Below are 57,671 nucleotides of genomic sequence, written 5' to 3' on the forward strand. Positions count from 1 at the left end.
TCTGGTTGGCTAAACCTTGGATAAACCGGAATCCCACCGGCTTGACTACACACCCTTAGCTGGGCGCACAACTGGAATTTATATAATTATCTCTCTAACTTTCCCCATTTTATAGGCTTTCCCGCCTGTCCATTAGTGAAATGATATGTAGTTTCCCTTATTTTTACCCTTATGAGATAATCACAAGGGAAATAAGGGAATTTTTTTAATCATTGCCTACCACTTTATCAAGAAGCCTAACTGATTTTCGTTTCGCATCTCTTGTGGAGTGAGCATAGACATTCATTGTGGTACTTACATCTGAGTGTCCTAACAGTTCCTGCACATCTTTTGGGGCAGCTCCATTTGCTAAAAGGTTGCTTGTATAGGTGTGACGTAACTGGTGGAAATGAAAGCCTTCAAATCCCTCTAATGTTTTTGCCACCTTTCTACAAACAGTCCCCAAAGTAGTTGGAAGTTCCAGACAACCATCCGGTCTTAAACAGACGAAAGAAATTTCTTTATAATCTGCCGGGACTTCCTCTGTTCTGTCTAAGCAATAATATTCGTAGTACACTCTGTTTTTCTCTTTGACCGCTTTGTAGTAGTTCGTGTGATAAAGTTCTCCGTACTGCATTCGATTTTTTAACTGCTCTTTCCGGGCATTACGGAAAATCTCTACCAGCGTATCTCCAAAATCAACAATCCTCACTTTTTTCCGCTTGGTTGGTCCGATGATATATTTGCGCTTTGAGCCATCGTATCGGATGCTACGTCTTATGGTAAGGCATTGTTCTTCCAGATTTACGTCCTGCCACGCCAAACCGCAGGCTTCTCCAATACGAAGCCCGGCATAATAGGCTATCTGGATTGGAAGTATTGCGGCTGGGTTCTTTTTTTTCAGATAAGCAAGCAATCTTTCATAATCTTCTCGTGAAATTGGTTGGATATTTCCGTCCATGTCCTCGTCTGAAAACAAATCAACTTCATCCGTCTGATACCGCAGTTTAATATACTGCATGGGATTAAACGTAATATACTGTTTTGGAAATACTGCAAAGCGGAAGGACTGCTGCATGACTGCGGAAAAAGAATGAATGTAATCTTTGCTGTAACCCTTTCTCTCTTTTCCGTCGGGATGAACTCCCCCGAAGGAAAGCAAATCAAAAAAGGATTGCAAATGCTCAGAGGTTACATTTTTTAATTTCCGTTCTGCCAGCGGATGTTTCTTAATATTTCGGATTGTTCCGAGGTAATTCTCCACAGTACCATTGCTGAGCGTACCTGTTTTTAATTCCTCCTCTGCCCACACATCCAAAAGTTGTCCGACTGTGAGATTTTCCGCTTTGGCAACAAATTTCTTTTTCTCATAATCATCCATTGCCTGACGGAGCAGTTTTTCAGTTTCACTTTTGCTTTCTGTTCCAACGCATTCTTTCTGAACAAGATTGCCGCTTGCGTCCTCTACATAGAAGCGGTAGTACCATTTCTTTCCTTTTTTTCTTACAGATCCTTTTGCCATAATCGTATGTCTCCTTTCGATATTAGACAATCGGAACTGATGAAATGCTTCGTGCGTGTAAGTATATCATAACTCCGGTTGTCTTACTATACCGATTCGGAATCTTCGTATAAGACTTCTGATAAAAGATTTGCAAGCCTTTGTTCTGCTGTTTTTGGTTTCTTGGAATAGAGCCTTACGATGTCTGCCATCTCATTAAAAGCATTGATGGTGTGAGTGATTTCCCTTAAGAACATAATCTCATTATATTCATCATTCGATTCAAACCCTATTGTTTTGGCAATATCCGTCTGACCATCATTCCCCTTGAAGTTTTTGCAGGCGAACTGAAAGGAATCCAAAAACAGACCATATTGTTTTAACATCAGCAGTAATAAATCTTTTGAAAAAGCATCTTCTTCTTTGGTAAGGGCAAGTGGTAACTGTTCCAGAATATCTCCCATCGCATCACGAATCTGTAATTCTCTCTTATCCGTAATATCGGTTTCATATTCATCTGTTTCCCCTTTGAGCCATTCCACAGATACATGGAGTGCTTCCGAAAGACCTTCCAACACCATTTTTTTCGTATTGTCAATCGAACCATTCTCATAACGCAGGATTGTAGAAGCGGTAACACCCATCTTTTCTGCGACATAAGGCTGTGTCAGATTCAATTCCAGACGGCGCTGTTTTACTCTGCTCCCTATCAGCTTGCGTAATTCTTTATCTTTCATGCTGACTGCCTCCTTTTTCGGTATGTATGAATTATAGCATTGTTTTTCTAAAATTGCAATATGCAATATAAAGTTTATTTTTAACATTTCGTAACGCTTGACAAAAAGATGTGAAAAGGATATACTTACATCACAAGAATTGCATAATGCAATTTGTAAGGAGGTGATTATATGACGCAAAGAAAAATTGCATTATCCATCGAAGAAGCTGCTGACTATACGGGAATCGGCAGAAACACCTTAAGACAGCTTGTAGAATGGAAGAAACTTCCAGTATTAAAGGTTGGTCGCAAAGTCCTGATTAAAACCGATATTCTGGAAATGTTTATGGAAGCGAATGAAGGTCGTGATTTGAGGGATAGAGGAAATGTAAAAGCTGTAACAAGAACTGTGGCAAATTAAAAAGGCGGCTTCCAAAGAAACCGCCAAAGGTTCTATCAGACCAAAGCCATGATATACCTACACGCAAGAAGATTATACCATGTGCTTCTTCTGATACGCAACCGAGAACTTATGTTTGCAAAAGAAAGGAGAATGTAATAATGGCAAAATCAACAAAAAGTTATGAAGAACGAATGCTTGAAATGGAAAAAAAGGAACAGGAAAGCCTTGAAAAAGCAAAACGATATGCAGCACAGAAGAAAGAACTTCTGAAACGAAAGAAAACCGAGGAAAGTAAAAAACGAACCCATAGGCTCTGTCAGATTGGCGGTGCGGTGGAATCCGTTCTTGGTGCTCCTATTGAGGAAGAAGACATCCCAAAGCTGATTGTTTTTCTGAAAAGGCAGGAAGCCAATGGGAGATTTTTCTCAAAAGCAATGCAGAAAGAAACCAATACCGATATGGAGGAAGTGTAATGGCAGAGGGGATGAGTTTTTCATTCCCTTCATTGCTTTTTCATGAAGGGCGCACTTATGGACAACCAGAGGTCGTCCCAATAAGTTTGCCACAAGTGGCAACCGGTCTTCGCTCACGCTTGCCGGGCTCGTTCCGTCGGCGGGGCTTTCAGCCAGACCTGCTCATGCCGCAGGAGGCACTCTTCGCCAGAGGGGCGCATTCCATGCAGGCTGCTATGCGCAGGGCACTCTTACGCAGAGGGCGTTCCGGCAATGCTGCTTTTTCTAAAACTGAAAGCAATGTTGCCGGAAATCTATGCCGGATACGTCAGAAAGGAGGAATCCAGACATGGCGATCTTTCATTACACAATCAAAATAGTCGGACGAAGTAAAGGGAAATCTGTTATCTCCGCTTCCGCATATCTCAATGGGGATGTGATGAAAAACGAGGAAACAGGGAGAATCAGTTATTACACTTCTAAAAAAGAAGTGGTCTACACCCGGCTGATGATGTGCGAAAACGCACCTCCTGAATGGCAGATAGTACCAGAAGAAAATATAAAACGCTTTCAAAAATCTGTCCGATACAAAAGGTCAGAAGATAAAGAAGCTGCTTTAAAAAAATTCAAAATCACATTTCAGAAACAGAGGTTATGGAATGAGGTATTGAAGATTGAAAAAAATGCAGATGCCCAACTTGGCAGGTCATTTGAATTTGCCCTCCCCAAAGAATGGAGCAGACAGGAACAAATTCAATATACAACCGACTATATCCAAAAAACTTTTGTAGATAGAGGAATGTGCGCTGATTGGAGTATCCACGACAAAGGGAATGGCAACCCCCATGTCCATCTGCTTCTAACTATGCGTCCTTTTAACCCGGATCATTCTTGGGGAAAGAAAGAAGTCAAGGATTGGGATTTTGTCAGAGATAAAAACGGAAATATCGTGATTGATGAATCCCATCCGAACTGGTGGCAGGATAAGAAAAACCCTGACCGTCATGGAATCCGTATCCCTGTATTAGACGAAAACGGAATTCAGAAGATTGGAGCAAGAAACCGCCTGCAATGGAAACGGGTGCTGACCGATGCTACTGGATGGAACAATCCAAAAAATTGTGAACTGTGGCGGAGTGAATGGGCAAAGGTATGTAATGAACATCTGCCTTTGCATAATCAAGTTGATCATCGTTCTTATGAAAAGCAGGGAAAACTCCAGATTCCTACCATCCATGAAGGAGCTGACGCAAGAAAGATTGAACAAAAGTTTTTTGCCGGGCAGGAAATAAAAGGCTCGTGGAAAGTAGCGGAAAATCAAATCATAAAACAACAAAACACGTTATTGCAAAAGATACTAAACACCTTTGGGAAAGTATCGGGTGCATTATCATTATGGAAGGAGCGATTAAATGACATTAGAAGAAAGCCGGGAAATTATACCCTTAATGGAGTCCATGATTGGGCAAATCGAAGAACAGCAGACCTTAATGGCAGAAATGCTTCTGGAAATGCAGAACCGGGACACCCAACTCTCTCTTATGCAGGAACAGAATCAGAAATTGCAAAAATTAAACAGCGAGTTATCCGAGCTGCTCAACATTTTGCCAAATACCGAGGAACTACTTTCCAAGATGGAAGAACAGAAAACGAAGATAGAACTTTTGGAAAACGAAAATCAGCAATGGCAGATATTGGCACAGAAGCTGAACAGCGAAAACAGTTTATTACTGAAACAGAACACCGAATTGCTGAACTGGAACAGCAGGTAGAGAAAGGACGTGATATAGATGAACGAATCCAGAGAATTAAAGAACGCCGAACAGTTGGAAGAACTTCTGCTCTTGACCGAGGAGATACAAGAAGAGTTGGAACAGAAAGACCAGCTTATCGTGGAACTGAAGACGCAGCTCAACGAATCTCTGACCTTGAACGAGAAATTAAACAAAGAGAACAGAGCCGGGAATATTCAAGCATTAAAGAACGACTTGAAGCTGGCAGACAGAGCATTGCGGAGCGAGAAAGAGAAGCTGCGAAGCGCAAACGTCACGATAGAGGAATGTCAAGATAAAATACGATGCTTAACACAACAACGGGATTATGCCCGGACACATCAGAAAATCGTAGAGATACCGGTAGAAAAGCCGGTACTCTATAAAAAATGCGAAGCCTGTGACCGGACAGCCTATCAGAATGCAAAAGCAAGATACGAAACACAAAAAGAGCAACTTGCAGGACAATATAAAGCAAAAACGGTAATGTTCCAAACAACCTTGTTCCTTCTTGCATGGTATTCGCTGACAACCACTCTTTTTCAGGCAGTACAGTCAGATGTGTTCCTTTCCGATTGCAAATCATTCTTCCATGATGCAGCATCATTCATACAAACTTTTATCGGTTGGACGATTGATGCCGGGCAATCTGTGGCACAAATCAGCACAAAAATTCCAAATGAGATTATAGCCGGAATCATATATTGGTTATTGATGATATTGGTTGTTGGAATATGTGTGGCAGGGACAGGGATACTGGCAATACTGATAGAAATAAAGGTTATAGAATTATATAAGAAAAACTGTTGGGATGTTATTACCCTACTGATGATACTGACAAGTGCGGCTGTCATCATTTATTTTGGAGAAGTAATTAAAAAAGCATTATCAATAAATCTGTTGTTCTTTTGGTTAATTTTACAAGGAATATATCTTACAATTCGACGCTATATAAGTCAAGATACTGATTGACTAGATACAAAATATTTGATAAAATATAAATAGAAATACAGCAGATCAAAGGAGGTAAAACTTATGAGAGCAAAGAAAGTGATTGTAGGGGTAGCTATTAGTGCAATGTTAATTTCTTCATCAATTCCAGTAATGGCATTTTCTGTTACAAACGGGAATAAGACATTTGATAAAAAGTGGGAATTGAGCACTACATCTGATGGCGGAAAAGGTGTTTTGACTTATGGTTATAATACTCTTGCTATTAATGAAGATTATGCACACGCATATCATTCAACTAAAGATCATTACGCATATGTCAAGAATGGAAATGGTTCTTTTTCGGGTTCAAATGTTGGTAAAGGTAATTGGTCTAAAATTGAGGTTGCTCATAAAGGAAATAGTATTACCTACGGTAATAGCTACTAAACAAAGGTTCGGGATAATGGCTGAGTGGTTGGAATTCCAACCACTCTTTTTTGTGGAGTGTATATAAATGAAGAAAAAAATAAAATATATAGGAATTGTTTTGGTTATTTTGTTCTGTTGCTATAATTTATTTTGGTACTTCGGGAGTTATAAACCATATAACGAATTTCAGAAAGACTTCCCTGAAATAGAAGAATCTGGAGTAAAAATTTACACAGATAAAGATGGATTCCAGTATAGTGTGTCTGTCCCTGATTATTTGCTTTGGAATGGAAATCTTGCGATAGCTGAGTCAGATGTTCGATATGCACTAATTATTTGGATAAAACCATTTCACCAAGGAATAAGTCAAGGCGTGCTATTTAATGACTATAAGGATTTGAATACTCAAATTATGTTGTCAAGTAGCAAAAAAGCTGAAGATCAAGAAGATCAATGGATTGTTGATGAAAATAGCACAATATTGACTACGATATTTGAAAAAGCAAATAAAGTATGGAATCTGGGGTTGAAATAAATGAAAGCAATTAAAAACTTATGTTTGTTTTGTTTCCTGATTTTTGGAATACTTATGCAATCTGAAATATTTCAAGATCAGCTTTGGAACTTTTCTACAGCATATTTTACGTCATCACGCTATGAAGTTGCTAGTGAAGATATGTCGCAGTTTCTGAAAGATGTATCAGAAACTGCAACGGAGAATGATGTACATATTTTTTCTCAGTACAATGAAATCAATAATAAATACCTTTCAACACTTCATATTTATGGCGATGATAAAGTAATCAGACAAACATTAAAAAATACTGCAAACATAGAAGAATCAGAATATACCGCTTTAGTTTCCGGAATTACGAAAGTAAAATTTCATAATCTCTCAGAATTGCAAAGTACCTCTGTGGGTTATGAAAACTTTATCTCATACATAGGAAATGAGGACAATATTATCTCTGCATATCAGAAATTATCAGAAAAATATAGCTTAACTTATCCAGAATATTGGAATTCTACGGAAAAGGACATGATTTTTATTATATGGGGTATGATTATTGCATTGATGATTGTTCTAAATGTAATTGAAGTGGTTAGGCGAAAAAAAGAGGTTGTTGTACGAGTTTCCTTAGGAGAAAGTGCTGGTTTCATAGCATTTAAGGCTGCTTTATTCGATGTAACTTTTGACATTGCATTATTTATTGTTGCAAAAATATTGCTGTCAAATTATATATCGGGAGCATATGAGAATAGACTCGTCACAATTTTATATTCCATTGGAATTATTCTTTCCACTATTCCATATTGTTCTTTTTGCTTTTTTGATATTAGAAAGGCATTCGCAAATGCAACACACAAAAGAGGAGTGGATTTTTTAATTTATTCGTTAAAATTTATAGCAGGGGTAGCCGCTGTTTTTACAATTACCACTAATATTAGTAGTATTCATAATAACCTATTTACAAATGAACATTTGTTAGAAGAATATTATGATGCAAATTATTTTACCGTAAAGACTACTGATTTTAATGCTGAAAAAGAAGAAGCTTTTTGGAATAAACTATACAAGAATGAATATAACACATTAAAGCCTGTAATATGCTTGAATATTTTAAATGATAAAAATGATGTGATATATGTAAATAATCATGCAAAAGATATGTTACAAGGTTTTACGAAGCAGATAAATGCAGTAGAGAATGAATCTTCTGATTTGATTATTTTCATTCCAAAGAATAGATATTTTGCTAAAAACAAGCAATTAGCCTATGACTCCTTGAGCCATGTTTTAAATCATGATAATTTACAACAATTAAATATTCAGTACATAGAGTATAGCGAAACAGAATACTTTTCCTATTTAGATACAAGTAGAATAAATGGTATCGAAAAAAGCAAAAATCCGATAATTATTTATCAGGCAAACAAAGATTTAGCAGTCAATGGTGGGTATCTTGAAAGCTATAAAGCAGGAGCAGTTTTATTTCAATGTGATGAAAAACAGCTAAGAAATATCAGCAAAAAGTATGAAGATATGCTTGGAAATTATCAGCTAGTAATTACAAACGTACATGAACAGTATTTATATAATCACACATTTTTAATAAAACTCGTGGGATTTTTAAGTTCTCTTTGTACGATTGTATTGCTTTTAAATATTATGATTATTGTTACAGTAAGTAGACTAGAGTTCCGAGAAAATGCAATGAAAATTTCCTTGATGAAAATCTTTGGATATAGTTTATTTGAACGGCACAAAACACTTCTTAAAATGATTGTAGTGGAAAATTTTGTGATATTAGTAGGTATGCTTATCTATTCTTTATTATCGGTACAGACTGAAGTAGGAATTAGCATTCTTGTTAGTTCATTTATGGCACTAATAGAATTTACAATTATTTTCTTTAATATCACAATTGTTGAAAAAACAAACATACCGAAATCATTAAAAGGAGGTTGCTTATGATAACAATTGAAAATCTATGCAAAGCATATAATGATAAAATTTTGTTCAAAAATTTTCATTTGGAAATTCCAGATAGCCGTTTTTTGGTAATTAGTGGCGAAAGTGGATGCGGAAAAAGTACTTTACTTAATATGATTGGAGGTATTGAAACTCCTGACAAAGGTTCTATTATTGTGAATGGTTTTGATGTGGCAAAAAAAGGAAAAAAGCAGAAATATTTCAAAGAAGTTGTTGGATTTTTATTTCAAAATTTTGCCCTTTTGGAAAACAAAACAGTAAAAGAAAATCTAGAAATAATAAAAAAATCAGGTAGAACGGATATTTCAATAAATGAAGCTCTTGAAAAAGTTGGTTTACAGAAAGTAATTAACAAAAAAGTCTATCAATTATCTGGTGGCGAACAGCAGAGAGTTGCGTTAGCTCGTTTAATGCTAAAGAAATGTTCGATTGTATTAGCAGACGAACCAACTGGTTCCTTAGACAAAAAAAATAGTGAGATTGTTATGAATATATTGCATGAGTTAAGTGAACAGGGAAAAACAGTTATTGTTGTAACTCATAGTGAAGAAATTGTAGCACAAGAAAAGCATGTTCTATATTTATAATTACCCATAATAGAAGAATATGTTCTTTCGGGAGACACCTCCTCTAAGAACATATTCTTTTGGTTAAAATTGATTATAAAGATACTTTTATTTCAGTATATTCGCTATATTGATGGGATATATATTTGCATATTATTTATATGGATAAGGATTATAACTCTAGTGAGTCTTCTGCATCTACCCACATCTGTAAATTACCCTCAAGATATAATCTTGCATATTCCAAAGGCTCATCCACAGCCAATGAAGTAAGCGCACATTCTGATCCGTATGTGGTTTTTAGATTTTTTTCAGCTTTCCAGCAATCAATGCGAAGCATATATCCGGCACTTGTGTAAACATCAATACTATCGTGATTTATGTTGTATTCTGCATAAATTGTTCTCATCGTATCTTATCTCCATTTTCTTTTAATAATCAGTTATAGAGTTAAATATCGAAAACATTTCAATCAGTTCACCATGTCGTTATTGTTATACTGTGTTATGAAATTTTCTTTCCCTTATTTTTTCCCATATTAAGGTTCATGAAAACCAATGTGAGAATATAACACAAGGGAAAGAGTAAGGGAAAGCTCACTTGCTACAAACTTAGTATTTTCAAGGGTTTGCGAAGAATTTGATAATTAAATATAACAGTTATTAAATTTCCTAAAATATGTGAAATATCAACTGGAATTTATTTTTTACTTGTGGTTATGCGAAGTAACAAGCATCCCATCAAAAATCCAATGAGAGTCCCACAAGTATTCATAATCACATCATCTAACTGTGCAAACCTTCCAATAAATGTTTGCAAAAATTCTATGCCAATCGAAAATACTGCTCCAAGTATAACGCCATTCCACCAATGCTTGTAGATATTCTTAAAAATAAATACTGGCAAAAATCCATATGGAACGAATAGACATATATTCAAAATAGTTGCCGCATTAAATCCATCTTCAAATAATTTAAAACTAATATAACTATCAAGAGGTGACGATATTCCAAAACTACCACCAATAATTCCTGTAATTTTTAATATTGATACAATTATCAAAATCCACAAGAATTGGCATAAACAATTTAAAATCCTAATTTCTATTTTCTTCTTTTGGATAAATTCAATACCCAGTTCGATAATCATAACACCTGCGAAAATAATAAGTGCCGTTGGAAGTAACCTCACTAATATCCATATTCCAGTCCATATTTCCATTGTAATATAACTCACTATCATTCCTCCATAAATTCTAATTTGTTGCTCAAATCATATCACATTTTCAAACATATCTCAATTCCAATTGTCTCTGCCCCCATCTATTGCATTGCCTTTCGGCTTGCTTCTGTAACCAGCATCCGGTTAATCTTTTCTTGCATGGTTTCCTTTGCATCTTCATTGAAATGATAGCGGACAACATATACTGTCTGCCCGATTTTCTTTGTAAATGTGTTTCCCTCTGTTTTTTTATTCATCATTTTTTCCATAATCATCTATTTCCTTTCTTTCCTGTGCCCGACAGAGAGAGGTTTGCTTCTGTCCCTGCCGGGAGTTTATCGGCACGCTGACAACGCAAGTGTCAACATAGGGTTTGAAACTTTTTTCGGGTAGTTATTTCTGTTTTCCAAAATACTATTGAAAAGTTTTTTGAATGTTCTTGTTGACACCTGTTAAAAAGTAGCTGAAACACCGGTAAATACAAAGGATTTTGGTGTCAACAAAAATGTCAACAAGCAGTAAATTTCCGGGTAATCAGTAGCCTTTCGGCATCAAAATCAGCCTTTCTCTCTGTCGGGCAGATCAAATGGCAGCTCCAACTGTTCTGCTTTCGTCAGCTTTGTAAATCCATCTTTATCCGGTTCGTTGCCACCCTCTTCTTCTGCTCCTTCCCTGATCCAGCTTCTCTGTCTGCCATATCCTTCCTTTGAAAATCTGTGGACTCCGGCTCTCTTCCAGCCAGTGATCTGCGTATCCATAATGGAACAGATCTCATTTGTCTCGAATTTTTTCGGCTCCCGGTCAAAATGGTCAAAGGCTTCTTTCCAGATCTGGACGGAACATACATGACTACCTTTATAAGCGTCCAGCCAGCCTTGTATCATTCCTGCCATCGTATCTTCCTGTGTGAACTGTTTTCGGTATTCACTGATCTCCTGCTCCATTTCCTTTGAGAACTTCAACAGGCTGCTCTTATTCTCCGTTGACCAGTAGATTTCCATTACTTCTGCCCACAACTGGTCAAAATAGGATCTGGCTTCTTTTTCATCATCGAGGATATGCTTCTCTGCCTTACTGCTGTCTATAGCAATCGGCAGGAACCGTCTTGCCCCGGTACGGTCAAAAGGAATGAACTGCCTTGTGTTCGTTGAACCTGCAAAGATACACTGACGCTTCCGGTCTTCCTCATATTTATCATAAGGGTTCCGGTAAGTGTCTTTCTGTCTGGTCAGGAATGACTTGATTTCCTCATTGCTCTTTGCACTGATTGCAGCAATCATCTCCGACATTTCCATAATCCAGTGTCCCCGGAGATGCTCGTATATCTTACTGTCATTCAACTGCTTCAGATCATCAGAAAACCAGTCATCGTTCAATGCAAGAAAACGGAAAAATGTGGATTTTCCGGCTCCCTGCTGACCTACCAGACAAAGCATTTCATCTGCTTTACAACCGGGGCGGTAGATTCTGCTTAATGCTTCCATCAGGAAGTGCTTCACAACCTCATAGACAAAATCCGAAGCATCTGCCCCCATATACCGTTGCAGAACATAACGGATTCTCTCCTGCCCGTCCCACTCCAGTTGTTCCAGATACTCACAGATCGGGTGGTATGCCCGGCTGTTGGCTTCTATGCGAAGTGCCTTATCCATACATTTTTCACTTGTGAGTTTGTAATAGCGTTCAAAGAAATAGTAGAAATAAGTCCTGCCATCATCATCCAGCTTGCAGACTTCCTCATTCCACCAGAGTTTTTTTACAATATCAATCCTGCCTGTCAGCTTGTTGTATTTCATACTCTCACGCACAAGCGGATCATTTCTCAGCACAACCATATAATTTCCAACCGTTGCTTTCGCAGTTCCTTTCTGTGTATATTCCAGCATCTGTTTCACTTCATCGACTTTGCTTTTATCTACCATCCGGAACATTTCTTTCATGGCATCTTTCTGTTCTTTTGTGGCGATCTCCTTTATCTTCTCTTTCGCATTGCTCAATCCGCTCCACCTCCTTCCATTTTTCTTTTACAAGTGCTTCCTTATCTGCCCTGTCCCCAAAGAGCAGGATATCCAGATAATACTCAACAACTGACAACTCCCTGAGAGCAGTCATAAACTTTTCATGCCATTCTTCTGTCCGTGTTTTTGGTGCATACTGTTCTTTCCATTCCAGAAGCAGGCTCAGATAATCCAGATAGGCTCTCAGGCATCTCAGATGTTTTTTCTGCCAAAGTTCTTCTGGTGTCGGCTCTGGCTTTTTTGCTGAAACGCTTCTCCTGTTCTGCGGTGATCCCCTGTCCCTGCCGGAATAAGGAATCCCAAAATCATCTGCCAGCTTCATGGCTGCATCTTTCAATCCAATGTCAAACAGTTGTGCCGTAAAATCAATGGCATCTCCTGTACAGCTACACCCGAAACAATAATATCTCCGGTCAACTTTCATGCTGGGTGATTTGTCATTATGGAAAATGCAGCGGATCAGTCCGCTCCTGTTGGGCTTTAACCCATACCTCTCCGCAGCCTGCCGGACGGTCACATTCTGTTTTACTTCATCAAATAATCCCAATTCGTTTCCTCTCTTTCTTAAATCTGCTTCCCAAATCTGGGAAGCAAGTTTTCACAAAAAACAAAAAAGCACTTTGTCCTGTCCTTACGGAATCAACAAAATGCCCTTATAGTTCCAGATCACTGGAATGTGATCTTCCTTTATTCAGTTGTTTTCTCTCTGCCTCTTCTCTTTGAATCTTTGCTACGTTCAATGCAAGTTTTTCTCTGATTGACGGCTTCACTTCTTTTTTGATTTCTTCTACAACGGCTTTTTTCTTCTCTGGCTGTTTTAACTGACGGACAACCCTCACAACAGCTTTTTCCATCGCATATTCGATTTTTTTAATCAGACCGTCCAGCCTGTTTATCGCATATTCCTTTTCTTTTCGTGATGCCTTACGTTCCGGACTCTGAATCCATCTCTTAGAATCTTCCGCAAGACGAATGTCATCTTTTCTGGTAGCCCGCATTGTTTCCTCTGCGACTTTATCCACAGCCTTGTCATAGGCTTCACTGGATACTTCGTCAAGCAAGGTTTCCACATCTTCAATACGGAGGGTAAGCTGTTGCAGTTCCTCTCTCTGTTCTTCAATCAGCTCGCCCTGACTTAGAATCCGGTCAGAATTGGAAATGAAATTTTCTTTAAATTCTTTTTCCTGCTGTTCTATTTTTTCTTTCTGTGACTGGATAACCTTTTCATTTGCCCTGACATGGTTTGACTGCCTTGCAAGTTCCAGATGATTCGCATTGACCTTATCCCTCTGCTGATTGAGCATTTCCTGCTGAACCGCAATCTCTTCTTTCTGCTTCATTCGGATATAGTCCTGTTTCTCCAGATACTGCCTTCCTCCATAGGACGGTTCTTCGTCAATTTCCAGTCCATGACGTTTACAGATATCCAGGAACATTGTCCGGCAGGCAGAATCAAAAACAACCTTACGGTTATTTGTCTTTGATCTTTTCTTTTCCGGATTCGGAAGTTCAAAGCCAAGTTCTTCCAGTGCCGCTTCCTGTTTCGGTTCAATCTCCCCATACCGGTTCGTAGCATCGAATACATGACGCTCATGAATATGCGGAGTCGCTTCGTCCATGTGCAGTGACCAGTCAATGATATGCACATTAGAACCAAACCGCTCATCGAACTCTTTCTTGAATTCATCAAAAACCAAAACCAGCGTTTCCACAGAAGCGTGTTCATCTATCGTCCCAAGCTGATAGATACTTTCTTCCGGACAGGTCTTTTTATTTTTCAGAACATCTTCCACCCCTTTACATCTGTCGGGGTGTCTTGCTTTCTCATGACGTTTATTCTGGTTAATCACATAATCGCTGTAATGATCCACATAGTATGCCATCTCAATCTGGTTAAAAGAAAAATTATCCTCTTTTCCCCGGTCTGCCATTGTGGTATATCCCTGATAGCAGTCCCAGTAAATATTCTGACGGACACGTTCATTGTCAATATGCTCACTGTGTTCCGGGTCAAATCTCCGGTCATTGTGAAGCGGATTGTAAACACCGTCTTTCCCAGATCTGCCGTTATGCCTTGTGCCTTTCAATTCACATCTCTCCTTTTTTCAAGTTGTTTCCCCGGAGGGGATTGCAGCGAAGCTTCCAAAAGTCTCTGTCCCCGTTACAGACAGTACCCAGTACCATATGGCGAAACGCCATATCACTGGGCAATGGCTGCCGCCCTTAACCTGCTAAGGGCTTTGCCCCTTAACCCCAGCAAGATGCTGCCGCTCTTTGCAATCTGGGCACAAAGGACTTCCAGCCCTCTGTACTCCCAGCAGACAAAACGTAACTCCTGCCGCTGTCCCTTCAGCAGGATCTCCGTTCCGTCTGTTTTTCAAAAATCCTCTGCATCGGATTTTGTGAAAATATAAAAATGGGTAAAACAAAGGGCACTAACTTTTTACGGTTAATGCCCTTTCCTTTACTCATTCACTTTTCAGATAATTCCTGTATGTATCATTCTGATAATTGCTTCAGAACCATTTTAACATTCTTCCTAAGTTTCATTCCGTCCCTCAGTCCCAACCGGTAGAAAAATTCTTCTGTCTCTGCTCCACTGTTAAATATCTGGTCGCAATATTTTGTAATGGCCTCTTCCTGTTTCTGTGGAAGTGTGGCAATCACTTTTTTATATTCTTCCTCAACTTCATCTGGTTCTGTCACAGACGGCTGGCTCAGTTTCCAGTCTGCATACTCTTTTCCCATATGCTCCGTTATGGTCAGGTTGATAAATTCTTCAATCTCTTTTGTAATCTTCATTTAAGAATCCTATTCCTTTCTCCAGTGGTCTACTTCATCAATCTGATTTTGATTGTTTCCAGCCACACCACTGCCCAGCCAGAAAGCACAGCAGGATATAAAGTATAAAACCTGCCACAAGCATCCTGACCGCTTCTGTGCCTGTCTCCTGTCCGAATCCATACCCTAAAACTGCTGTAATGCAGATGATCCCCGACAGGATATGAAATACCGTTGCCGACAGCCATGTGAAGAACATAACTACCAGTTGTATCATTGTCAGGCATATACGCACTGGCAGTAATACGATTTTCACAATAATTCTTACAACAACCATGACTGTCCACCCCTTTCACTGTTTCAGATAACTACGATAGCTGTCTATCACAGAATCTGTCACACCGCTTTTGTAAATCTTTCGGATATCAACGATTTTTTCATCTTTCAAAAGTTTCAGCCAGTCCAGTAAATCTTTTCTGCTGTTTGCAAAATTACAACATCTTCCGTCTGCATATTCAATCCAGTATCTCATAAGTCCCTCCTACACATACACCAGTTCATTTAAAATAATTTCATCTACCCGGCTTCTTGCATTGTTTGCCCGGCTAACCCATTCCATCTGATCTCTGCTTTTCAATTCTTCCGTAATGCCTTCCTGCTCCATAATCTGTTCCATGAGGAAATCCCTGCGTTCCAAACACTGCTCATTCAGATCTGCGAGATACGTCCAGAGCTTACCACTCAATGTCAGATAGGAATACAAGCCACTCTTGTAATCTTTCAGATAGTTTCTGTGAAGACTTCCATAAAAACCAATCTCTCTTTTCTCTTCGGGTACTGCGATCAGTGGCAGATAGATTTCCCCGACAAGGATATAATCCAGACCATTACTGTTATCGTGAATGATTCTTTCTAATTTGCTCATGCTGATGCAACTCCTTTCTTCGGTTCTGCTGGGGGAAGCAGTGATAGCGGAATGAACACACCTTTTGCAATATCTTCCTGCCGGATCTCTTCTTTTTTTGCATCCAGTTCGGCTTTCTTTTTTGCCTTTGTCCGTTCATAGTATTCCTGCTGCTTTCCATTTGCTTTTCTTCTCAGGTAATTCTGGTGAAGCCTGTCTTTTCTGGCTTCCCGTTTTTCCATTTCTTCAATTTCTTCCGGTGTCATTTTCACCTCACCGAAATGTGGCGGTAAATATCTGCCGATGAAGTTAAAATAGATTTCCACTTCCTGTGTCGTCTCAACGCTTCCTTTCCGGTCACGCTCATGCACCACAATCTTTTCTACAAATTCATTCAGCATGTAAGTGGTCAATTCCTCAAAATTTTGGTATTTATCAACCAGAGCAATAAACTTCTCCGCTGATCTGCGACCTTCTTCATAGCCTGATAATTCAGCTTCCATATCTGCAATTTCTGCCGACAAATCTTTCTGTTCTTTAGAATACTGTCCATCAAGAATCGCATAGCGTTCATCTGGCAGCTTGCCAAGAATATTGTCCTCATAAATTCTGCAGATCAGTTTTTCCAGTTCCTGCACACGCTTTTTTGCCTCTGCCAATCTGCTTTTCAATCTTGTGATCTCACTGGACTGCTGTGAAGTCTGTGCCTTTTTTACTGTCTCCAAAAATTCTTCACGATTCAACTGTGAATACTCCGCAACAGCCTTTAAAAGTTCCTTAATCAGCTCCATAACCACATCAGCATTAATTCTGTGCTGTGTCTGGCAGAGTGTTCCAACCGGAACTTTAGAATATGCAGAACAAGTATATTGTGGTACTCGCTTGCCATTATTTACTCGATGGACATACATTTTGGAACCACAGTCTGCACAATACATCAGACCTGTCAAGGGGTGGGCTTCTCCCCATCCATCTGGATATCTTCTCACATTGCTTCGGATTCTCTGTACATTGTCAAAAGTTTCCTGATCTATAATGGCTTCCTGCGTGTTCTCAAACACCGTCCAATTATCTTCAGATACGTAATGGCTTTTCTTATCCTTGAAATGTTTTCTGGTCTTGAAGTTCACTGTATGACCAAGATACTCTCTTTTCTTCAGAATGCCTGCAACAGTAGAAGAGCCCCAGCCATAAGGATCTTTGATTTCTTCTACTCTGCCTTTCCATAATCCGGCATCTTTCTTTGCCATATGAACCGCTGGTATCTCAACCTTATCCTCTTTCAGTGCCTTGGCAATCTGATATGGTCCGTACCCATCCATTGTCATGTGAAAGATTCTCCGTACAACTACAGCTGCTTCTTCATCAACAATCCATACATTCGGGTCATCCTTGTCTTTCAGATACCCATATGGTGTTGTACTTGCCACATGCTTGCCGGATTTTCCTTTCGCCTTGAAAGTGGATTTTATCTTTTTACTGGTATCCCTTGCATACCATTCATTCATGATATTTCGGAATGGAGTAAAATCATCGTCCTCCCGGAAGCTGTCTACATTCTCGTTGACTGCAATCAGGCGGACATTCTTCTGTCGCAGCAATTCCATATATTGTCCGACTTTCAGATAATCTCTTCCCATTCGGCTCATATCTTTAATCAGAATCGTTCCGACTTTCCCCGACTCTACTTCTTTCATCATGGCAAGAAAGCCTGGGCGATCAAATCTTGTACCGGAGATACCATCATCAGTAAAATGAACAAGATTGGTAAATCCATGTTCTTTTGCATATTGTTCCAGCAGTTTCTTCTGGTTTGAAATACTGTTGGATTCCCCGTTTAATTCATCATCACGACTAAGACGTTCATACAACGCTGTCATGAATCCCTGTTTCTCTGTCATAGTCAGATGTCCTCCTTCCTTTGTTTATTAATTGCCTGTTCTCATCCCATATCCGTTCCTGTACCGGGTTCTGATGTTTCCGGGACGTATTAACCAAAAAAGACACGCTGAATGCCTATTCAGTTCTGGTATCACTACGGGCAGGCTGTTTCGTTTTCAAGGTTCGTGTAAGAAGTAAAAAAGATTCTTACACTAAACGAAATGCTCAGAGGTCTTTTTACAGCCCCCTTACTGCATCTTTTTTGATTTCGTGTCATCTTTTTAAAGTTCCTTACACAATCTCTGTACTGACGAAACAAAATACGGACATGTTTTGAAATTGTTTTTTACAAAATACAATTTTGTTCTTTAAGGTAAAAAAATAAGCCTCAAGAGACTTTTTAATCATTTTGGAGCTCCAACTCTTTAAATTTGATTGATTAAGAAGTCTCTTCAAACTTACTACACCGCTGGCCAATTTGTACTTTTTATACTGTTTGACCGCGAAGCAATCCGGCTTGCGCTTTTCAAGCCCGGCAAACATATAGTCCACCGCGTTCATAAAGTCCTCGTCATCCTCCTTGACCTCCATGCCGGAAATCATATCCACAAGGGTATTCATGTTCCGATCCTCGGCAGGCCCCTCGAAAATGATGTAGGCAATCAGGGCACAGTACAAAAGCGTTTCCGATTTCGTCCAGAATGGATCGCCTTCCTTGCCTTCGCCCTTTGTGTTGGAAATCAGGGCATCCACGAATTTCAGAATATCGGCCTCATTGCGGATATACGCCAGCGGGTTATAGTGCATGGATTTTGAAAAATCTATGCTGTTGAATACCTTGATTTTGTACCCGCGTTTTTGCAGGAAACCCCCGACCTGTCCCAGCACACCGCCTTTGGGATCGACCACCACATAAGAGGAATGAGCCTGTAAAAGCTGGGGCGTGAGCCAGAAGCGGGTTTTGCCGGAGCCGGATGAGCCGATAATACAGCAATTCAGGTTTCGGGCATTTGCGGGGATTTTAGGGCGGGTGTTCATCGTGAGAAACTCCGTCCCGGTCAAAATCATGTTGTTTTCAAACTTCGGATCGACAAACGGTTTGATGTCTTTTTCCGTTCCCCATCGAGCGCTGCCGTATTCTGCATCCCGCCGAAACTTCTTAGCGTTCTTGCTTTTGAAATAGATCAGCAGCCGGAAACCAACTGCGCCTACAATACCAACAAGCCAATCCAGCGGGGCAAGACCGGGTGCAAAGTCAGCAAAGGCCGGGCCAATCGTCTGGCCCAGTCCGATGAGCTTATGTGCAAAATCGTTACCCGCTGCCAGCCGGTAGGCCGTTCCCAGCTTGAGGAACGCCCACAGGATGAACAGATAGGGAATGTTCGGAATGAGATATTTTCTGATCTTATCTGTCCTCATGGGCCACCTCCTTTGCACGTTCTTTCTGCTTCGGCTTTTCTTTGGAAAGCTGATCTGCCGCCTGTTGCAGTTGTTCCCGGATGGGAACACGGTTCGATTTTGCTTTGCTTAACACTTTCCGGGAATACTCAGAAAAGCAGGCGGTCATTGCGTCTGCCTGTCCAGCCTTGAAAAACAGCAGGTATTTGTCCGGCCCGGTTTTATAGAACGCATAGTCTACATTCCATTTCCGGGCCACGCGGTCAAAGGACTTGGTATCCCCGGATAGCTCAATGCTGTTGGTGGCTGTACCGTGGGCCATGAGCTTTCGCACACTTTGTTTTCCATGCGGTACTTGCCGCCCACGGTATGCCTTGCGGATCTTCCGGCCCACCATGCCCAGCACATACGCCAGTCCCCGCGCCGTCAGCTTGGTTGTTTTTACGGATATGGCTATCGTGCGCCGGGAAATATCTTCATCAATCAGTTACACCGCCTCCTTCCTTGGGACAATTTGTCTCGAAGTGCCATCACCGATCCCCACGGTCTTTTTTCTGCATTTGACGGTAGCCCTCCAAAGAAGAACCGTCTATGATTTCCTGATAAACGGCCATTTGCTCCCGGATAGAGAGCTTCGGGAAAGAGAATACCTTATGCTCCTTGGGAATATCCTGCAAGCCGTGATACACTTCCACGAAATGATCGCTTTCTTTGACAACATAGCCGCCCGGGGCAAAATGGCCGTTTTCGTGGATGCAGGCATCCCGGCCATACGCCTCATAATCGAAATACGGTTTTACCTGATCCGGCACATCCAACATTTCCAGATCGTCCACATAAATACGCCCCAGCGTTTCCTCATCGGATACGCCGGGGTAAAAGCCGTAACAGTCCAGATTTTGTGTCAGATTGATGATGTCCCGCACCGAAGAACAGTGATCGCCGCTGTCGAGGACGGCCTCCAGTGTTTCCAGCTCCGATGAGGTAAGCTCGGAAAGCAGGCAGGCCAGATGATTAAGCTCGTCCAGATTTTCATACTCGCTCAAATGGTCATAGAGCCCCAACACATCCCCATCGAAAGAGGTAATAAAAATTTCCTGATAGCGGACGCCATCCACGCCGATCCGTTTCAAGAGAGCCTCCACCTCCTGGGCGGTTGTGGGAAATTTCAGTGTTTCACCCACAAGCTGGCCCTCGCTGTACTTTCCGGCGTTGGTAACGTAGGCTTCAAACAGGGTTGCCATCAGCGGCGGCCCTGTCCCTTGACGGTCAGGATGCCCTCAAGGGTTGTTGCCGTAATTCCCAGCCGCTGGGCCACGGCGATGTCATTTTTCATGGCTTCGGTCATACTGTGCCCGCAGACAACCAGCACATGGGAACGGCGGAGCAGGTCACGGCTCATGTCGATGCCGCTTTTATGCTCCTCGGGAACAGCATCGTTGAGAAACAGGGGCAAGTACAAAGGCGGACAAATAGGAGAAAAGCCTGCCTCATACACGGTGCGGCAATACTGCGCCGCCAGTTCTGCATTTTCGCTATCGCCGCCGAGCCATGCAGCGGTGATATAAGCAAGGGGTCGTTTCATCGTTCATACCTCCGATATTTTAATAAGAAAGTTCAACCCAAACCCCACGCCCTTTCCCAGTCTTGGGAAAGGGGCGGCTCTGGAGGATATACCCCCGCCGCTTGCCGGGGAAATAGCACAGCCGGGGCAGACCGTCAAGGGCGAGCCGCCGAAAACGGCGGTGCGCTGCACCCTTGACGGCCCACTCCCGGCTGTACTAAAAAACAGGCGGCGACGGGGGATATATACCACCAGAGCCTCTGCGCGAGGGCGGGGCCCTCGGGACAAAGTGTCTCGAAGTTGTTACTTGTCAAGTTCCTGCTTTTTCGGGGCTTTTGCCAGTTCCGGCGGCTGTTTTTCTTTCCAGTCATCCAGCAGGGACATAATCTGTTCTTTCATTTTGGCGGGAGTGACCTCCTTGCCAAAATACTTTTCCAGTTCCGCAGTAGAAATAATCACGCCTCGATCCTCCTTTTTCTGTTCTGATAAGATACCGTCAATGACATCGCCGTTAAGCTTGCCTTCCTTATCCAGCTCCCGAAGCCGTTTAGCCTGGGCCAGCGAGGGCGAAGCCTGCTCCCCGTCAATGGAAACAGCAATAAGCCTCTGATTTTTCGGTTTGATGTAGGAAAGCTCCACGGCAGGCATGAAGCCCATCTTTTTATCGTCTACCTTATCCAGAAACTCCGGCACAAGGGAGTTGAGCCGCAAGTAGCGCATGACCTTTTTATAGTTCATTTCATGCGCCTCGCCTACAATCTCAACCGAGCGTTTCCCGACATCACCTTCCGCAACACCTTTCAGCCGCCCGCCCTGATGCTTGATGTCCTCAACCTCGAGTTCCAGCAGCGCGGCCAATTCGCTGGGGAGCATCCCGTCACGCTGCTTGTTGCTGTCCTTCATGGCCTGTACCGCTTCGTGGTCGGTCATTTCACGGACGATAAAGGGCATTTCCTCCAGTCCAGCCAGCTCACTGCCGTGGGTACGGCGATGGCCCGCTACAATTTCATAGCCGTTTCCATCTTTCTCCGGGCGGGCAAGACCGGGAACCATTACACCGTTTACGCGGATAGAAGCAACGATTTCCTGCATCTTCGCATCGTCCCGTACCTTAAAGGGGTGCGGACGGAATGTGTGAAACGGATGAACCTCGGAAAGTTTCAGATAAACCAGCTTGCCTTCCTCAACCGGGCGGGGCGGTGTAGTCGGCTCGGGAGCCGTCTGTTCCACAGCGGCAGTTTCCTTCAGTGCCGTATCCTGTGCGGGCTTAATGGGCTCCTTGGCATCCAGGGCCTTTCCATCGCTTCGGGACACTTTGTCTCGTTTGGACGGCTTGGGCTTGTCAGGGGCCGCCTTATCCGCCTTGGGTGGGCGGCCCTTGCGGGCCCCAGCCGTTTTCTCCGCTTTCTGATTTTCAGTCGCAGCCTTTTCCGCTTTCGGCGGACGGCCACGGCGCGGCTTTTTCGGTTCCTCCGTATTGGCGGGCTGCGGTGTTTCTCCGGGGGCTGCCGCCTCTGGCGTTTCGGGGGTTTCCGCCTTTTCGACTTCGGCGCGGGCGTTCTGCCTCTTTTCCGCCATAAGTTCATTGATTTTGTCAAAGGACACAACCACATCGCCGGACTCAGGTATGGCAGGCCCGGTCTGTTCCTGCTGGGGCTCAGACGCTGCGGCCTGTTCGGGTGTGATGATAGGCTCGGCGGCCTCCGGGGAAATATTCTCCGCAGGGCCAGTATTCAATTTTTCATCGGCCATTTACGATCCTCCTTTTCGTTAAAGTTGCACAAATTTGAACGCTAAAATTTTGTAGTTATTTTTGTGCCTCCTTTCCGTCTATCCACGCAAAAAAGCCGCCCGTTTTTCATGCCGGACGGCTTTTTGCGTAATGTGATAGATCAAATATTATTTTTTCTGGTTTGCAGGCTCCGAAAAGCCTTGTATTTACAGTGTTCCTAATAGGAAGTAATCATATGGTACTTACAATTCCACGTTGTATGTGATAAACTATTATTGTCCATTTGGACTACCTTTACAATCCTTTTTACAACAAGTATACTTATTATATCGAAAAAATAATATGAAAATATCTGCAAAAATTATTAAAATATTGCCAAAACATAGCTGACTTTTACTGCTGTGAAGTATTATCCACAATTTTCGATGCTCTGGTGCATTTTTCTAAAACATACCACCATCCCGGAGCGCATTTCGGAAAATCCCGTGTCAATCCGCATGCGAAAAATGCTGGAGTTTATTGAACGCCATTATGCGGAAGAAATCTCCCCGGATGCCCTGGCAAAAAGTGCAGGTATCAGCTGTTCTGAAACCATCCGGTTCTGTTCTTTTTATTTCGCTGCGGCACTTGCCCAAAACGCTCTGTTTCTTCCCGCAACCCATTTATTTTCTTTCACACAGTAGTTTCCTCTTAAACGAATATCTTCTGAAGAACTTCCGACCTCTACTGCATATCGTCCTTTTTCCACTTTCCAGTGCATATCAATGTCCAGAAAAGCCATTTGATCCGTTTTCACCTCAAAGCATACCGTTTTCTTTTCGCCCTTTCGCAGGTGAATGCGCTTAAAACCTGCCAGTTCTTTTACTGGTCTTGTCAGGCTGGCATATTCATCTCGTAAATAAAGCTGGACGACCTCATCTCCTTCACAGCTTCCCGTGTTCTCAACAGCGCAGGAGATCTGAACCGTATCTGCTGCCTTTTCATTTCCCATCGAGATATGTAAATCCGAATATGTAAATGTTGTATACGACAGTCCGTATCCAAAATAATATCTCGGTCTGTGCGGCATATTCACATAATTGGCAAAACCGATACTGCCGCTCTGATCCCAGGAGGAACCATATGGATGATTGTAATAAACCGGAAGCTGTCCCACTCCATAAGCAACGGTAACCGGAAGTTTTCCTCCCGGATTATATATTCCGGTCAAAATATCAACTACTGCTTCTGCTCCTGTTTCCGATGGACTCCATGCTTCCAGAATAGCATCTAAATATTCCTCTGCAGCATCACTGGAAATCGGTCTTCCATCAAAGTGAACGCCAACCAATGGTTTTCCAAGCTGCGCAGCCTTGCGAATAAATGCATCCTGACACTTTGGAAGGTTAATATCAGTACTGTCAATTCCTTCTCCCATTGATGCCATGGAACACGTTCCGTGCTTACCGCCAAGCGTCAGTATCACAATGTCTGCCTGCTTTGCTGCCTGCAGCGCTTCTTCAAAATGACTTTCGTCGTTTCCTGCAATCGGATAGCCATATGCATATAAAATCTCACTTTCCGGAAAGCGGATTTGTAATTCTTCATACAGATTTCTGCATTGCGGTTTCTGTCTTTTCAGGATCTGATCAAACTGCTCTGTCTCATCAGACTGAATATTGGTTCCCGGAACCGTAATAATCTCATCTGCATCTGCCTGTACAACTCCGCTTACACCTGCAATAGAATTGGCAATCGCATAGGTAGACTCCATCATGCACATATGTGTGTATCCACCAAACATTTTTCTGGCATACCCGGCATGCGGTCCGATCACCGCAATTTTTTTCCCTTTTTCCGCAATCGGCAATACGCCGTCATTTTTCAGCAGTACCATGGATTCTCTGGCCGACCGCAGGGAAGTGTTCCTGTCTGCTTCCTGCATTACAAGAGCATGAAGCTCTTTTCCTTCCAGCGCATAGGGATTTTCAAATAAGCCCATTCTGAATTTTCCCTCCAGAACCCGCAAAACCGCTGTATCCAAAATATGGATATCCAGTTTTCCACTTGAAAACATCTCTTTTAATTTCTCATTATAGCCAGTACAGGACGGCATCTCGATATCCATTCCCGCATGAAGACACATCGCACCGGCTTCTTCAAATGTTTCTCCAATATGATGTACACTATGCGCATTTCCCACTGCACCGTAATCGCTGATGCACATGCCGTCAAATCCCATTTTTTCCCGAAGCAGTTTCGTAAGCATGTTATGAGAAGCAGATACATCTTCTCCATTCACAGAGCAATAACAAGGCATAATACCTTTCAGATCTGACTCTGTGATTGCTGCCTGGAAAGGTTTTGCAAACACTTCTTCTAAAAGTCGCGTCGGCGTTTCGCTGTGTGTTCCATGAATTCCACCCTGCGAATTATGAAAAGCCACAAAATGTTTTGCCACACTTTCTGCTTTTCTTGAAGCAACTGTATTCTTTTGTATTCCTTTCGTATACGCTGCCCCCATCGCACTTACAAGGGAAGCATCTTCTCCATAACTTTCTCCAAAACGGCCCATACGCGGATCTCTTGCCACATCCAGAACCGGTGCCAGTATATGGGTAATGCCACAGGCCGTTTCCTGTCTGCTCACAATTTCTGCAATCTGTTCTTCCAGCTTGGGATCAAAGCTTGCTCCCCTGCCAATCCCAGACGGAAAACTGGTGGAATCCTGAATGAAGGCCCCGCACAATCCTTCCATATGAAAGATTGCCGGTATTCGATGGGCACTGTTTTCCATCACAATCTTCTGCACTTTTCTCTGCCATGCAGCCACTTCATCAAGTGTCTCCATCCTGCGCATTTCCAGCGTGCTTACTTCTCCCATTCCGTATTTTGTCTCCTGCTGAATTTTTTCAAAGTTATAGGCATCCTGATCAAAAGGAAAAACACAGTTAATCTGTGCCATCTTTTCGTCAAGGCTCATTTCTTTGAGCAGAAGAGAGGCTCTTTCTTTTGCACCCAGTGTATGATCCCTATATGATTTCATTTAAATACGCTCCCCTTTCTCAAATAACTTCAGAACATGTAACAATCTTGCAACACTCCTTTCCAGATCTTTTCTGGTAATCCGTCTCTCCTGATAGGCCTGCAAAATCTGCCGGATCACCGGCGGGCCACCCGGCATCACGATATCATTTCCCGCTGCCACAGCATCGCCGCCATCTGCGACAATATCCATATCGCCCCAGTCAGTAACGACAACACCATCAAAGTTCCATTCTTCCCGTAAAATATGCGTACACAAATCTCGATTTCCAGCTGCAAGAACCCCATTAATTTTATTAAACGATGTCATAATAAAAGATACTCCGGCATCTCGAACCAACATTTCAAAAGGTTTCAGATAAAGTTCCCGCAATGCACGTTCCGTAAGGATGGAATCTACCGCATCGTACCGCTTCTTCGCACTTCCTCTTCGATACGTTTCCTGTTCATTCACGGCAAAATGTTTGGGGCAGACGCGGACAGGATGATTTTCCTGAACGCCCTTTGTAATCTGGACCGCACAGATTCCGGTCAGATAAGGATCCTCCGAAAAATATTCAAAATTTCGCCCGCAAAGCGGATTCCGGTGCAGATTGACTGCTGGTGCCAGCCATACGTCAACCGCTTTCTTTTCGCACTCTGCGCCAACCGCATTTCCAAACGCTTCCCACAGTTCTTTATTGAATGCGCAGGAAATCAGCATAGCCGTTGGCCAGGCCCCCGTTCCCACACCTGCCGGTCCATCTTTATAAAAAATGGAATGAATACCTTTTTCTGGCATAGCCGGGGAGACATATCCTTTTGCTCCGACTGGATGATCGTTTTTGGTCATTGGATTTCCCTGACCATCCAATATAGTTTCCGGCTGTTCCTGTTTGCTGAACGCTGCAAATGGAATTCCAGGTCCATACCCCACACACAATGCAGCCAGCTGTTCGATACTGAAATTTTTTACTTGTTCCATTTCATCCCGTAAAAGATCATATCTTTCCTGCTCTTTTAAACCATCGGTCTCTTCTTTTTTCTTTTCATGCATTCGGACCTTTTTTCGTCCTTCTCTTGCAGATAGTACCTGCAAATGCTCTACATTGCAGTTTTGCACGCAAAGACGATTCACACATTTTTTAATTACGTAATCTTCTCTTATCTGGATTTCTCCTGCAAAAATTGTCTCACGGGATGAATTTCCGATAAAAAACTGATATTTTCCCTTTTCCAGGATATATGATGCAGATGTCTCAACATATCCTGCCAGATCCTGCATGGATATTCGGATCGAAATATTCTGCTTCTCCCCCGGAGCAAGAAGTCTCGTTTTTGCAAAGCCTTTTAATTCTTTTTCCGGTTTTTCCGACTCTGTACCAGAGCAGGACAAATAAAGCTGTATCGTTTCTTTTCCTGCATAATTTCCGGAATTTGTTACCTCCGTAATAAATTCCACCTCTTCTTTTTCCTGTTTCATCTCTTTCGGAAGAATCGTAAACGATGTGTAAGACATTCCATATCCAAAGGGGTACAATACCAGTTTCCGAAAGGTATCAAAATAGCGATACCCCAGATAAATGTCTTCCTGATACACCGTTACCGGGCTTTTCGTATATCCTGTACTTCCATTTGCCTTTGCATCCAGTCCATAATTTTCGTAAGTTAAAATTTCATCTTCCTGTTCTTTATTCCAGGTGAAATTTTCTGCTGTCGGGTAGTCTTTGAAAGACTCTGCCATGGAAAAACTTAATTTGCCAGATGGATTCACAGCCCCCGTCAGAATATCAGCTAATGCTCCGCAGCCTTCTTCGCCCGGAATTCCCAGAAACACCACGGCCTTGATTGCGGAATAGGCGTTCACCCACTGCATATCGATCATTCCATTAATATTCAGTACAACGATCACATGTGGAAAAACACAGCACACCTGTTCCAGCAGTTCTTTTTCGGATTCGGTAAGTTCATAATCACCTTCGATGTGTCTGTCACATTCTTCCCCACCGGCATTCCTTCCCAGCACAAAAACAGCGGTATCGGTAAACTCCCTGGCTTTCTGCATCAGCTGCCCCGGAATGTGATACTCTGTCCACATCGGCTGATATTTTCCAAAGATCTCATACATAAAACCACAGTTCATATTTTCTACATTTGTGATATCAATACCGTCAATCACAAACTTTTCCGATTCGTTTTTTTGATGGCTGGTGTAAAATTGTTTTAACCCTGCTTCTGCACAGATTCCTCTTTTTTCACATTCACATAAGAGATTCTTGTTTGCAAGGGATTTGGATGCTCCCGAACCGTTTCCCGAAAAAATGGTTTCTATCTGTGCCCGTCCCAAAAAAGCCACCTTTTTTTCTTTTAATGGCAAGATCTGCTCTTCATTTTTCAAAAGAACAATTGATTCTTCCACAAGTTCCTGAAAAATACTTTTTTTCATCTCTTTTCCTTTCTTTCTGCTGATGTCTTCCTAAACAAGCCTCTTTTGTCTATTTACGCAATATAACATGGACTTCATGCATTTTTCCATCCTTGAAATCAGGCAGCACAAACCCATCTGCTTTGTCGGACATATCGCAAACTGCTCCATCTGTCTTAATTTCAAGCACTCCTTTTTCCAGATGATCTGGATTTTCGATGATTACATGATAATCAGCACCTCGAAAATGTCTGGTCACTTCTGCCTTTTCCCATTCTTTCGGCAGACACGGATCGATCCGCAGTCCATCGTAATCCCGTTTGATTCCGAGGATTCCTTCGTACACCCCCATCATGCACCACGCAGAAGTTCCCGTTGTCCAGGACTGGTAGGATTTTCCATAATATCCGGGATTGGTAGAATAACAGTTTGTAAAAACATATGGTTCTGCTCCGGATTGCATGGATGGATTTTTATCACTGTCCGGCATAATTTTTTTCAGTGTTTCGAATGCTTTGCTTCCTCTCCCCACCTTGCAGTCCATCAGAATTTTAAACCCTGTAGCATGACAGTATACACCACCATTTTCAAACAATCCTGGCAGCATGCCGGACATTCTCCCTACATTTGGCGAATACTTCTGATACGGCGGAAGATTTAACGGAAATCCAAAATCATGCTCCATGGAATCCACTGCTTTTAATATCTTTGGTAATTTCTCTGCATCTGCAACATCTCCTAAAACAGCCCATGTCTGCGCGTTCAGATAAATTTTGCTTCCTTCGCTGTTTTTGGAACCAATATTCTCCACATCACTTAACGCCCGCATGTACCACGCTCCATCCCATGCATATGCATTAATGCTGTTTCGTAAGATACGATATTCCTCTGCTATTTTTCCGGCATATACCTGATCGCCTTTTTTCTTCAGTAATGCTTCTAATTCCTTCAGTGCCAGGCAGAACTGATGGGAAAGCATTACGGATTCCGCATATTCATCCGTTGTAACATTGAGTGCATCATTCCAGTCCGCAAAATAAATCCGTACCAGTCCATGCTTTCCTTTATCCTGCAGCAATCGATTCACAGCCGCTTTCACATGATCCAGAACAGCCGCCTTCCCTCCATCCTGCCATTCAATCTCCAGATCCAGGATAGAAAAGTCTCCCGTTTCTTTTATCAGCTGGCAGACAGCCCATATGATCCAGAACGGCTGATCGGAATACCGGGTATCATCATAAGGATACCACGTAAGAACTCCATGACCATCCCGAAACTGATGGCGAAGACATTCCAGAATCTCTTTTTTTGCTGTTTCCTGCCGATAGTTTAACAGGCCAACCGCAATCTGAAGATTATCGCGGACTCCTTTTTTCCCGACAATGCAAAAATCCACCTGTTTTTTCACCCAGTTATTCATCATGTGATTGATTTTTTCATCCGGCGTTTCCACGGTCAGCGAACGATATTTTTCCAGATAATGCGTTTCTGCTTTTTCAAGTTCCTTTTCCACAGCTGCAGAATTGGAAAACTTTTCCGATACCGCCCTTGCCTCTTCAAGTGATTCACTGATTCCAAATACAAACTGTAATTCTTTTTCTTCTCCTGGCTGTAGCACAATTTTATGCTGCAGCACACCGCCCAGAATAAAAAGGGCCGCTTTGGAATTTGTACAGTCTTTTCCCTTTACGACAATGTCCGGTCTCTGGAAAAGCGCGCTTGCTGATGCATCCAGCCTTGTTATGGTACTGGTTGTCCCGCAAAATGCTTCCAGATTTCCATCATATGCGTATGCCGGCTCTGATGCTGCCAGAAATGCGTTGTATCTTTTGTGCGGTGCGAAAGGATGTGCGGATCTGCAATATACACCCTTTAACTTTTCATCATAATCTGTTTCCATACAACGATACATTTCATAATATCGCGGATAAGAAAAGCCCTCCAGATAAAAGCTGACTGCTGAAAATATGCTGAGATGGCGCTGTCTTTCCCCTGTATTTTTTATTTTCAAAGTCCACACTTCCTGGTATCCTTCTTCCGGTACAAACAGCCGCCAGGAACTTGCAATATTCTGATAAGAAGACTGGATTCTGGAAGATCCAATGCTGTGTACGCACTGATAATTTTCTACTTCCGTATTTAATGGACCTTCGCCGATATTCCAGCATTCTTTGCTTTTCTCGTCTCTTAGATAGATATATCTTGCATCGTCCTGATTCATCATACACATATCTGCTTTTTCACTGAGGTAATAGCTGCGCCCATGTCCTGTCTGGGAAATCTGCGCACAGTAATGATTTTCATTCCACAGATAATTATACCAGTATCTTGGTGTTCTGGTTTCTGTTATAATGCAGGAATTTCCATCTTCTGAAAATGTATAAGGTTTCTTTTTTTCATTGCATGATGTATCGCTCATTTTCAATTCTCCTTATTTTTAACCTACAGAGCCTGCCACTGGCAGTTTCTGTAAATTGAATGACAACTGCAAAGTCGGTACAGTCTTTCCTGTACCGACCTTGTAGTTTCTCCGTTTATTTTTTCTCTTTTCTCGCAAGTACTTCTTCCCGCATCTTTGGTAATTTTTCTTCCAGATCAAATCTGGTAAAAATCAGGAACATAGCCAGGTTTACAACCAGCGGAAGATAGTTGGAAAATCCATAAATCGAATATCGCATGGAAGCAGTTGCACTTTCCAGCGATGCCTGATATCCGCCAATGGCAAGAAATGCGGATAAGATAACAGATCCAAGGCCGCTTCCCACTTTACTTCCAAATCCTATGGCTCCGCCCGACATTGCAACTAATTTCTTTCCATATTTCCATTCGTTATAATCTACCGTCATTGCTGTTAATACGCCGTACAGACACATCAGTGGAATCTGGATAAAGCTCGCCACAAGGCTGGTTGCTGCATAAACCATAAAGTTTTCCGGAATAAAGCAGCGGATCAGGGATGGAATGGCAGCTCCCATTAACCCAAGCTGAATTGTTTTTGTAACACCCAGCTTCGAAATGATCGGCTTGGAAACCACAAATCCGATTACCGTTGCCAGCATACCTGCCGCTCCTATGACTGCAACAAGATTATCGTTGCCAAAAATCCATTTTGCATAGTATGTACCCGAAGCTGCTGCCACTGCAGCGGTAATATTGGTAATCAAATTGAACAGAAGAACGATCACCCAGTATTTATTCTGCAATAACATTTTTATAGCATCTTTAAATGGAACTGCTTCCTCTTCTTCTGTTTCTGTCGGTGCTGTTTCTGATGCGTTTTCCGATTCGCTTTCATAATCCGAAGCAAATTTTGCTTTTCTTCCATTGTTGTAGCAGATCAGGAAAAGTAATAAAACGCCAAGTGCAAGCGCAACACCATATTTGATCCATGCACTCTGTGTACCACCCAGCATATTGGTTACCGGAATTGTGATAATAGCAATGATTGTTCCGGCACCGTAGTTTCCGACTGCACGGAACAGCCCCATATTGCTTCGCTCACTCTGGCTGTGGGTACGCACAATCATAACCGCTGAAAACGGTGTGGCAATCATAGTATAAATAACTGCTGTTAAAAGAAGATTGGTAACCAGTACATAAATCAATGCCACTGTCTGTCCTTCCTGAATCGGGACCGTAAACATCATAATGATGATGACTGCTGCAGGAATCGCCATTTTCAGCATCCAGGAGTAATATTTCTTATTTCCACCTTTGGAGTGGTCAATCATATTTCCCACAAGAACGTCCGTCAGTGCATCTATAATCTTAGCGATCATCATCGCAATTCCGACTCCGCCTACCGCCATGCCGACTTTATCTGTATAAAAGTAAGTAAGCTGACCAACCAGATTGGCCATCACGCCTATCGCTAACTGACCTCCCATATCAGCCATATAATCTCTTTTTCTCATAACTCTTCTTGCCCCGTCTGCATCATAGAGGACTTTTTGTTTCTTTTTTCCCATATCTTTTTCTCCCATCGTTTTTTACAGCCGCTGTTTTATACTTGTATTCTATCAAGTATTTTGTTTCTTTTATTACATATAGCAATTTAATATTATATATTTGGGCATTCTTTTTTTATTTTTAAATTATATTGAACACTTGGAAGATTGCCTGACAGAAGAAAACATACTCCTTTTTCTGTCTCTTTTCCTTCTATTCTTCCAATTTCATTTCCCATTGGATCTAATGCTGTAAGAACGGCCTCCTTAGCTTTTACGTAGATTCTTCCTTCCAGCGTTTCGGCATATAATTTTCCCTGAAAGTGTACTGCAGTAAACGGAAAGCCCATCATCTGTGCACCTTCCTGATACGTTGTCTTGTCCATTCCCGTTGTTCCCATCGCAGTGATCACAAATTCCTCTGCCTGCTCCAGTTTTTCCTTTCCCACTGGAAGAAGTGCCAGCGTAATCCGCTCATTTTCTGACTGGATCTCAATTTTTTCAGACAGCCGCAGACTTTCTGCTGGGCTTCCACTGAAATATCCGCAATACGGTGTATGAATTACGAACCGGGCATGTGCCGGATCAAACACCAGCTCTTTTGTATCAGAAATCAGTTTTCCATCTACCAGACCACATTCCTCCGAAAGTATCTTCCATTCTTTCATTGCCCGGTCAAGAATTGCAGCAAATTCACGATAATCTCCTGTGCCTGCGATTTTCTGAATTTCATCAAAGACAAGTGCCTGTGCTCCCAGATACACGCCTTCTCGTATCTCTTCTGCATTCTTCGCTGCCTGTTTCAGCCTGTTGTGGTCTTTATATTTCCGCCATGCGTCACGATACGGTGACCATGCATAATACACACCGTGTTCTGCCTCCGAGAGATCTGCCCCGTTCAAAAATCCTGCGTTCACTGCAACAGCCGCGTCTCCCTGATAGGTATCCCCTCCGTCCAGGAATACATTTCGCATACATGTGATGTAAGGTAAAAAAGTAGTTGGCATTGCGTGCATTTTCGGCAGTGTTTTCAAATCGTTCTGTGTATATACGACATCTACACGATTTTTAGCCGCCGATACCAGCCCTTTGAGAAATACAGATGCCATAAATCCCCACTGACAGATAACCGCCGGATCATTATATACATCAAAAACACTCCAGATTTCATCGTCCGGCTGATCGTCCGCCTTTTCCGACGTATGATAATTGTATAAAATCAGTCCGTCCCAGTCGTTCAAGCATGCATAGGCAACCGTGTGCACATATGCTGTCGAATGGAAAGGATGTTCCCCATATTCGTTCCACTCACTGAGCATGAAAGGCTTTCCTTTTACAATGGCAACGGAAGCAAGATTTAAAAGTGTTGTTGCCATAGAACCAACTCCTGTCTGCATGGTCAGCGGGTTCGTTGACACATATTCGGCCGGCCCTGCAACCAGATAGGTATTTGCCTCCTGGATCGGAAGCAGCGGGTGATTAAAATAGCTGTTATTTTCCATAAAATCCCCGTCGGTATGGCCATATACATCCGCTGCACCGGCAACCAGATTGCTTGTCACGATCGGAACTTTTACTCCAAGGGAATGAAGATAATCTTTCATATCCTGATAAAAATTACGATTCATCGTAATGCCAAATTCCATAAAATCAGCATAGCGGGCCGGACTTTCATTTTCTTCCCATTTTCCCAAAGGGTCGCATTCCGGCTGATAGAAATTACCTGCGGTTCCTTGCACAGTTCCTTTCTCAGGATCTTCTTCCTCGCCAAGCGCACATTTTCCTTCAAATGTCCATGCTTCTTTCAGACGCTCTCTTGTTCCATATTTCATCAAGAGGAAGCTGTTAAAACGATTTTGTACCTCATCCCGATATGGCTGCATCTCTTCCCGCTGATCCGTTTCCATCGTTCCTTTAATCGCAGAATCTTCATTATTGATCTGAACCGTGATCACCGCCGGATCGTCAATCAGTGCAAGACCTGTATAAGGATTCACATGACAGAGAATCTTTCTGGCATATTCTTTTTGCAGCTCTATCATCCGTTTATTGTACATGGGAAAACGTTTGATGCAGCTTCCCGCATTTCCTGGGTAGTCCAGCCCATCTCCTTCTACAAAATCTCTTGCAACGATAAGATCAATGTGAAAGTAAATACCCCGCTCTTTCAATTTTGCGACAAAATAGTCAAATCGATCCAGACCTTCCGGATGAAATTCTCTCCCGTTTCCTTTTTCATAATCTAAAAGTGGAGCTTCTTTACAGCTGGACCAGCTGCGTGGTTCTTCGCTGATTGGGGCATCTGCTGCATGGAGCCGAATCACATTCACGCCCAGGCTCGCAAAACGTTCCGCCAGTTTCTCTGCGGTTTCATGATCCGGGGTATTTGATCTTGCAGCCACATTAAACCCAAGAAATTTTGCCCTTACACCATCTTCAAAATAAAAATGGCCATTCCTTGTCGTTACAAATCCATGTTTTCCAGCTGGTGCATCCAAAAGATAAGAATAATCGAGAACACCTTTATTTGGATTCGTTTTATTAATTTTAATCGGTTGTCTCATACGTATGATCCGCCTTTCCTTTTTTCTAATCGCACTTTATCAAAAATGAAAGGAAAGATATTACATAAAAACATACAAAATTATATGTTTTCGTATTGTTATTTTTCTTTTTCCATTTTATACTTTAAATTTGGAAGTGAAGGAATCGTGAATTGCTTTGCAGAAACTTTCAAACGAAAATTTGATCCACTGCATCCCACAGATACCAGGAGAATATCATATGAATTATGTTACTTTTTGTAAAAATTACTATGCCGTTACAGGAATTCCTACGAATCTAATTACTGAAGCAGGAGCTATTTACTCTGCTTTATCAGAACAGCTCCACATCTCAACAGAGAGTCCTTATCCGCTTTATCCATCCGATTATAATCCCGAATTTCGTTTTGCATCTCCCGACATTGTATATGGCTCTGTCCAAATTGAAGCTACTGGTGAATATATCATCTTAGGCCCGGTTTTTTCCGTTCCTGTGACAGATGAGCTCGTCCGCAGTTATATGCATGACTCTGCCACGCCTCTGAAGTACAAGGAAGTAATCGCTGAGGCTCTCGCCTCCATTCCCCGGTTATCACATATCCAATTTTGTCAGCATCTTGTTTTCCTGCATCAATGTGTGAACCACAAGGAAATCAGTGTGTTGAAATTATTGGGACAGCGTGCACCCCAGCAATTGCGGCAGAGCCAGCAGCATTTGAAATCCATTACAGAAAATATGGAAAATAAAAAGATGCATAACACTTACCAGTTTGAATGCGAACTTTTTCAGTTTGTTCAAAACGGAAATGTAAATGCTTTGCAGAATTTTTTGAAGAATAATACATTACAATTAGAAGAAGGCAGACTTGCAAAAACCCCGATTCGCCATGCCAAAAATCTTTTTATCGTGACAGCAATCAAAACCGCTGTTCTTGGTGCCATTCCGGGAGGAGTAGATATTGAAAAAACATATCAGCTTCTGGATCTTTATATTCAGGAATGCGAGGCACTGCAGTCACTGGAAAAAATCCAGGCACTGCAATACTCCATGATTCTGGATTTTTGTCAGCAGGCAGGTGAAACCAAAATCCCTGCTGGAATCTCAAGAGAAGTTTATACCTGTATGAATTTTATCCGTACACATACAAACGAATCCATCTCTGTGAATGATGTCTCGGATTCCATTCAGAAAAGTACTTCCTACACGATGAAAAAATTCAAAACTGAGCTCGGCTTTACCATAGGTGCTTTCATTACAAGATGTAAATTAGAAGAAGCTAAAATGCTTTTAACCTACAGTACAAAAAGTCTGGCTGAAATCAGCAGTTATCTCTGCTTTTCCAGCCAGCCTCATTTTCAGAGTTTATTCAAAAAACAGTATCATATGACTCCTTTAGAATACCGGAAAAAATCCGGTGTAATGGATACTATACGGCTTTAGTTTATCCTTTCCAGAGGCCCATTACAAAAACCTCACCTGCCGTTTTATCTTTTGTATGAAAACAGCAGATGAGGTTTTTGCTAAGAATGAACATCAGTGCAGATGATAAACCAGTTTCACAAACGCCGGATCATCATGGTTTACAATTTCACTGTGTCCGAGATCTTTGTAAAACAGAACATAAAAAAAGCTTTCAATCCTTGTTTCAATCCCTCTGAGTTCATCATACAATCTGTCGTTTCACCCCTTATTTTCTGACATTTCTGTGGAAATATACTTTTTTCTTCCTCCTTCATTGCGAATCTTTCCGGGAAATGCTATAATAGCCAAAGTTGAAAGCGCGAAATCCGAAGCATTTGCAAGCTGCTCCGGAAAAAAAGACCATCCCCCGGACAAAAAGAGAGGGGATATGTCCATCCTACGGGACATAAGAAAGGAGTTATTCTATGCCTTATGATGACGTACAAAAATTTTCAGAGGCAGCCGTAAACAAAGCAAGGCTGCTGAAAGAACACCCGGGGAAATACTTTCTCCGTGCAGTCATGGCCGGTTTCTTTATCGTGGTTGCCATGATTTTCTCCAACGTGGTAGGCAATACGTTCCAGAGTACAGATCCTGCCTGGGGAAAACTGCTTGGCGGTATTGTGTTTGCCATTGCGGTTCTGCTGATCGTTTTTATCGGTGCAGAGCTTTTCACCGGAAACAATCTTGTTATGGCATTTGGGGCCTATGACAAAAAAGTCTCCTGGGCACAGGTTGGAAAAGTATGGCTGGTAAGCTACATCGGAAACTTTGTCGGATGCCTGATTCTCTCCGTAATTTTCGTACTGGCAGGTGCTTCCGGTACTGCCGATTATTACGCAGGATTTATTGGAAATAAACTTTCCATTCCTGCCGGAGAAATGTTTTTCCGTGCCATTCTCTGCAACTTCTTCGTCTGCCTTGCCGTTGCCTGCGGCATGAAATGCAAAAATGAAGTTGCCAAATTTTTCATGATTATACTTTGCATCACCGGATTCGTTGTTGCCGGTTTTGAACACTGCGTTGCCAATATGGCCACCTTTGTTACCGCTGCACTTCTGGTCCCAGGCGGCATTTCTCTGACTGCCGCATTGAAAAGTATGGTCATTGTAACTATAGGAAACGCAATAGGAGGCGGTGTGCTCCTTGCCTGGCCGCTTCGAATGATGAGTGCAGATAAATGACAAAATCTTTATACATTGCGGAAAAACCGAGCGTTGCTCAGGAGTTCGCAAAAGCGTTAAAACAGAATATGCAGCGCAGGGATGGATACTTAGAGTCGGATCAGTCCGTCGTAACCTGGTGCGTCGGTCACCTGGTTACGATGAGCTATCCGGAAAAATATGATCCTGCGTTAAAAAGGTGGAGTCTCGAGACCCTGCCTTTTTTGCCTGAAAACTTCAAATATGAAATTATCCCGGAAGTAAAAAAGCAGTTCACCATTGTGAGTAACCTGCTCCACCGGGAGGATATTGAAACCATTTATGTCTGTACCGACTCCGGGCGTGAGGGAGAATACATCTATCGTCTCGTCGCGCAGATGGCCGGTATCAAAGACAAGAAACAGAAGCGTGTCTGGATCGACTCGCAGACAGAAGAAGAAATCCTGCGCGGTATCCGCGAAGCGAAGGACGAAAGTGAATACGACAATCTTTCGGCATCCGCTTATCTCCGCGCCAAAGAAGATTACCTGATGGGCATTAACTTTTCCCGTCTTCTCTCGCTCAAATACGGAAGCGCTGTCGCATCGTATCTCGGCACTAAATATCAGTCTATTTCCGTCGGCCGTGTTATGACATGTGTGCTCGGCATGGTCGTACGCCGGGAGCGCGAAATCCGTAGCTTTGTGAAAACACCATTCTACCGTGTCATCGCCGGTCTTTCCTTAAATGGACGCAATTTTGAGGGGGAATGGCGCGCCGTAAAAGGCAGCCGCTACTTCAACTCTCCGCTTCTCTATAAGGAGAACGGCTTCCAGAAAAAAGAGGACGCACAGAAACTGATTGAGGAATTAAGCATGCAGAATCCTCTGATCCCGCATGTCCTGAAAATGGAGCGAAAAAAGGAAAATAAAAATGCGCCACTGCTTTACAACCTTGCGGAGCTGCAAAACGACTGTGCCCGCTTTTTCAAAATCAGCCCGGATGAAACGCTGAAAGTTGTTCAGGAGCTTTACGAGAAAAAGCTGGTTACCTATCCGCGAACCGATGCCCGTGTGCTTTCTTCTGCCGTTGCCAGGGAAATCAGCAAAAACCTGCGCGGCCTGCAGCAGTACGGTATCTGCAGCGGCCTTGCAAATGAAATTTCGCAGGGCGAAAGCTGGAAAAAGATTGGTTCCACCCGCTATACAAACGATAAACAGATTACCGATCACTATGCGATCATTCCGACCGGACAGGGCCTTAACAATCTGCGGAACCTCTCGGAACTCTCCGCAAAAGTTTATGAGACGATTGTCCGCCGTTTTCTCGGTATCTTCTATCCGCCGGCGGTCTATCAGAAAGTTGCTCTTGTCACCGAAATCGGCGGCGAGCAGTTTTTCTCCAACTTCCGTGTTCTCGTGCAGGAGGGCTATTTAAAAGTCATGCAGTATTCTTTCTTCCGTAAGAAAGAGGAGGACGACGAGGGCAGAAAGGAGGACGAGACGACTTGCGATCCCTCTTTTCTTGCAGCGCTGTCCCAGCTGCAGAAAGGCAGCGAGCTGAATCTTCTCGGCCTTTCTATCAAAGAAGGAGAAACCTCTCCGCCAAAACGCTACACCTCCGGTTCGATGATCCTTGCAATGGAAAATGCCGGACAGCTCATTGAAGACGAGGAGCTGCGCGAACAGATTAAGGGAAGCGGCATCGGAACGAGTGCGACGCGTGCTGAGATTCTGAAAAAGCTTGTCTTTATCAAATATCTTGCTCTGAACAAAAAGACGCAGGTTATCACCCCGACACAGCTTGGCGAAATGATCTACGACGTCGTACACCAGTCGATCCGCCCGCTTCTGAATCCGGAGCTGACGGCAAGCTGGGAAAAGGGACTTACCTATGTAGCGGAAGGCTCCATTACCTCCGAGGAATATATGGGAAAACTGGAAAACTTTGTGACACGCCACACGGTAAATGTGAAGCAGCTGCGGAATCAGTTCCAGCTAAAGAGCAGCTTTGATGCGTCCGCGCCGTATTACAGAAAAGCCTCTTCCACGCGCTCCCGTACCGGGAAACGTACCGCTGCAGAAGACTCCTCTGCAAAGTCCTATTCCACCGCCAGAAAAAAAGGCGCACAGAACTCCTGAAATGTGGTAAGATAAACAGGAACTAAAACAAGAAAGGATGAATCACGCATGAAAGATGCAACCATTTCTGAACTTTATGATTTAACCCAGACCATTGCCGCAAAAATCTTTGAAGGCAAAACGTATCCATGGGAAGTGCTTCCGCTCATTAAAGATTTTATTCTTGAACTCGGCGAAACACTCGATCCGGCAGAATACGAAAAACGCGGCGAAAATGTCTGGATCGCAAAAGATGCCGTGATCGCACCGACCGCTTCCATTAACGGCCCATGCATCATTGGAAAAGGCGCTGAGATCCGTCAGTGTGCCTTTATCCGCGGAAACGCCATTGTCGGCGAAGGCGCTGTCGTTGGAAACTCCACCGAACTGAAAAATGTCATTCTCTTTAATAAAGTACAGGTTCCGCATTACAACTATGTCGGCGACTCTGTTCTTGGATACAAAGCCCATATGGGTGCCGGTTCCATTACTTCCAATGTAAAATCCGATAAGAAGCTCGTTGTTGTCAAAGGCGCAGATGAACAGATCGAAACCGGGCTGAAAAAATTCGGTGCGATGCTCGGCGATGAAGTTGAGGTCGGCTGTAACAGCGTATTGAACCCGGGAACGGTTGTCGGAAGAAATTCCAACATTTATCCACTCTCCTGTGTTCGCGGCGTGATCCCGTCAGGTCATATTTTTAAGAATGCGAAAGAAATTGTCAAAAAAATCTGATAATTAAAAAAATTCTCTTTTATCGAGAGAAAACCAAACCGATTGATTTAAAAGACCGCCGGAAATTTTATCGTTTTCCGGTGGTCTTTGCAATTTTTTATCAAAATATGCTGGACGAATGACCAATTTTGTGAGACAATAACCATAGGTCTGTGAACAGGCTGGAAACAGTCCGTTCGAAAGACAAAAGCTCAAATAAGTACATATTTGAAAGGAGTTTAACAATGACTTATTCACACGAAGTAGAAATGATGTGTCCGGTTGCCCAGGGCGTGCATCACGGTGCAGCTCCGATTCCGGAGGAAGCAAAATGGGTAAAAGCAAAAGAAATCAAAGACATTTCCGGATTCACTCACGGTATTGGCTGGTGCGCACCGCAGCAGGGTACCTGCAAACTGACTCTGAACGTAAAAGAGGGCGTTATCCAGGAAGCTCTCGTTGAGACCATCGGATGTTCAGGAATGACTCATTCTGCAGCTATGGCATCTGAGATTCTGCCAGGACTTACCATCCTTGAGGCACTGAATACTGACCTTGTGTGTGATGCTATCAATACTGCTATGAGAGAGCTCTTCCTGCAGATCGTTTACGGAAGAAGCCAGAGTGCATTCTCCGAGGACGGACTGGTTGTAGGCGCAGGCCTGGAAGACCTTGGTAAAGGACTTCGTTCCCAGGTTGGTACCATGTACGGAACTCTTGCAAAAGGACCTCGTTACCTGGAGATGACCGACGGTTATGTAACAGGTATCGCTCTGGATGCAGATGATGAGATTATCGGTTACAAATTCATCAACTTCGGAAAGATGATGGACTTCATCAAAGCCGGCGATGATGCAAACACAGCTTTCGAAAAAGCAAGCGGACAGTACGGACGTGTTGCTGATGCTGTTAAGATCGTTGACCCGAGAAAAGAGTAATCAGATAATTTAGGAGGATAGGAAAATGGCTTTATTTGAATCATATGAAAGAAGAGAGAAACAGATTCTGGCTAAGCTTGCTGAGTACGGAATCAACTCCATCGAAGAAGCTGCAGAAGTTACAAAAGCTGCTGGCCTTGATGTATACAAAATGATCGAAGGCATTCAGCCAATCTGCTTCGAGAATGCAAAATGGGCTTACACTGTAGGCGCAGCAATCGCAATCAAAAAAGGATGCCGCAAAGCTTCTGAAGCTGCTGCAGCAATCGGTGAGGGACTTCAGTCCTTCTGTATCCCGGGTTCTGTAGCAGATCAGCGTAAAGTTGGTCTTGGCCATGGTAACCTCGGTAAAATGCTTCTGGAAGAGGACACCGAGTGCTTCGCATTCCTGGCTGGACATGAGTCCTTCGCAGCTGCTGAGGGTGCTATCGGTATTGCTGAAAAAGCAAACAAAGTACGTCAGAAACCTCTGCGTGTTATCCTGAACGGTCTTGGAAAAGACGCTGCTCAGATCATCGCTCGTATCAACGGCTTTACTTATGTAGAGACTGAGTATGACTACTACACCGGAGAACTGAAAGAAGTATTCAGAAAAGCATACTCCGATGGACCGCGTGCGAAAGTTAACTGCTACGGCGCTAACGACGTTCGCGAAGGCGTTGCTATCATGTGGAAAGAGAACGTTGACGTTTCCATCACCGGAAACTCCACCAACCCGACTCGTTTCCAGCATCCAGTTGCAGGTACCTACAAAAAAGAGCGTATCGAAGCTGGTAAAAAATACTTCTCCGTTGCTTCCGGCGGTGGTACAGGACGTACTCTTCACCCGGACAACATGGCAGCAGGTCCTGCTTCCTACGGTATGACCGATACTATGGGACGTATGCATTCTGACGCTCAGTTTGCAGGTTCTTCTTCTGTACCGGCTCACGTAGAAATGATGGGTCTCATCGGCGCAGGAAACAACCCAATGGTTGGTATGACTGTTGCTGTAGCTGTTGCTGTTGAAGAGGCAGCAAAAGCTGGCAAATTCTAAGATTAGCCAAACCTTGCGTAAATAAAATTATTTGAGCAAAAAAGAAGCGCCGCGGGATTTTCCGTATGGCGCTTCTTTTTTGCTGCTTTCGATATCCTGCAAAATTTGGCGTGCAGATTGCAGGAACGATGTTTCAAACACATGCTATGTTATTTTGATCCATGCACAAAAAACGCCTCTGAACCCAAAACGTTTCAGAGGCGTTTTTTATATCATTCTAAGCATTATTTTGCAGCGATAAACTTCTTTGCAACCAATGTCTCTGCACAAAGTACTGCTCCGCCTGCTGCGCCGCGGACCGTGTTGTGGGACAGACCTACGAATTTCCAGTCGTAGATGGAATCCTCTCTTAAACGGCCTACGTTGATTCCCATACCGTTCTCGTAGTTGACATCCAGTGTTACCTGCGGACGGTTATCTTCTGTCATGTAACGGATGAACTGTTTCGGTGCGCTTGGCAGATTCAGCTCCTGCGGAAGGCCTTTGAAGTTCTCCAGTTTTTCGATCAGCTGCTCTTTCGTCGGTTTCTTGCGGAATTTTACGAAAACAGCTGCGGTGTGTCCGTTTAATACCGGAACACGGATACACTGACAGGTGATCTTCGGCTCAGTTGCTTTTACGATCACGCCGTTTTCAATTTTACCCCAGATACGAAGCGGCTCCTGCTCGCTCTTCTCTTCTTCTCCGCCGATGAACGGGATGATGTTTCCTTCCATCTCCGGCCAGTCTTTGAAGGTTTTTCCTGCTCCGGAAATTGCCTGGTATGTGGTTGCAACCACTTCATATGGCTCGAACTCTTTCCATGCCGTTAATACCGGTGCATAGCTCTGGATTGAACAGTTCGGTTTTACAGCGATAAAGCCTCTCTTGGTTCCCAGACGTTTTTTCTGAAACTCGATAACATCGAAGTGCTCCGGGTTGATTTCCGGAACTACCATCGGAACATCCGGTGTCCAGCGGTGTGCGCTGTTGTTGGAAACAACCGGTGTCTCGGTCTTTGCATATGCTTCTTCAATCGCTTTGATCTCATCTTTCGACATATCAACAGCGGAAAATACAAAATCTACGGTAGATGCCACATGCTCTACATCATTTACATTCATCACAACGAGCTTTTTCACTGCTTCCGGCATTGGAGTATCCATTTTCCAGCGTCCGCCGACTGCTTCCTCATATGTTTTTCCGGCACTTCTCGGACTTGCTGCCAGGGTCACAACTTCAAACCACGGATGGTTCTCCAGCAGAGAAATAAATCTCTGTCCTACCATACCGGTTGCTCCTAAAATTCCTACTCTCAATTTCTGCTCCATTGGTTTCATCTCCTTGTTCTTCTGTGGCGTACATTTGTGCGTCTCATGTCATACTATACCAATTTTTTCAAAATTGCAACTGTTTTTTCAATTTTCCTGTAAATATTTTTTATTCTGCTCGATGACAGCCTGCATCGCATCTGCTCCCGGCGCACCGATCGTGTTGCGTCGTTCTACGCAGTTCTTCATGCTGATGGCATCATAAATATCATCCTCGAAGACCGGGCTGATCGCTTTGTACTCTTCGAGTTTCATATCATCAAGGGAGATTCCTTTGTCAATGCAGTACAGAACGAGACGGCCGACAATGCCATGTGCATCGCGGAACGGAACGCCTTTTCCAACAAGGTAATCAGCTGCGTCCGTTGCATTCGTGAAACCGTTCTTTGCACTGTTCTCCATGCGGTCTTTTTTGAAGCGCATGGTAGAAAGCATGCCATTGAACAGAGCCAGGCATCCTTTTACGGTGTCGATGGCATCGAAGGTCAGCTCTTTATCCTCCTGCATATCTTTGTTGTACGCCAGCGGGATTCCCTTCATAGTGGTGAGCATTGACATCAGAGCTGCGTAAACGCGGCCTGTTTTTCCTCGAACAAGCTCTGCGATATCCGGATTCTTTTTCTGCGGCATGATACTGCTTCCGGTGCTGTATGCGTCGTCGATGTCCACAAACTGATACTCATTGGTATTCCAGATGATGATCTCCTCGGAGAAGCGGGAAAGATGCATCATAATCGTAGAAAGAGCACTGAGGAGCTCAATGACATAGTCACGGTCGGATACGGAATCCATGCTGTTTAAGGTCGGGCCGTCAAAGCCGAGCAGCTCTGCTGTGTAAGCGCGGTCCAACGGATACGTCGTTCCAGCCAGCGCACCGGAACCGAGCGGACAGTAATTCATTCTCTTGTAGATGTCTGCAAGGCGGCCTCTGTCGCGGCGGAACATTTCAAAATATGCGCCCATGTGATGTGCCAGTGTGATCGGCTGTGCTTTCTGCAGATGGGTGAATCCCGGCATATAGGTGTGAATGTTCTCTTCCATGATTTTTTCGAGTGTTACCAGCACCTCTTTGACGAGTGCATCAATCTCGGTGATCTCATCGCGGACATAAAGTTTCATATCGAGGGCTACCTGGTCATTGCGGCTTCTTCCGGTGTGCAGCTTCTTTCCGGCATCTCCGATGCGGTCAATCAGGTTTGCCTCCACGAAGCTGTGGATATCCTCATACTCGCTGGTGATTTTCAGTTTTCCGCTCTCTACGTCGGCAAGAATGCCTTCCAGTCCTTCCAGAATCTGATCTCTTTCGTCTTCTGTCAGAATGCCCTGTTTTGCCAGCATCTTTACGTGTGCCATGCTGCCTTTGATGTCCTGTTTATAGAATTTCTGATCAAAGCTGATGGATGCATTAAAATTATACACTAACTTGTCGGTCTCTTTTGTAAACCGTCCGCCCCATAACTGTGCCATTTTCATTCCTCTTTTCCTGTAAGTTTTTTAAATTATCATGTATTATTATACAAGACTCCCCTCTTCCTTTGCAAGTCAAATCACCTACTTTCCCGAATTTCGGCGTTTTGTGTAGTTTTTTTCCAGCCAGCCCAAGATGCCGTACAATCCTGCCGCAACGAGGCAGAGGATCAGGATGGACAGGATTACCCAGTCAAGTCTGAACAGATTTGCCCACCTTTTTGCGGCAGAGACGCTCGTCAGCCGCCCGATTTGCCTCTATCCAGAGCTCTTCAGAGACGATAGCAGGAATTTTCCCCGCATAGACGTACTGCCCGCCCGGCGGTGTAGGGAGCGTTTTTCCGGTGTTAAAATCGTAATGCTTCCTGTTCATGACTACGGTGCCTTTATTCATGGGATTCCGCACCATGCGGATAATGTCTGTTCCAGAGAATGGTTTTCCGGCGCGGCTGCGGACGCCCTCTGCTGCCAGAACCGCCGCAATTTTCCGTCCGCCGAGACCGTCTGCACAGAGTTCGTACATACGGCGCTTCACTGCGGCCTCCTCCGGGATGATCTCAATCGCTCCGTCTGCCGTCCGCCGGTAACCATAACTTTTTGAGGTCAGCACCGGCTTTCCATTATTCTGCTGCCGTTTCTGGTGCGCCAGATTCATCTTCTTGCTCAGCTCCCGGCTGTACTCCTCCGCCAGAATCGCCTTAATGCCGGTCAGAAGCGCGTCTTCCGGCGAATAGAATGTGTTCTCCAGATAAAAATACAGCCGCTTTCCGGCGCAGTTTAAGCGGTCTGCGAACAGATACCAGTCCCGCGTGTTCCGCATCAGGCGGTCCTGCGACTTGATTACGACGACATCAAACCGGTTCTGCTCGAGATCCTCGTACAGGCGGTTATATTCCCGTCTGCCCTTCCGGCTCGTACCGGAGCGGCTCTCCACGTAGGCATCCACAAGCCTCCATCCTCTTGCCCGGATTGCCTCTTCCGCCTCCGCCGCCTGCCTTACCAGCGCATCCTTCTGGTTTTCCTCCTCGGTGCTGCACCTTGCATAATAAACCGCACGCAGCTTCTCCTCTTCCATCTCCTGTCTCACTTTCCAGATGCTTCTCTTTACTATATAGAAAAAAGGACCGGAAAGTTCCGACCCTCTTTTTGTAATTTCTTTTTACGGATTGCACCGTCCGCACGGCTCATAGCCTTCGGCGATCAGGTCCTCGCGCGGTCCCTGATATGTCGCCTTGTTTTCATCCTTAATCGAGCTGACGCTGGAGCATGACGGCAGGTGGAATTTCATGCTGGATGTGTTCATGACATATTCCTGCTGATCCGTCATCGTTCCGCTGCTTTCGCTTAACGTGCTGTCTCCCGTTGCATAATTAATCGAGATGCCCGGCTGATTGTTGTATGCGAAGATATGGAAGGAAATGCCCTCGCCGTCATCTTCCATGGAAAGTGCCTCCATCTCCACACCGTCCGCTACAAGGTCGTCCCCGGTAAAAATTGGTGTAACGCGGTACAGCACATGGTTTCCGGTCTCTTTGACGTAGTCGGCAACCATGTTTTCAAACGGCAGCATGCCCTCGACATTCAGATAACGTGTTCCAGTGATCAGATTCTTCTCGTTTGCATTCTCACCGGTCAGCTGGTATCCGATCAGATGGCAGCGGTTGTACAGATATTTACCTTCCACCTGATCGTATTTTACCGTATGCCAGCCCGTCGGCTTTACCTGGCCGATCGCGCCGCGCTTCTCCGTCGGCATCAGATCCTGGCCGATATTCGCCTCTGCCACGCCGCACCGTCCCAGGCTGTCCAGATTGCTGTAATGCTCGTACGACTCGGTCGTCTTTTCCTCATCGGTAAAATCCGGCTCATTTCCGTTTAAAACGACATACGGTTCACCGGAAAACTCCGGAACATCAAGAACTGAAACAGCCGTCGGTGCCTGATCAGTAATCTGGGATTCCGTCATCGTATAAGCGGCCGTAACCTCCGAACCGGAATCTGCTCTCTCCGTCGAGAGAAGATCCTGCGCCTCACAGCCGGTCAGTATCAGAACAAGAAGCGCCGCCAGCAGCAGAAGCTGTTTTCTTGGTTTTTTCATTTCTCATATACCTCTTTCGTTATTTTCTCATGGGAATAGCCTGCAAACTCCTCCTCGGACACTTTATTCCATTTGGAAAGATCCAGGTCGAATTTCCGGTCAGACGGATAATGCCGGTTCCACCAGAAAACGATGATTTTCTCTATCTTCGCTTCCACAGCCTGCAGTCCCGTATTCTCCACAAAGCAGTATTCTCCTTCGCCTGCCTGCTCCAGAAAATCTGCCGCCGCCTGAAGTGTTACCTTCCCACTCTCCTTCTGCTCCGCGAACAGCTTTTCCGAAGCCAGATTCATCCAGAGCGTTTTCCCCTCACACAGTTCGCAGATTTTTTCCGTTACCACGCGGTCCCGCGAAACGCGTCGTCCGCCAAACTGCATTCCTCTTCGTTCTTCCAGACATACGATTCCAATCATCTGTCATCCTCCCTTCTCTTGCGTGTGCATATCTGAACACCTGACTGCCGTAGATAATCAGATAGCCAAGCCCCTCTCTTGCCCCGATAAACTCTCCGATTACAACACCGACGAGGCACAGGCCGATGTTGACCTTCCACACGGCGAGCAGCCCCGGAAACGACCACGGCAGCACGACGCGGAACAGCATATCCTTCTTCGTTCCGCCGAGTGTTGCAATCAGGCGGAGCATATCCGGCTCCACACCCTGAAAGCTGCTGTAAATGCTGATCACCGAGCCGAATATCGCAACGGAAATGCCGGCCGTGATGATCGTTTTCACGTTTGCCCCCATCCACACAATGAGAAGCGGGGCGAGCGCCGATTTCGGCAGGCTGTTCAGGACTACCAGGTACGGCTCCATCACCGCAGAAAAGCGCGGAAAGAGCCACAAAAGCACAGCGAACGCCATGCCAAGTGCCGAGACGAGCAGAAAGCTGATTCCCGTCTCATACACCGTGATCCCGATATGGCGCAGAAGGTTCTGCTCCGTCAGCAGGGTCACGAACGTTTTTCCCACCCGCACAGGGCTGGAAAAGATAAACGGATCGATCCATCTCAGATCCGCCGCCACCTCCCATAATACCAGAAAACTTACGAGAAGCAAAGCCCGAAACACCCGCACCTGCTCCCGTTCTCTTTTTTTCTGCCGGAGATACGCCCTCTGAAAGCTGCTCTCCGGCGTTTTTGCCTGCTCACGCATTTTCATTCAGCTCCTTCCAGATGGCATTGAAATACGTTTTAAATTCCGGCGCACTGCGCGCTTTCATCGGCGTGCGCTCCTCCATCGCAAACCGGATCGGAATCTTTTTTTTCACATATGCCGGCCGTGCCGCCAGAACAATCACACGGTCCGCCATGCTGATGGCCTCCGAAATATCGTGTGTCACGAGAATTGCTGTCTTTCCCTCTTTTTTGATGATCTTTCCGATATCATCACAGACGTTCAGCCTCGTCTGGTAGTCGAGAGCGGAGAACGGCTCGTCAAGCAGCAGAAGATCCGGCTCCATCGCCAGTGTACGGATCAGTGCCGCCCTCTGCCGCATACCGCCGGAAAGTTCGGACGGACGGGCATTGGAAAAGGATTTCAGGCCGTATGTCTCCATCATCTCCCCGACTTTTTCTTTCCGCTCGGGTGTCAGCGTGCGCGAAATCTCAAGGCCCAGCAGAACGTTGCTGTAGATGGTCCGCCATTCAAACAGGTGGTCTCTCTGCAGCATATAGCCGATATGGAGATCCGCCTCCGTGATCGGCCGTCCGCGGCTCAGCAGAGTTCCCGCCTCCGGCTTTAAAAGACCGGAAATCAAGTTCAGGATCGTGCTCTTTCCGCAGCCGCTCGGTCCGACAAGAGCAACAAATTCCCCCAGGTTTACCGAAAAGGTCAGATCGCACAGCGCCGGTGTTTCTCCTTTCATGGTGTGATAGGACAGTGATATATGCTCTAATGACAGGATTTGATCATCCATTTTTTTGCATCCTCCTCTATCTATAAGATATCATATGCAGCTTGCATCCCAGCCGCGCTGAGGCTATAATAGAAAGGATTGAAAGATACCAGGAGGTTTGAAGATACATTATGGCCAATAAAAGAAATTACCAGAAGGAGCTGGATGCGAAGATTGCAGGACTTCACGGTGAAGTTCCGACCTTGCTGCTGCACAGCTGCTGTGCGCCGTGCAGCAGTTACGTGCTGGAATATCTGTCGCAGTATTTTTCCATTACGCTCTTTTACTATAATCCCAACATCTATCCGCCGACGGAGTACGAGCACCGCGTGGAGGAACAACAGCGTCTGATCCATTCTCTTCCCGCCGTGCATCCGATTTCCTTCTGCCCCGGCCCGTACGATTCTGACCGGTTCTATGAGCTGACACGCGGGATGGAAAATGTGCCGGAGGGCGGCGAGCGCTGTTTTGTCTGCTATGAAATACGGCTCCGCGAAGCGGCCGAAATGGCAAAGCAGCTCAAACTCGACTATTTTACAACAACCCTCTCCATCAGCCCGCTGAAAAACGCGGAAAAGCTGAATGAAATCGGAGAACGGCTTGCCGCCGAATACGGGATCCCATATCTCAATTCAGATTTCAAGAAACGGGGCGGCTACCAGCGTTCCATCGAACTTTCCCATGAATACGGCCTCTACCGCCAGGACTACTGCGGCTGCGTCTTTTCCCGCCGGGAACGCGACGCACGGGTGGCAGCACAGGAAAATGGCAACAGCTGATGTGCTCTTTGAAGTGCCTGGCCAAAAGCTCCGTCAGGATATGCTGTACGAACTGATTTTCCTGAAACTTGTAACAGCAAACGCCCTTTGCAGCAGATCTTTTTCCTGCAAAGGGCGTTCGTATTTCTGTCATATTTCTCATGATACCAGAAAACCCGCAGAACCTTACGTCCTGCGGGTTTCTAAAGAATAAGCCGAAAATCAGATTCGAACTGACGACCCCTTCATTACGAGTGAAGTGCTCTACCGGCTGAGCTATTTCGGCCTGTGAAATTCATTTCCTGAATGACACAATCATTATTATACCGTATTTTTTTGAAATTGCAAGCATTTTTTTGAAATTTATGAATCTTTTTCTAAAATTTGTTCCGCCCCACTGATTTCCCGCCGTTTCCATCCCTGTTGTTTTCACCTCCCTGGCGCAAATTTTATGCATAAACTTTGTCCTTACTTTCAAAAATCAAGGAAAACCATCCCTTTTCCTTATAAAAATTAATGTATTTTGAAAGAAAAGCATTGACAACCGCCAAAAAAGTAAGTATAGTTTTTAACTAAAGGAAGAAAGGGGCTGTTGTCATGACCATGCAATACGATAATCTGGAAGACAAGCTCAGTCAGCTTGTAGAGTATACGAAAGATTCCGGAAAGATTGATTTATCTTTATACACTGAGTACGATGTAAAACGGGGACTGCGTGATTCCACTGGTAAAGGTGTTCTCACCGGCCTGACCGAAATTTCCGATGTTATCGGCTTCGATATTGATGAGCGCACCGGCGAAAAAGTTCCGACCGATGGCCGTCTCTATTTTCAGGGCTATAACGTCGCAGATCTGATCAAAGGTATGGAAGGACGACGCTTCGGTTTTGAAGAGATTACCTATCTTCTTCTGTTCGGTTCTCTTCCGACAGAACCGCAGTTAAATGATTTCAACGAAATTTTAAGTATCTACCGCGAGCTGCCGGACACTTTTGTCCGCGACGTTGTCATGAAGGCAACCAGCAAAAACATGATGAATACTCTGCAGCGCTGTGTGCTGACCCTGTATTCCTACGACGAAAAGCCAGATGACATTTCCATTCCGAACGTCCTCCGCCAGGCTTTGAGTCTGATCGCCAAAATGCCGCTGATCGCCGTTTACGGCTACCATGCATACCGCCACTACCACGAAAACCAGAACCTGATTATCCGAAATCCGAAACCGGAGCTGTCGATGGCTGAAAACATTCTGCAGATGCTTCACCCGGATGGAGATTACACTGCTCTGGAGGCAAAGGTTCTCGATGTTGCGTTAATTCTTCACGCAGACCACGGCGGCGGAAATAACTCAACATTTACGACACACGTTGTCTCCTCCTCCGGAACCGATACCTACTCTGCTGTTGCGGCTTCTTTAAGTTCCTTAAAAGGACCGCGCCACGGCGGTGCCAACTTGAAGGTTATGGAGATGTTTGAAAATATTGAAGAGAATGTTACAAACTGGGAAGACGAAAACGAACTGCGCACCTACCTGACCAAAATGCTTGATCGTGAAGCATTCGATGGAACTGGTCTTGTCTACGGTATGGGCCATGCTGTTTATACCCTGTCCGATCCACGTTGTGTGATTCTGAAAGAATATGCAAAGAAGCTTTCCGCTGAGAAGCACCGCGAGAAAGAATTTGCTCTCTATGAGTCTGTAGAACGCATTGCCGGCGAGTGTATCGCCAAAAAGCGCCGTCTGCTCAAACCAGTCTGTGCAAATGTTGATTTCTACAGCGGTTTCGTCTACACAATGCTTGGCCTTCCAAAAGAGCTCTACACCCCGATCTTTGCTATCTCCCGTATCTCCGGCTGGTCCGCACACCGGATCGAAGAGCTTGTCAACGAAGGAAAGATCATCCGTCCGGCTTATAAATATGTCGGTCATCATCGTCCGTACGTTGCCATTGAAAGAAGAACCCCAAGAAAGACTTCCCACAGTTTTTCAAATAACTAAAAAATTATGCAAAAAGGACACCTGCCCGTACCGTTCTGGTATCGGGCAGGTGTCCTTTTATTGCCAAGTGATCTCTCGAAAAACCCGCGGAGCGTGCTTCTCATGGTTATAAACAAAACTCTGCGTTATACCCGGATCTTTGTTCCCTTGGTGTCTCGTTTTGCCAGCTTAATCTTCGCTGTCAGAGAAATCTCTTTGTCGTGATACGTGATCGTGTAATCCATCCGGCTTGCCAGCAGATACGCATGCTCTACCGCGTCGTCCTCTGCCATACGGATACCACGCACACCAACGGCTGCTTTTTTCTTCTCCGGCACTTCACTCGTAAGGAAGCGCAGAAAGACACCGTTTTTCGTCTGCAGAACCACATACTCCTGCTCCTGGCAGACCTCGGCAAGAATCAGACGATCCTCCTCGGATGAAAGCTTCGTCGCCGCGATCGTTCGTTTTACGACATCAAACTCGGATCCATCGACAAGTTTTACCATACCGGCCGCGCTGACGAACAGCAGCTTATTGTTCTTGATATTTTCCAGTGCATCGACGTAAATCATCTGCTCCTTCTGGCTGCTGTAATTTCCAAGGTTGTCGATCGGCGTTCCCTTGTCACGGAATCTTCCATACGGGATGTCCATTACTTTGATGCTGTGCATCATGCCAAGATCCGTAAAAACGCAGATCTTATCGGTGTTTTTGCACTGGAACACATATTTGTTCTCGTTGTGCACAGCCTCTTTGTTCCGCTCGTAAGCAGACGTATCGATCGTCTTCGCATAACCGAAGCGGTCCATCAGGAAGACAACATCCATCTCCTCGACCTTCGGCTCCTCAAGAACAATCGCCTCAGCATTCTCAATCGCCGTTTTCCGCTTGTGGCCATACTCTTTTTTAATCTGCGTCAGATCTTCCATAATAACTTCCGACATCGAGTCGTAATGATTTAAGATATCCTCGTATTTCGTAATCTTCGCCACAGTCGCCTCATGATCTTTTAAGAGTGCTTCCATTTCCAGTCCGATCAGTTTCTGCAGACGCATCTCCAGAATCGCCGTTGCCTGGCGTTCCGTAAAGCAGAGCTGTGCTGCCATACGCTCACTTGACTTTGATTTGAAGCGGATACCATCGGTCACACCCATAATCAGACACTCTTTGACCTGCTTCTGTGTCTTGCTTCCGCGCAGGATCTCAATGATCAGATCGATCACATCGCATGCCTTGATCAGACCTTCCTGCACCTCGCGGCGCTCCATCTCTTTGCGGAGAAGGTTCTGGTATTTGCGGGTTGCCACTTCAAACTGGAAATCAACGTGATACTCGATCACCTGTTTAAGGCTTAACGTCTCCGGTCTTCCATCTGCCACGGCGAGCATGTTGACACCGAACGTATCTTCCAGACGTGTTTTCTTGTACAGCAGATTCGTGATCCGCTCCACATCCGCGCCTTTTTTCAGTTCGAGCACGATGCGTGTTCCTTCTTTCGAGGACTGGTTGGAAATGTCGACAATTTCCGGCGCTTTCTTGCTCTCCACAAGCCCCGCCACATCGTTCAGGAACTTTCCGATGTTCGCACCGATCATCGGGTACGGAATTTCGGTGATCACAAGATACTGCTTTCCGTTTCTGCCTTTCTCCACTTCCACCTTTCCGCGGATTTTAATCTTTCCGACACCTTTTTCGTAGATCGACAGCAGGTCATCCTGATTGACGACAATACCGCCGGTCGGGAAATCCGGTCCTTTGATGTATTTCATCAGACCTTTGACGGTGATGTCATTGTTTTTCATGTAGGCCTTGACCGCATCCACAATCTCACACAGGTTGTGCGGCGGAATGCTTGTTGCCATACCGACAGCGATACCGTCTGCGCCATTCAACAGAAGGTTCGGCACGCGCACCGGCAGAACAGACGGCTCTTTTTCCGTCTCGTCGAAGTTCGGTACGAAATCGACAACGTCTTTGTCGAGATCCTTTAAATAGACCTCCTGTGTAATTTTCTGCAGTCTCGCCTCGGTGTATCGCATTGCAGCGGCACCGTCACCCTCAATCGATCCGAAGTTTCCGTGACCGTCCACAAGCGGCTGCCCTTTTTTGAAATCCTGTGCCATTACGACAAGAGCATCGTAAATGGAACTGTCGCCGTGCGGATGGTATTTACCCATCGTATCGCCGACGATACGCGCGCACTTTCGGAACGGCTTGTCGTACTGGATGCCGAGCTCATACATGTCATACAGAGTACGGCGCTGTACCGGCTTTAAACCGTCCCGCACGTCCGGAAGCGCTCGGGAAATGATGACGCTCATCGCATAATCAATATAAGATTTCTGCATAACCTCAGAATATTCGGTCCGTATAATCTGATCTTCTGATTTTTCTCTCATCTTCCTTTGTCCTTCCTGTTAAATATCCAGCTCTGCATCGGTTGCATGCTCATAAATAAATGCTTTCCGCGGCGGAACCTCGGTTCCCATCAGTACTTCCGTCACATCGGAGGCCATACGGGCATCCTCGATCTCCACACGCTTCAAAAGTCTCGTCTCCGGATTCAGCGTCGTCTCCCAGAGCTGCTCCGGGTCCATCTCGCCAAGACCTTTGTAGCGCTGCAGCGTAAATTTTTCTTTGTGTGTCTTTCTGTATTTTTCCAGTGCTTTGTCGTCGTACAGATACTCTTCTTTTCCGCGGGACGGCATTGCCTTGTAAAGAGGCGGCATCGCGATATAGACATGTCCCTCGTAGATCAGCTCCGGCATGAAACGGTAGAACAATGTCAGCAGCAGCGTTGAAATATGCGCACCGTCGACATCGGCATCTGCCATGATGATAATTTTATCGTAACGGAGCTTTGTGATATCGAAGTCGTTGCCGTAACCCTCGGAAAAGCCGCAGCCGAATGCATTGATCATGGATTTGATCTCGGCATTTGCCAGAACTTTATCAATAGAAGCCTTCTCTACGTTCAGAATCTTACCGCGGATCGGCAGAATCGCCTGGAAATTACGGTCACGCGCCGTCTTTGCGGAACCGCCCGCAGAATCTCCCTCGACGATAAAGATCTCGCACAGCGACGGATCCTTTTTCTCGCAGTTTGCCAGTTTTCCGTTCGTATCAAACGAATATTTCTGCTTGGTCAGCATATTCGTCTTGGCTTTTTCTTCGCTTCTGCGGATTTTGGCAGATCGCTCAGCGCAGGCAAGAACATTTTTCAGCACTTCGAGATTGCGGTCGAAATACAGCGGAATCTCCTCGCCCGTTACTTTTCCGGCGGCCTTTGCCGCATCCGGGTTGTCCAGCTTCGTTTTTGTCTGGCCCTCGAACCGCGGATCCGGGTGCTTGATCGAAATAACAGCGGTCATACCATTTCGGATATCCGATCCCGTAAAGTTATTGTCTTTTTCTTTTAAGACACCGATCTCTCTGGCATAGCTGTTCATAATCGTCGTAAAGGTCGACTTGAAACCGGAAATATGGGTACCGCCCTCAGCGTTGTAGATATTATTACAGAAGCCGAGCACGTTTTCCTGGAATTCGTTGATATACTGGAACGCACATTCCACGGTAATGCCCTCAGATTCCCCTTTGAAATAAATCGGATCGTGGATTGCCTCTTTGTTCTTATTCAGATCGCGCACAAAACCAACAATGCCGTCCGGCTCGTGATACGTCAGGTGCTCCTCTTTTCCATCGCGCAGATCGGAAAAATAAATGGTAAGCGCCGGGTTCAGATATGCAGTCTCATGGAGACGGCTTTTGACCTCTGTTGCGGAAAAACGTGTTTTCTCAAAGATTTCCGGATCCGGCAGGAAGTTGATGCGGGTTCCGCTGTTCTTCGTTTTTCCGATCTTCGGCAGCAGCCCATCCTCATCGAGTTCCTGTACGGCAACACCTCGTTCGTAGCGGTCGTGGTAAACCCAGCCGCCTAGGCTGACCTGTACGTCAAGATAGGTGGAAAGCGCATTGACAACCGAAGAACCGACACCGTGCAGACCGCCGCTTGTCTTGTACGCATTGTTGTCGAATTTACCGCCGGCGTGCAGGGTTGTAAAAACGAGACGCTCCGCCGGAACGCCTTTTTCATGCATGCCGACCGGGATTCCGCGGCCGTTGTCAGTCACGGTCGCCGAGCCGTCTGCTTCAAGTGTTACGTGAATGGTGTCGCAGTAGCCCGCAAGATGCTCGTCCACCGCATTGTCTACAATTTCATAAATCAGATGATTCAGGCCTTTCCGCGAGGTACTTCCGATATACATACCAGGGCGCTTACGCACTGCTTCGAGACCTTCCAGCACGGAAATACTGCTGGCATCATACGTTTCTTTTTTTGGCATAACTGTTCTATCCTCACTTATGTGTTACTGTCTTTTTCTCTTAAAAATACTTCTGTCTGTCCCATTTTGGGGCACAGTATTTTATTATATCATTTTTCTTCCCGGAATAGCAAGATTTTCTTTAGAAGAAAGAATCTCCTCCGTTCATCAGCTCCTTAAAAGAAGTCACGTAGCGGTCTGCTTCCTGCTCCATCTTTGCGCGGTTTCCTTCCCCGCTTCTGTCATACACGCCCACAGCCGCAAATCCGCCCATTTTGGCGCCGCGGATTCCCGTTAGGATATCTTCATATACCACACACGTTTCCGGCGGAAGAGACAGCTTTTCAGCCGCTTTCTCGTAGATATCCGGAAAGCCCTTGCCGCGCTTTACTTCCGAGACGGTGACAAATGCTTTAAAATACCCATAAATCCCATTTCTCTTTAAGGCCGGCTCATACAGCTCCGGGCTCGATGAGGTAGCAACCGCCATGCGGATTCCTTTTTCTTTTAAATAGCGGAGATATTCTGCTGCCCCGTCTTTTAACTCCACTTCATACGTATAGGCGTCGACCGCCATCTGATGCCACTCCTGAATCAGCTCTTCCGGCGTTTCCGGAAAGCCGAACCGTCTGATCGTGTAGCGAGCAGCCTCCAGAAAGCCGAGCGGTGTAATCGCTTCCTGATAATCCGGCGGAACCTCAAGTCCTCTCTTCTTTAAAAATGCAACATCGATGTCATCCCAGACCCGCATCGAGTCGAGCAGTGTTCCGTCCAGATCAAAAATGGCTCCTTTGTACTGTTTCATTTGTCTTCTCCTTCTCTATTCTAATCTTTTTTCTTTCTTTTTAGAACGTATTTCTGTTTTTTTAGAACATTTGTTTGTTTTATCATACCATAACTGGCAAAAAATGCAAGTAAAATGCGAATTTCGCTACTTTTTGAAATTTTTTAAATTTTTTTCAAAAAAACACTTGCATTTTCTCCAGACATCGTGTATTATAAGCGAGTACGGTTCGTTGGTCAAGAGGCTAAGACGTCGCCCTCTCACGGCGAAAACAGGGGTTCGATTCCCCTACGAACTGCTGAAGGTTTTGCAGAATCCCTTCTCTTTAAAAATTCTGTTCTATATCATACGGTTCGTTGGTCAAGAGGCTAAGACGTCGCCCTCTCACGGCGAAAACAGGGGTTCGATTCCCCTACGAACTGCTGAAGGTTTTGCAGAATCCCTTCTCTTTAAAAATTCTGTTCTATATCATACGGTTCGTTGGTCAAGAGGCTAAGACGTCGCCCTCTCACGGCGAAAACAGGGGTTCGATTCCCCTACGAACTGTTGAAGGTTTCACAGAGTTCCTTCTCTTTTAAAAATTCTGTTCTATATCATATGGTTCGTTGGTCAAGAGGCTAAGACGTCGCCCTCTCACGGCGAAAACAGGGGTTCGATTCCCCTACGAACTGCTTTTAATCGGAGCCTGCATGGCTCCGTTTTTTGCTGTGCTGATTTTTTTCTTCCTATCATAAACGCCAGCAAAAAAGCCCGGCAGTTTTCTGCCGGACTTTTCCTTTTTTCTGACAACTCTTTTATTCTGCGTAGATCTTAACCAGTTCTTTCAGCATTGCCATCGTCTTTTCCATCCCCTCAACAGTAATGTGCTCATACGGTCCATGGCATGCATATCCGCCGGTTCCGATGTTCGGGCACGGCAGACCCATGAAGCTTAAGCGTGCGCCATCTGTGCCGCCGCGGATCGGAAGAACGATCGGCT

51 protein-coding genes and 5 tRNA genes (1 of these 56 running past the window's edge) are annotated in these 57,671 nt (G+C 44.5%); 21 read left to right on the forward strand and 35 right to left on the reverse strand.

Annotated features, from left to right (window positions below):
- Window positions 1-205 precede the first annotated feature (205 nt).
- Together I2G42_RS13590 and I2G42_RS13595 are read right to left on the reverse strand one after the other, a co-directional pair.
- A complete protein-coding gene (locus I2G42_RS13590; RefSeq protein ID WP_009265517.1) occupies window positions 206-1,501 on the reverse strand; it encodes a tyrosine-type recombinase/integrase in 1,296 nt (431 codons plus the stop codon).
- An 86-nt stretch (window positions 1,502-1,587) separates the two neighbouring features.
- Window positions 1,588-2,217: a helix-turn-helix domain-containing protein gene (locus I2G42_RS13595; protein WP_009265518.1), complete on the reverse strand. Its 630-nt coding sequence runs from the start codon at window positions 2,215-2,217 to the stop codon at window positions 1,588-1,590.
- Window positions 2,218-2,388: 171 nt separating this feature from the next.
- Between I2G42_RS13595 and I2G42_RS13600 the strand changes: the two genes are divergently transcribed.
- The 8 genes from I2G42_RS13600 (at window position 2,389) to I2G42_RS13635 (ending at window position 9,268) form a co-directional block, all read left to right on the forward strand.
- Window positions 2,389-2,619 carry a helix-turn-helix domain-containing protein gene (locus tag I2G42_RS13600; RefSeq protein WP_008704241.1) on the forward strand — a complete coding sequence of 77 codons (231 nt, stop codon included), beginning with the start codon at window positions 2,389-2,391 and terminating at the stop codon, window positions 2,617-2,619.
- A gap of 140 nt (window positions 2,620-2,759) precedes the next feature.
- The gene (locus I2G42_RS13605; protein WP_055152287.1) at window positions 2,760-3,074 is read left to right on the forward strand and encodes a hypothetical protein; all 315 of its coding nucleotides are present in this window, start codon (window positions 2,760-2,762) and stop codon (window positions 3,072-3,074) included.
- Window positions 3,075-3,402: 328 nt separating this feature from the next.
- Window positions 3,403-5,124 carry a MobA/MobL family protein gene (locus I2G42_RS13610; RefSeq protein ID WP_195531173.1) on the forward strand — a complete coding sequence of 574 codons (1,722 nt, stop codon included), beginning with the start codon at window positions 3,403-3,405 and terminating at the stop codon, window positions 5,122-5,124.
- Window positions 5,063-5,797, forward strand: a complete 735-nt coding sequence (locus I2G42_RS13615) for a DUF6040 family protein (protein ID WP_005608347.1) — start codon at window positions 5,063-5,065, stop codon at window positions 5,795-5,797. Before I2G42_RS13610 ends, I2G42_RS13615 begins: the two co-directional genes overlap by 62 nt.
- A 63-nt stretch (window positions 5,798-5,860) precedes the next feature.
- Window positions 5,861-6,205, forward strand: a complete 345-nt coding sequence (gene mdcF, locus I2G42_RS13620; protein ID WP_005608346.1) for a broad-spectrum bacteriocin mediterrocin MdcF — start codon at window positions 5,861-5,863, stop codon at window positions 6,203-6,205.
- Between the two features lie 67 nt (window positions 6,206-6,272).
- Complete coding sequence (locus I2G42_RS13625; RefSeq protein ID WP_004843525.1) at window positions 6,273-6,722, forward strand: hypothetical protein; 450 nt, start codon at window positions 6,273-6,275, stop codon at window positions 6,720-6,722.
- Window positions 6,723-8,663, forward strand: coding sequence for a DUF1430 domain-containing protein (locus I2G42_RS13630; RefSeq protein WP_005608344.1), 1,941 nt, complete (start codon window positions 6,723-6,725; stop codon window positions 8,661-8,663). It begins immediately after the preceding gene.
- Window positions 8,660-9,268 (forward strand): ATP-binding cassette domain-containing protein, encoded by a 609-nt coding sequence (locus I2G42_RS13635; RefSeq protein WP_005608342.1) that lies wholly within the window; start codon window positions 8,660-8,662, stop codon window positions 9,266-9,268. The genes I2G42_RS13630 and I2G42_RS13635 overlap by 4 nt, the downstream gene beginning before the upstream one ends.
- Before the next feature lie 151 nt (window positions 9,269-9,419).
- Here the strand turns inward: I2G42_RS13635 and I2G42_RS13640 are convergent, their stop codons facing one another.
- From I2G42_RS13640 to I2G42_RS13740, 21 genes are all read right to left on the reverse strand, one after another.
- The gene (locus I2G42_RS13640; protein WP_004843528.1) at window positions 9,420-9,656 is read right to left on the reverse strand and encodes a DUF6061 family protein; all 237 of its coding nucleotides are present in this window, start codon (window positions 9,654-9,656) and stop codon (window positions 9,420-9,422) included.
- 290 nt (window positions 9,657-9,946) lie between these two features.
- Window positions 9,947-10,483 (reverse strand): VanZ family protein, encoded by a 537-nt coding sequence (locus I2G42_RS13645; protein WP_167622877.1) that lies wholly within the window; start codon window positions 10,481-10,483, stop codon window positions 9,947-9,949.
- An 86-nt stretch (window positions 10,484-10,569) separates the two neighbouring features.
- A complete protein-coding gene (locus tag I2G42_RS13650) occupies window positions 10,570-10,737 on the reverse strand; it encodes a transposon-encoded TnpW family protein (RefSeq protein WP_081695227.1) in 168 nt (55 codons plus the stop codon).
- Between the two features lie 288 nt (window positions 10,738-11,025).
- Window positions 11,026-12,465: a virulence-associated E family protein gene (locus I2G42_RS13655; protein WP_227097757.1), complete on the reverse strand. Its 1,440-nt coding sequence runs from the start codon at window positions 12,463-12,465 to the stop codon at window positions 11,026-11,028.
- Window positions 12,380-13,033, reverse strand: coding sequence for a CHC2 zinc finger domain-containing protein (locus I2G42_RS13660; protein WP_195531174.1), 654 nt, complete (start codon window positions 13,031-13,033; stop codon window positions 12,380-12,382). Before I2G42_RS13660 ends, I2G42_RS13655 begins: the two co-directional genes overlap by 86 nt.
- Window positions 13,034-13,139: 106 nt before the next feature.
- A complete protein-coding gene (locus tag I2G42_RS13665; protein WP_021738885.1) occupies window positions 13,140-14,573 on the reverse strand; it encodes a hypothetical protein in 1,434 nt (477 codons plus the stop codon).
- A gap of 412 nt (window positions 14,574-14,985) precedes the next feature.
- Window positions 14,986-15,288 carry a hypothetical protein gene (locus tag I2G42_RS13670; RefSeq protein WP_021738887.1) on the reverse strand — a complete coding sequence of 101 codons (303 nt, stop codon included), beginning with the start codon at window positions 15,286-15,288 and terminating at the stop codon, window positions 14,986-14,988.
- A gap of 37 nt (window positions 15,289-15,325) precedes the next feature.
- Window positions 15,326-15,604, reverse strand: coding sequence for a hypothetical protein (locus tag I2G42_RS13675; RefSeq protein ID WP_044963260.1), 279 nt, complete (start codon window positions 15,602-15,604; stop codon window positions 15,326-15,328).
- Window positions 15,605-15,619: 15 nt separating this feature from the next.
- Window positions 15,620-15,799, reverse strand: a complete 180-nt coding sequence (locus I2G42_RS13680; RefSeq protein ID WP_021738889.1) for a hypothetical protein — start codon at window positions 15,797-15,799, stop codon at window positions 15,620-15,622.
- 9 nt (window positions 15,800-15,808) lie between these two features.
- Window positions 15,809-16,192: a TnpV protein gene (locus I2G42_RS13685; protein ID WP_055228592.1), complete on the reverse strand. Its 384-nt coding sequence runs from the start codon at window positions 16,190-16,192 to the stop codon at window positions 15,809-15,811.
- Window positions 16,189-18,072, reverse strand: a complete 1,884-nt coding sequence (locus I2G42_RS13690; RefSeq protein ID WP_021738891.1) for a recombinase family protein — start codon at window positions 18,070-18,072, stop codon at window positions 16,189-16,191. Before I2G42_RS13690 ends, I2G42_RS13685 begins: the two co-directional genes overlap by 4 nt.
- A gap of 271 nt (window positions 18,073-18,343) precedes the next feature.
- Window positions 18,344-19,471: a type IV secretory system conjugative DNA transfer family protein gene (locus I2G42_RS13695; RefSeq protein WP_242856735.1), complete on the reverse strand. Its 1,128-nt coding sequence runs from the start codon at window positions 19,469-19,471 to the stop codon at window positions 18,344-18,346.
- Window positions 19,458-19,937 (reverse strand): PcfB family protein, encoded by a 480-nt coding sequence (locus I2G42_RS13700; protein ID WP_330611349.1) that lies wholly within the window; start codon window positions 19,935-19,937, stop codon window positions 19,458-19,460. The genes I2G42_RS13695 and I2G42_RS13700 overlap by 14 nt, the downstream gene beginning before the upstream one ends.
- Window positions 19,938-19,980: 43 nt before the next feature.
- Window positions 19,981-20,694 carry an antirestriction protein ArdA gene (locus tag I2G42_RS13705; RefSeq protein ID WP_055228590.1) on the reverse strand — a complete coding sequence of 238 codons (714 nt, stop codon included), beginning with the start codon at window positions 20,692-20,694 and terminating at the stop codon, window positions 19,981-19,983.
- Window positions 20,694-21,035 carry a DUF7768 domain-containing protein gene (locus tag I2G42_RS13710; RefSeq protein ID WP_003020223.1) on the reverse strand — a complete coding sequence of 114 codons (342 nt, stop codon included), beginning with the start codon at window positions 21,033-21,035 and terminating at the stop codon, window positions 20,694-20,696. The genes I2G42_RS13705 and I2G42_RS13710 overlap by 1 nt, the downstream gene beginning before the upstream one ends.
- 282 nt (window positions 21,036-21,317) lie before the next feature.
- Window positions 21,318-22,766 (reverse strand): ParB/RepB/Spo0J family partition protein, encoded by a 1,449-nt coding sequence (locus I2G42_RS13715; RefSeq protein ID WP_055228588.1) that lies wholly within the window; start codon window positions 22,764-22,766, stop codon window positions 21,318-21,320.
- Between the two features lie 590 nt (window positions 22,767-23,356).
- On the reverse strand, window positions 23,357-25,771 hold the full coding sequence (locus I2G42_RS13720; RefSeq protein ID WP_055228587.1) for a glycoside hydrolase family 3 N-terminal domain-containing protein: 2,415 nt from the start codon (window positions 25,769-25,771) through the stop codon (window positions 23,357-23,359).
- Window positions 25,772-28,195, reverse strand: coding sequence for a glycoside hydrolase family 3 protein (locus tag I2G42_RS13725; RefSeq protein ID WP_055228586.1), 2,424 nt, complete (start codon window positions 28,193-28,195; stop codon window positions 25,772-25,774).
- 49 nt (window positions 28,196-28,244) lie between these two features.
- Window positions 28,245-30,593, reverse strand: coding sequence for a GH36-type glycosyl hydrolase domain-containing protein (locus tag I2G42_RS13730; RefSeq protein WP_055228585.1), 2,349 nt, complete (start codon window positions 30,591-30,593; stop codon window positions 28,245-28,247).
- 115 nt (window positions 30,594-30,708) lie between these two features.
- Window positions 30,709-32,142: an MFS transporter gene (locus I2G42_RS13735; RefSeq protein WP_055228584.1), complete on the reverse strand. Its 1,434-nt coding sequence runs from the start codon at window positions 32,140-32,142 to the stop codon at window positions 30,709-30,711.
- A gap of 92 nt (window positions 32,143-32,234) precedes the next feature.
- Window positions 32,235-34,685 carry a beta-galactosidase gene (locus I2G42_RS13740; RefSeq protein WP_055228583.1) on the reverse strand — a complete coding sequence of 817 codons (2,451 nt, stop codon included), beginning with the start codon at window positions 34,683-34,685 and terminating at the stop codon, window positions 32,235-32,237.
- Window positions 34,686-34,905: 220 nt separating this feature from the next.
- Here I2G42_RS13740 and I2G42_RS13745 point away from each other — a divergent pair, with 220 nt between their 5' ends.
- The 7 genes from I2G42_RS13745 to I2G42_RS17060 all read left to right on the forward strand — a co-directional run bounded on the left by I2G42_RS13745 (window position 34,906) and on the right by I2G42_RS17060 (window position 42,234).
- Complete coding sequence (locus I2G42_RS13745; protein ID WP_055228582.1) at window positions 34,906-36,105, forward strand: helix-turn-helix domain-containing protein; 1,200 nt, start codon at window positions 34,906-34,908, stop codon at window positions 36,103-36,105.
- Window positions 36,106-36,551: 446 nt separating this feature from the next.
- On the forward strand, window positions 36,552-37,310 hold the full coding sequence (locus I2G42_RS13750) for a formate/nitrite transporter family protein (RefSeq protein ID WP_055228581.1): 759 nt from the start codon (window positions 36,552-36,554) through the stop codon (window positions 37,308-37,310).
- A complete protein-coding gene (locus I2G42_RS13755) occupies window positions 37,307-39,409 on the forward strand; it encodes a DNA topoisomerase (protein WP_055228580.1) in 2,103 nt (700 codons plus the stop codon). Before I2G42_RS13750 ends, I2G42_RS13755 begins: the two co-directional genes overlap by 4 nt.
- Before the next feature lie 48 nt (window positions 39,410-39,457).
- On the forward strand, window positions 39,458-40,123 hold the full coding sequence (locus I2G42_RS13760; protein ID WP_055228579.1) for an acyltransferase: 666 nt from the start codon (window positions 39,458-39,460) through the stop codon (window positions 40,121-40,123).
- Between the two features lie 224 nt (window positions 40,124-40,347).
- A complete protein-coding gene (locus I2G42_RS13765) occupies window positions 40,348-41,040 on the forward strand; it encodes an iron-sulfur cluster assembly scaffold protein (RefSeq protein ID WP_022463018.1) in 693 nt (230 codons plus the stop codon).
- 25 nt (window positions 41,041-41,065) lie between these two features.
- Window positions 41,066-42,076 (forward strand): GGGtGRT protein, encoded by a 1,011-nt coding sequence (locus I2G42_RS13770; RefSeq protein WP_022463017.1) that lies wholly within the window; start codon window positions 41,066-41,068, stop codon window positions 42,074-42,076.
- Window positions 42,077-42,141: 65 nt separating this feature from the next.
- Complete coding sequence (locus I2G42_RS17060) at window positions 42,142-42,234, forward strand: DUF6783 domain-containing protein (RefSeq protein WP_368249307.1); 93 nt, start codon at window positions 42,142-42,144, stop codon at window positions 42,232-42,234.
- Between the two features lie 66 nt (window positions 42,235-42,300).
- Here the strand turns inward: I2G42_RS17060 and asd are convergent, their stop codons facing one another.
- From asd to I2G42_RS13805, 7 genes are all read right to left on the reverse strand, one after another.
- Complete coding sequence (gene asd / locus I2G42_RS13775; protein WP_022463016.1) at window positions 42,301-43,386, reverse strand: aspartate-semialdehyde dehydrogenase; 1,086 nt, start codon at window positions 43,384-43,386, stop codon at window positions 42,301-42,303.
- An 87-nt stretch (window positions 43,387-43,473) separates the two neighbouring features.
- The gene (argH, locus tag I2G42_RS13780) at window positions 43,474-44,853 is read right to left on the reverse strand and encodes an argininosuccinate lyase (protein ID WP_118741550.1); all 1,380 of its coding nucleotides are present in this window, start codon (window positions 44,851-44,853) and stop codon (window positions 43,474-43,476) included.
- A gap of 193 nt (window positions 44,854-45,046) precedes the next feature.
- Window positions 45,047-45,940 (reverse strand): recombinase family protein, encoded by an 894-nt coding sequence (locus I2G42_RS13785; protein ID WP_195531175.1) that lies wholly within the window; start codon window positions 45,938-45,940, stop codon window positions 45,047-45,049.
- Between the two features lie 72 nt (window positions 45,941-46,012).
- Window positions 46,013-46,951 (reverse strand): DNA/RNA non-specific endonuclease, encoded by a 939-nt coding sequence (locus I2G42_RS13790; RefSeq protein ID WP_195531176.1) that lies wholly within the window; start codon window positions 46,949-46,951, stop codon window positions 46,013-46,015.
- A complete protein-coding gene (locus I2G42_RS13795) occupies window positions 46,948-47,364 on the reverse strand; it encodes a ribonuclease Z (protein WP_195531187.1) in 417 nt (138 codons plus the stop codon). The genes I2G42_RS13790 and I2G42_RS13795 overlap by 4 nt, the downstream gene beginning before the upstream one ends.
- Complete coding sequence (locus I2G42_RS13800) at window positions 47,261-48,106, reverse strand: ABC transporter permease (protein WP_118720520.1); 846 nt, start codon at window positions 48,104-48,106, stop codon at window positions 47,261-47,263. Before I2G42_RS13800 ends, I2G42_RS13795 begins: the two co-directional genes overlap by 104 nt.
- Entirely contained in the window at window positions 48,099-48,869 is a 771-nt protein-coding gene (locus I2G42_RS13805) for an ABC transporter ATP-binding protein (protein WP_195531177.1), read from the reverse strand. The genes I2G42_RS13800 and I2G42_RS13805 overlap by 8 nt, the downstream gene beginning before the upstream one ends.
- 110 nt (window positions 48,870-48,979) lie before the next feature.
- Between I2G42_RS13805 and I2G42_RS13810 the strand changes: the two genes are divergently transcribed.
- Window positions 48,980-49,627 carry an epoxyqueuosine reductase QueH gene (locus I2G42_RS13810; RefSeq protein WP_117812835.1) on the forward strand — a complete coding sequence of 216 codons (648 nt, stop codon included), beginning with the start codon at window positions 48,980-48,982 and terminating at the stop codon, window positions 49,625-49,627.
- Window positions 49,628-49,819: 192 nt separating this feature from the next.
- On the opposite strand, the gene I2G42_RS13815 is transcribed toward I2G42_RS13810, so the two are convergent.
- Window positions 49,820-49,892, reverse strand: a tRNA-Thr gene (locus I2G42_RS13815).
- Window positions 49,893-50,203: 311 nt separating this feature from the next.
- Here I2G42_RS13815 and I2G42_RS13820 point away from each other — a divergent pair.
- A complete protein-coding gene (locus I2G42_RS13820) occupies window positions 50,204-51,604 on the forward strand; it encodes a citrate/2-methylcitrate synthase (protein WP_195531178.1) in 1,401 nt (466 codons plus the stop codon).
- Window positions 51,605-51,729: 125 nt separating this feature from the next.
- Here the strand turns inward: I2G42_RS13820 and I2G42_RS13825 are convergent, their stop codons facing one another.
- The 3 genes from I2G42_RS13825 to I2G42_RS13835 all read right to left on the reverse strand — a co-directional run bounded on the left by I2G42_RS13825 (window position 51,730) and on the right by I2G42_RS13835 (window position 56,713).
- A complete protein-coding gene (locus I2G42_RS13825; RefSeq protein ID WP_195531179.1) occupies window positions 51,730-53,985 on the reverse strand; it encodes a DNA gyrase/topoisomerase IV subunit A in 2,256 nt (751 codons plus the stop codon).
- 18 nt (window positions 53,986-54,003) lie between these two features.
- On the reverse strand, window positions 54,004-55,929 hold the full coding sequence (locus I2G42_RS13830; RefSeq protein ID WP_117805360.1) for a DNA gyrase/topoisomerase IV subunit B: 1,926 nt from the start codon (window positions 55,927-55,929) through the stop codon (window positions 54,004-54,006).
- Between the two features lie 121 nt (window positions 55,930-56,050).
- Window positions 56,051-56,713 (reverse strand): HAD family hydrolase, encoded by a 663-nt coding sequence (locus I2G42_RS13835; RefSeq protein WP_195531180.1) that lies wholly within the window; start codon window positions 56,711-56,713, stop codon window positions 56,051-56,053.
- A gap of 205 nt (window positions 56,714-56,918) precedes the next feature.
- Between I2G42_RS13835 and I2G42_RS13840 the strand changes: the two genes are divergently transcribed.
- From I2G42_RS13840 to I2G42_RS13855, 4 genes are all read left to right on the forward strand, one after another.
- Window positions 56,919-56,990 (forward strand) — tRNA-Glu (locus I2G42_RS13840).
- A 52-nt stretch (window positions 56,991-57,042) separates the two neighbouring features.
- Window positions 57,043-57,114 (forward strand) — tRNA-Glu (locus I2G42_RS13845).
- 52 nt (window positions 57,115-57,166) lie between these two features.
- Window positions 57,167-57,238, forward strand: a tRNA-Glu gene (locus I2G42_RS13850).
- Window positions 57,239-57,291: 53 nt separating this feature from the next.
- Window positions 57,292-57,363, forward strand: a tRNA-Glu gene (locus I2G42_RS13855).
- 123 nt (window positions 57,364-57,486) lie between these two features.
- On the opposite strand, the gene pepT is transcribed toward I2G42_RS13855, so the two are convergent.
- Window positions 57,487-57,671: the 3' end of a peptidase T gene (gene pepT, locus I2G42_RS13860; RefSeq protein WP_195531181.1), read on the reverse strand. It continues 1,033 nt past the right edge of the window; the window shows 185 of its 1,218 coding nt (coding positions 1,034-1,218); the start codon falls outside the window, past its right edge — the gene reads right to left on this strand; its stop codon occupies window positions 57,487-57,489.

Source organism: Fusicatenibacter saccharivorans, assembly GCF_015557635.1.
GTDB classification, from domain to species: domain Bacteria; phylum Bacillota; class Clostridia; order Lachnospirales; family Lachnospiraceae; genus Fusicatenibacter; species Fusicatenibacter saccharivorans.

Excerpts from the sequence above, each read along its gene's own strand:
- I2G42_RS13690 (WP_021738891.1), bottom strand. The coding sequence starts at position 18,072 with ATGACAGAGAAACAGGGATTCATGACAGCGTTGTATGAACGTCTTAGT.
- I2G42_RS13825 (WP_195531179.1), bottom strand. The coding sequence starts at position 53,985 with ATGAGAGAAAAATCAGAAGATCAGATTATACGGACCGAATATTCTGAG.
- I2G42_RS13805 (WP_195531177.1), bottom strand. The coding sequence starts at position 48,869 with ATGGATGATCAAATCCTGTCATTAGAGCATATATCACTGTCCTATCAC.
- I2G42_RS13755 (WP_055228580.1), top strand. The coding sequence starts at position 37,307 with ATGACAAAATCTTTATACATTGCGGAAAAACCGAGCGTTGCTCAGGAG.
- I2G42_RS13595 (WP_009265518.1), bottom strand. The coding sequence starts at position 2,217 with ATGAAAGATAAAGAATTACGCAAGCTGATAGGGAGCAGAGTAAAACAG.
- I2G42_RS13705 (WP_055228590.1), bottom strand. The coding sequence starts at position 20,694 with ATGGCAACCCTGTTTGAAGCCTACGTTACCAACGCCGGAAAGTACAGC.
- I2G42_RS13610 (WP_195531173.1), top strand. The coding sequence starts at position 3,403 with ATGGCGATCTTTCATTACACAATCAAAATAGTCGGACGAAGTAAAGGG.
- I2G42_RS13770 (WP_022463017.1), top strand. The coding sequence starts at position 41,066 with ATGGCTTTATTTGAATCATATGAAAGAAGAGAGAAACAGATTCTGGCT.
- I2G42_RS13685 (WP_055228592.1), bottom strand. The coding sequence starts at position 16,192 with ATGAGCAAATTAGAAAGAATCATTCACGATAACAGTAATGGTCTGGAT.
- I2G42_RS13670 (WP_021738887.1), bottom strand. The coding sequence starts at position 15,288 with ATGAAGATTACAAAAGAGATTGAAGAATTTATCAACCTGACCATAACG.
- I2G42_RS13760 (WP_055228579.1), top strand. The coding sequence starts at position 39,458 with ATGAAAGATGCAACCATTTCTGAACTTTATGATTTAACCCAGACCATT.
- I2G42_RS13790 (WP_195531176.1), bottom strand. The coding sequence starts at position 46,951 with ATGAAAAAACCAAGAAAACAGCTTCTGCTGCTGGCGGCGCTTCTTGTT.
- I2G42_RS13640 (WP_004843528.1), bottom strand. The coding sequence starts at position 9,656 with ATGAGAACAATTTATGCAGAATACAACATAAATCACGATAGTATTGAT.
- I2G42_RS13735 (WP_055228584.1), bottom strand. The coding sequence starts at position 32,142 with ATGGGAAAAAAGAAACAAAAAGTCCTCTATGATGCAGACGGGGCAAGA.
- I2G42_RS13810 (WP_117812835.1), top strand. The coding sequence starts at position 48,980 with ATGGCCAATAAAAGAAATTACCAGAAGGAGCTGGATGCGAAGATTGCA.
- I2G42_RS13820 (WP_195531178.1), top strand. The coding sequence starts at position 50,204 with ATGACCATGCAATACGATAATCTGGAAGACAAGCTCAGTCAGCTTGTA.
- I2G42_RS13750 (WP_055228581.1), top strand. The coding sequence starts at position 36,552 with ATGCCTTATGATGACGTACAAAAATTTTCAGAGGCAGCCGTAAACAAA.
- asd (WP_022463016.1), bottom strand. The coding sequence starts at position 43,386 with ATGGAGCAGAAATTGAGAGTAGGAATTTTAGGAGCAACCGGTATGGTA.
- I2G42_RS13740 (WP_055228583.1), bottom strand. The coding sequence starts at position 34,685 with ATGAGACAACCGATTAAAATTAATAAAACGAATCCAAATAAAGGTGTT.
- I2G42_RS13635 (WP_005608342.1), top strand. The coding sequence starts at position 8,660 with ATGATAACAATTGAAAATCTATGCAAAGCATATAATGATAAAATTTTG.
- I2G42_RS17060 (WP_368249307.1), top strand. The coding sequence starts at position 42,142 with ATGGCGCTTCTTTTTTGCTGCTTTCGATATCCTGCAAAATTTGGCGTG.
- I2G42_RS13630 (WP_005608344.1), top strand. The coding sequence starts at position 6,723 with ATGAAAGCAATTAAAAACTTATGTTTGTTTTGTTTCCTGATTTTTGGA.
- I2G42_RS13590 (WP_009265517.1), bottom strand. The coding sequence starts at position 1,501 with ATGGCAAAAGGATCTGTAAGAAAAAAAGGAAAGAAATGGTACTACCGC.
- I2G42_RS13835 (WP_195531180.1), bottom strand. The coding sequence starts at position 56,713 with ATGAAACAGTACAAAGGAGCCATTTTTGATCTGGACGGAACACTGCTC.
- I2G42_RS13695 (WP_242856735.1), bottom strand. The coding sequence starts at position 19,471 with ATGAGGACAGATAAGATCAGAAAATATCTCATTCCGAACATTCCCTAT.
- I2G42_RS13725 (WP_055228586.1), bottom strand. The coding sequence starts at position 28,195 with ATGAAAAAAAGTATTTTTCAGGAACTTGTGGAAGAATCAATTGTTCTT.
- I2G42_RS13720 (WP_055228587.1), bottom strand. The coding sequence starts at position 25,771 with ATGAAATCATATAGGGATCATACACTGGGTGCAAAAGAAAGAGCCTCT.
- I2G42_RS13830 (WP_117805360.1), bottom strand. The coding sequence starts at position 55,929 with ATGCCAAAAAAAGAAACGTATGATGCCAGCAGTATTTCCGTGCTGGAA.
- I2G42_RS13650 (WP_081695227.1), bottom strand. The coding sequence starts at position 10,737 with ATGGAAAAAATGATGAATAAAAAAACAGAGGGAAACACATTTACAAAG.
- I2G42_RS13625 (WP_004843525.1), top strand. The coding sequence starts at position 6,273 with ATGAAGAAAAAAATAAAATATATAGGAATTGTTTTGGTTATTTTGTTC.
- I2G42_RS13675 (WP_044963260.1), bottom strand. The coding sequence starts at position 15,604 with ATGGTTGTTGTAAGAATTATTGTGAAAATCGTATTACTGCCAGTGCGT.
- I2G42_RS13765 (WP_022463018.1), top strand. The coding sequence starts at position 40,348 with ATGACTTATTCACACGAAGTAGAAATGATGTGTCCGGTTGCCCAGGGC.
- I2G42_RS13600 (WP_008704241.1), top strand. The coding sequence starts at position 2,389 with ATGACGCAAAGAAAAATTGCATTATCCATCGAAGAAGCTGCTGACTAT.
- I2G42_RS13605 (WP_055152287.1), top strand. The coding sequence starts at position 2,760 with ATGGCAAAATCAACAAAAAGTTATGAAGAACGAATGCTTGAAATGGAA.
- argH (WP_118741550.1), bottom strand. The coding sequence starts at position 44,853 with ATGGCACAGTTATGGGGCGGACGGTTTACAAAAGAGACCGACAAGTTA.
- I2G42_RS13680 (WP_021738889.1), bottom strand. The coding sequence starts at position 15,799 with ATGAGATACTGGATTGAATATGCAGACGGAAGATGTTGTAATTTTGCA.
- I2G42_RS13710 (WP_003020223.1), bottom strand. The coding sequence starts at position 21,035 with ATGAAACGACCCCTTGCTTATATCACCGCTGCATGGCTCGGCGGCGAT.
- I2G42_RS13795 (WP_195531187.1), bottom strand. The coding sequence starts at position 47,364 with ATGATTGGAATCGTATGTCTGGAAGAACGAAGAGGAATGCAGTTTGGC.
- I2G42_RS13730 (WP_055228585.1), bottom strand. The coding sequence starts at position 30,593 with ATGAGCGATACATCATGCAATGAAAAAAAGAAACCTTATACATTTTCA.
- I2G42_RS13800 (WP_118720520.1), bottom strand. The coding sequence starts at position 48,106 with ATGCGTGAGCAGGCAAAAACGCCGGAGAGCAGCTTTCAGAGGGCGTAT.
- mdcF (WP_005608346.1), top strand. The coding sequence starts at position 5,861 with ATGAGAGCAAAGAAAGTGATTGTAGGGGTAGCTATTAGTGCAATGTTA.
- I2G42_RS13745 (WP_055228582.1), top strand. The coding sequence starts at position 34,906 with ATGAATTATGTTACTTTTTGTAAAAATTACTATGCCGTTACAGGAATT.
- I2G42_RS13715 (WP_055228588.1), bottom strand. The coding sequence starts at position 22,766 with ATGGCCGATGAAAAATTGAATACTGGCCCTGCGGAGAATATTTCCCCG.